Origin of the sequence: Psychrobacter sp. AOP7-C1-14 (assembly GCF_052376135.1) — a bacterium.
In the GTDB taxonomy this organism is placed as follows: Bacteria; Pseudomonadota; Gammaproteobacteria; order Pseudomonadales; family Moraxellaceae; genus Psychrobacter.
Genome location: NZ_JBQSVH010000018.1, coordinates 1 through 57,671, shown reverse-complemented (window position 1 = coordinate 57,671; position 57,671 = coordinate 1). Strand labels below are relative to the sequence as shown.

At 42.5% G+C, this 57,671-nt stretch carries 51 protein-coding genes and 1 tRNA gene (1 of these 52 running past the window's edge); 34 read left to right on the top strand and 18 right to left on the bottom strand.

Annotated elements, in window-relative coordinates:
- Positions 1 to 1,356, bottom strand: partial view of a glutamate--tRNA ligase gene (gltX, locus tag ACT3QN_RS11260; RefSeq protein WP_444522990.1) — the 5' portion only. Its footprint begins 174 nt before the window's first position; the window shows 1,356 of its 1,530 coding nt (coding positions 1-1,356); its start codon is at positions 1,354 to 1,356; its stop codon lies off the left edge, out of view.
- A gap of 326 nt (positions 1,357 to 1,682) precedes the next feature.
- Between gltX and rsmH the strand changes: the two genes are divergently transcribed.
- The 8 genes from rsmH to ACT3QN_RS11220 all read left to right on the top strand — a co-directional run bounded on the left by rsmH (position 1,683) and on the right by ACT3QN_RS11220 (position 11,930).
- Positions 1,683 to 2,789 carry a 16S rRNA (cytosine(1402)-N(4))-methyltransferase RsmH gene (gene rsmH / locus ACT3QN_RS11255; RefSeq protein WP_444522989.1) on the top strand — a complete coding sequence of 369 codons (1,107 nt, stop codon included), beginning with the start codon at positions 1,683 to 1,685 and terminating at the stop codon, positions 2,787 to 2,789.
- 324 nt (positions 2,790 to 3,113) lie between these two features.
- Complete coding sequence (gene ftsL, locus ACT3QN_RS11250) at positions 3,114 to 3,596, top strand: cell division protein FtsL (protein WP_444523020.1); 483 nt, start codon at positions 3,114 to 3,116, stop codon at positions 3,594 to 3,596.
- Positions 3,593 to 5,683, top strand: coding sequence for a peptidoglycan D,D-transpeptidase FtsI family protein (locus tag ACT3QN_RS11245; RefSeq protein ID WP_444522988.1), 2,091 nt, complete (start codon positions 3,593 to 3,595; stop codon positions 5,681 to 5,683). The genes ftsL and ACT3QN_RS11245 overlap by 4 nt, the downstream gene beginning before the upstream one ends.
- Before the next feature lie 66 nt (positions 5,684 to 5,749).
- Positions 5,750 to 7,474 carry a UDP-N-acetylmuramoyl-L-alanyl-D-glutamate--2,6-diaminopimelate ligase gene (locus ACT3QN_RS11240; RefSeq protein WP_444522987.1) on the top strand — a complete coding sequence of 575 codons (1,725 nt, stop codon included), beginning with the start codon at positions 5,750 to 5,752 and terminating at the stop codon, positions 7,472 to 7,474.
- Positions 7,475 to 7,557: 83 nt separating this feature from the next.
- Positions 7,558 to 9,006: a UDP-N-acetylmuramoyl-tripeptide--D-alanyl-D-alanine ligase gene (locus ACT3QN_RS11235; protein WP_444522986.1), complete on the top strand. Its 1,449-nt coding sequence runs from the start codon at positions 7,558 to 7,560 to the stop codon at positions 9,004 to 9,006.
- A gap of 3 nt (positions 9,007 to 9,009) precedes the next feature.
- On the top strand, positions 9,010 to 10,128 hold the full coding sequence (gene mraY / locus ACT3QN_RS11230) for a phospho-N-acetylmuramoyl-pentapeptide-transferase (protein WP_444522985.1): 1,119 nt from the start codon (positions 9,010 to 9,012) through the stop codon (positions 10,126 to 10,128).
- 139 nt (positions 10,129 to 10,267) lie between these two features.
- Positions 10,268 to 11,215, top strand: a complete 948-nt coding sequence (locus tag ACT3QN_RS11225; RefSeq protein WP_444522984.1) for a putative RNA methyltransferase — start codon at positions 10,268 to 10,270, stop codon at positions 11,213 to 11,215.
- A 433-nt stretch (positions 11,216 to 11,648) separates the two neighbouring features.
- Positions 11,649 to 11,930: a hypothetical protein gene (locus ACT3QN_RS11220; protein ID WP_444522983.1), complete on the top strand. Its 282-nt coding sequence runs from the start codon at positions 11,649 to 11,651 to the stop codon at positions 11,928 to 11,930.
- 95 nt (positions 11,931 to 12,025) lie between these two features.
- Here the strand turns inward: ACT3QN_RS11220 and ACT3QN_RS11215 are convergent, their stop codons facing one another.
- Complete coding sequence (locus ACT3QN_RS11215) at positions 12,026 to 12,745, bottom strand: hypothetical protein (protein ID WP_444522982.1); 720 nt, start codon at positions 12,743 to 12,745, stop codon at positions 12,026 to 12,028.
- Positions 12,746 to 13,317: 572 nt separating this feature from the next.
- On the opposite strand from ACT3QN_RS11215, the gene ACT3QN_RS11210 reads away from it, so the two are divergent.
- Positions 13,318 to 14,481 (top strand): M20 aminoacylase family protein, encoded by a 1,164-nt coding sequence (locus ACT3QN_RS11210; protein WP_444522981.1) that lies wholly within the window; start codon positions 13,318 to 13,320, stop codon positions 14,479 to 14,481.
- 81 nt (positions 14,482 to 14,562) lie between these two features.
- Positions 14,563 to 15,879 (top strand): DUF3100 domain-containing protein, encoded by a 1,317-nt coding sequence (locus ACT3QN_RS11205; RefSeq protein ID WP_444522980.1) that lies wholly within the window; start codon positions 14,563 to 14,565, stop codon positions 15,877 to 15,879.
- 315 nt (positions 15,880 to 16,194) lie between these two features.
- Here ACT3QN_RS11205 and ACT3QN_RS11200 read toward each other — a convergent pair.
- Positions 16,195 to 16,285: transfer RNA gene (locus ACT3QN_RS11200), tRNA-Ser, on the bottom strand.
- 129 nt (positions 16,286 to 16,414) lie between these two features.
- Between ACT3QN_RS11200 and ACT3QN_RS11195 the strand changes: the two genes are divergently transcribed.
- From ACT3QN_RS11195 to ACT3QN_RS11185, 3 genes are all read left to right on the top strand, one after another.
- Positions 16,415 to 17,308, top strand: a complete 894-nt coding sequence (locus ACT3QN_RS11195) for a DNA/RNA non-specific endonuclease (protein WP_444522979.1) — start codon at positions 16,415 to 16,417, stop codon at positions 17,306 to 17,308.
- A gap of 70 nt (positions 17,309 to 17,378) precedes the next feature.
- Positions 17,379 to 17,642, top strand: a complete 264-nt coding sequence (locus ACT3QN_RS11190) for a hypothetical protein (RefSeq protein ID WP_444522978.1) — start codon at positions 17,379 to 17,381, stop codon at positions 17,640 to 17,642.
- 261 nt (positions 17,643 to 17,903) lie between these two features.
- Positions 17,904 to 18,287, top strand: coding sequence for a DUF2147 domain-containing protein (locus ACT3QN_RS11185; RefSeq protein WP_444522977.1), 384 nt, complete (start codon positions 17,904 to 17,906; stop codon positions 18,285 to 18,287).
- Positions 18,288 to 18,480: 193 nt separating this feature from the next.
- On the opposite strand, the gene ACT3QN_RS11180 is transcribed toward ACT3QN_RS11185, so the two are convergent.
- The 4 genes from ACT3QN_RS11180 to ACT3QN_RS11165 form a co-directional block, all read right to left on the bottom strand.
- Positions 18,481 to 19,743: an ammonium transporter gene (locus ACT3QN_RS11180; protein ID WP_444522976.1), complete on the bottom strand. Its 1,263-nt coding sequence runs from the start codon at positions 19,741 to 19,743 to the stop codon at positions 18,481 to 18,483.
- A gap of 107 nt (positions 19,744 to 19,850) precedes the next feature.
- On the bottom strand, positions 19,851 to 20,189 hold the full coding sequence (locus ACT3QN_RS11175) for a P-II family nitrogen regulator (protein WP_010197981.1): 339 nt from the start codon (positions 20,187 to 20,189) through the stop codon (positions 19,851 to 19,853).
- Between the two features lie 479 nt (positions 20,190 to 20,668).
- Positions 20,669 to 21,523 (bottom strand): universal stress protein, encoded by an 855-nt coding sequence (locus ACT3QN_RS11170; RefSeq protein WP_444522975.1) that lies wholly within the window; start codon positions 21,521 to 21,523, stop codon positions 20,669 to 20,671.
- A gap of 161 nt (positions 21,524 to 21,684) precedes the next feature.
- Positions 21,685 to 23,184, bottom strand: coding sequence for a SulP family inorganic anion transporter (locus ACT3QN_RS11165; RefSeq protein WP_179799104.1), 1,500 nt, complete (start codon positions 23,182 to 23,184; stop codon positions 21,685 to 21,687).
- A gap of 688 nt (positions 23,185 to 23,872) precedes the next feature.
- On the opposite strand from ACT3QN_RS11165, the gene murD reads away from it, so the two are divergent.
- Together murD and ACT3QN_RS11155 are read left to right on the top strand one after the other, a co-directional pair.
- Positions 23,873 to 25,297, top strand: coding sequence for a UDP-N-acetylmuramoyl-L-alanine--D-glutamate ligase (gene murD / locus ACT3QN_RS11160; protein WP_444522974.1), 1,425 nt, complete (start codon positions 23,873 to 23,875; stop codon positions 25,295 to 25,297).
- A 276-nt stretch (positions 25,298 to 25,573) separates the two neighbouring features.
- Positions 25,574 to 26,770, top strand: coding sequence for an FtsW/RodA/SpoVE family cell cycle protein (locus ACT3QN_RS11155; RefSeq protein ID WP_444522973.1), 1,197 nt, complete (start codon positions 25,574 to 25,576; stop codon positions 26,768 to 26,770).
- 105 nt (positions 26,771 to 26,875) lie between these two features.
- Here the strand turns inward: ACT3QN_RS11155 and gluQRS are convergent, their stop codons facing one another.
- From gluQRS to ACT3QN_RS11125, 6 genes are all read right to left on the bottom strand, one after another.
- Positions 26,876 to 27,871 carry a tRNA glutamyl-Q(34) synthetase GluQRS gene (gene gluQRS / locus ACT3QN_RS11150; protein WP_444522972.1) on the bottom strand — a complete coding sequence of 332 codons (996 nt, stop codon included), beginning with the start codon at positions 27,869 to 27,871 and terminating at the stop codon, positions 26,876 to 26,878.
- A 242-nt stretch (positions 27,872 to 28,113) separates the two neighbouring features.
- Positions 28,114 to 28,557: an RNA polymerase-binding protein DksA gene (gene dksA / locus ACT3QN_RS11145; RefSeq protein ID WP_444520673.1), complete on the bottom strand. Its 444-nt coding sequence runs from the start codon at positions 28,555 to 28,557 to the stop codon at positions 28,114 to 28,116.
- Positions 28,558 to 29,058: 501 nt separating this feature from the next.
- Complete coding sequence (locus tag ACT3QN_RS11140; RefSeq protein ID WP_444522971.1) at positions 29,059 to 29,904, bottom strand: metallophosphoesterase; 846 nt, start codon at positions 29,902 to 29,904, stop codon at positions 29,059 to 29,061.
- Positions 29,905 to 30,188: 284 nt separating this feature from the next.
- Positions 30,189 to 31,007 carry a metal ABC transporter permease gene (locus ACT3QN_RS11135; protein WP_444520671.1) on the bottom strand — a complete coding sequence of 273 codons (819 nt, stop codon included), beginning with the start codon at positions 31,005 to 31,007 and terminating at the stop codon, positions 30,189 to 30,191.
- Between the two features lie 97 nt (positions 31,008 to 31,104).
- Positions 31,105 to 31,866, bottom strand: coding sequence for a metal ABC transporter ATP-binding protein (locus ACT3QN_RS11130; protein WP_444522970.1), 762 nt, complete (start codon positions 31,864 to 31,866; stop codon positions 31,105 to 31,107).
- Positions 31,867 to 32,010: 144 nt separating this feature from the next.
- Positions 32,011 to 32,559: a Fur family transcriptional regulator gene (locus ACT3QN_RS11125; RefSeq protein WP_444522969.1), complete on the bottom strand. Its 549-nt coding sequence runs from the start codon at positions 32,557 to 32,559 to the stop codon at positions 32,011 to 32,013.
- 185 nt (positions 32,560 to 32,744) lie between these two features.
- On the opposite strand from ACT3QN_RS11125, the gene ACT3QN_RS11120 reads away from it, so the two are divergent.
- The 13 genes from ACT3QN_RS11120 (at position 32,745) to ACT3QN_RS11060 (ending at position 45,751) form a co-directional block, all read left to right on the top strand.
- Entirely contained in the window at positions 32,745 to 33,626 is an 882-nt protein-coding gene (locus ACT3QN_RS11120) for a metal ABC transporter solute-binding protein, Zn/Mn family (protein ID WP_444522968.1), read from the top strand.
- A 279-nt stretch (positions 33,627 to 33,905) separates the two neighbouring features.
- Positions 33,906 to 34,304, top strand: coding sequence for an ATP synthase subunit I (locus tag ACT3QN_RS11115; RefSeq protein WP_444522967.1), 399 nt, complete (start codon positions 33,906 to 33,908; stop codon positions 34,302 to 34,304).
- Positions 34,305 to 34,971: 667 nt separating this feature from the next.
- Positions 34,972 to 35,838 (top strand): F0F1 ATP synthase subunit A, encoded by an 867-nt coding sequence (atpB, locus tag ACT3QN_RS11110; protein WP_444520666.1) that lies wholly within the window; start codon positions 34,972 to 34,974, stop codon positions 35,836 to 35,838.
- A gap of 33 nt (positions 35,839 to 35,871) precedes the next feature.
- Entirely contained in the window at positions 35,872 to 36,120 is a 249-nt protein-coding gene (gene atpE / locus ACT3QN_RS11105; protein ID WP_010197960.1) for a F0F1 ATP synthase subunit C, read from the top strand.
- Between the two features lie 117 nt (positions 36,121 to 36,237).
- Entirely contained in the window at positions 36,238 to 36,708 is a 471-nt protein-coding gene (locus ACT3QN_RS11100; protein WP_319052000.1) for a F0F1 ATP synthase subunit B, read from the top strand.
- 13 nt (positions 36,709 to 36,721) lie between these two features.
- A complete protein-coding gene (locus ACT3QN_RS11095; RefSeq protein ID WP_444520665.1) occupies positions 36,722 to 37,345 on the top strand; it encodes a F0F1 ATP synthase subunit delta in 624 nt (207 codons plus the stop codon).
- A 93-nt stretch (positions 37,346 to 37,438) separates the two neighbouring features.
- Complete coding sequence (gene atpA, locus ACT3QN_RS11090) at positions 37,439 to 38,983, top strand: F0F1 ATP synthase subunit alpha (RefSeq protein WP_192518627.1); 1,545 nt, start codon at positions 37,439 to 37,441, stop codon at positions 38,981 to 38,983.
- Between the two features lie 209 nt (positions 38,984 to 39,192).
- Positions 39,193 to 40,074 (top strand): F0F1 ATP synthase subunit gamma, encoded by an 882-nt coding sequence (atpG, locus tag ACT3QN_RS11085; protein ID WP_444520664.1) that lies wholly within the window; start codon positions 39,193 to 39,195, stop codon positions 40,072 to 40,074.
- 38 nt (positions 40,075 to 40,112) lie between these two features.
- Positions 40,113 to 41,546, top strand: a complete 1,434-nt coding sequence (atpD, locus tag ACT3QN_RS11080) for a F0F1 ATP synthase subunit beta (RefSeq protein ID WP_444522966.1) — start codon at positions 40,113 to 40,115, stop codon at positions 41,544 to 41,546.
- Between the two features lie 109 nt (positions 41,547 to 41,655).
- The gene (locus ACT3QN_RS11075) at positions 41,656 to 42,072 is read left to right on the top strand and encodes a F0F1 ATP synthase subunit epsilon (RefSeq protein ID WP_444520662.1); all 417 of its coding nucleotides are present in this window, start codon (positions 41,656 to 41,658) and stop codon (positions 42,070 to 42,072) included.
- Between the two features lie 613 nt (positions 42,073 to 42,685).
- Positions 42,686 to 43,402: a response regulator gene (locus ACT3QN_RS11070; protein WP_444520661.1), complete on the top strand. Its 717-nt coding sequence runs from the start codon at positions 42,686 to 42,688 to the stop codon at positions 43,400 to 43,402.
- A gap of 311 nt (positions 43,403 to 43,713) precedes the next feature.
- Positions 43,714 to 45,411: an ATP-binding protein gene (locus ACT3QN_RS11065; RefSeq protein ID WP_444529212.1), complete on the top strand. Its 1,698-nt coding sequence runs from the start codon at positions 43,714 to 43,716 to the stop codon at positions 45,409 to 45,411.
- Positions 45,412 to 45,571: 160 nt separating this feature from the next.
- Positions 45,572 to 45,751 carry a hypothetical protein gene (locus ACT3QN_RS11060; protein WP_444522964.1) on the top strand — a complete coding sequence of 60 codons (180 nt, stop codon included), beginning with the start codon at positions 45,572 to 45,574 and terminating at the stop codon, positions 45,749 to 45,751.
- A 38-nt stretch (positions 45,752 to 45,789) separates the two neighbouring features.
- Here ACT3QN_RS11060 and ACT3QN_RS11055 read toward each other — a convergent pair whose 3' ends face one another.
- Entirely contained in the window at positions 45,790 to 47,265 is a 1,476-nt protein-coding gene (locus ACT3QN_RS11055) for an ATP-binding protein (RefSeq protein ID WP_444522963.1), read from the bottom strand.
- A gap of 415 nt (positions 47,266 to 47,680) precedes the next feature.
- Between ACT3QN_RS11055 and rpsP the strand changes: the two genes are divergently transcribed.
- The 4 genes from rpsP to rplS all read left to right on the top strand — a co-directional run bounded on the left by rpsP (position 47,681) and on the right by rplS (position 50,079).
- On the top strand, positions 47,681 to 47,950 hold the full coding sequence (gene rpsP, locus ACT3QN_RS11050; RefSeq protein WP_068038349.1) for a 30S ribosomal protein S16: 270 nt from the start codon (positions 47,681 to 47,683) through the stop codon (positions 47,948 to 47,950).
- A 129-nt stretch (positions 47,951 to 48,079) separates the two neighbouring features.
- Positions 48,080 to 48,613, top strand: a complete 534-nt coding sequence (rimM, locus tag ACT3QN_RS11045) for a ribosome maturation factor RimM (protein ID WP_444520657.1) — start codon at positions 48,080 to 48,082, stop codon at positions 48,611 to 48,613.
- Between the two features lie 76 nt (positions 48,614 to 48,689).
- Positions 48,690 to 49,454, top strand: coding sequence for a tRNA (guanosine(37)-N1)-methyltransferase TrmD (gene trmD, locus ACT3QN_RS11040; protein WP_444522962.1), 765 nt, complete (start codon positions 48,690 to 48,692; stop codon positions 49,452 to 49,454).
- A 205-nt stretch (positions 49,455 to 49,659) separates the two neighbouring features.
- Positions 49,660 to 50,079, top strand: coding sequence for a 50S ribosomal protein L19 (rplS, locus tag ACT3QN_RS11035; protein WP_444520655.1), 420 nt, complete (start codon positions 49,660 to 49,662; stop codon positions 50,077 to 50,079).
- Positions 50,080 to 50,304: 225 nt separating this feature from the next.
- Here rplS and ACT3QN_RS11030 read toward each other — a convergent pair whose 3' ends face one another.
- A complete protein-coding gene (locus ACT3QN_RS11030) occupies positions 50,305 to 50,865 on the bottom strand; it encodes a DUF4442 domain-containing protein (RefSeq protein ID WP_444522961.1) in 561 nt (186 codons plus the stop codon).
- A gap of 511 nt (positions 50,866 to 51,376) precedes the next feature.
- On the opposite strand from ACT3QN_RS11030, the gene ACT3QN_RS11025 reads away from it, so the two are divergent.
- A complete protein-coding gene (locus ACT3QN_RS11025) occupies positions 51,377 to 52,900 on the top strand; it encodes a DUF3360 family protein (RefSeq protein WP_444522960.1) in 1,524 nt (507 codons plus the stop codon).
- A gap of 154 nt (positions 52,901 to 53,054) precedes the next feature.
- Positions 53,055 to 54,899, top strand: a complete 1,845-nt coding sequence (uvrC, locus tag ACT3QN_RS11020) for an excinuclease ABC subunit UvrC (RefSeq protein ID WP_444522959.1) — start codon at positions 53,055 to 53,057, stop codon at positions 54,897 to 54,899.
- 138 nt (positions 54,900 to 55,037) lie between these two features.
- On the opposite strand, the gene ACT3QN_RS11015 is transcribed toward uvrC, so the two are convergent.
- The 3 genes from ACT3QN_RS11015 to lgt form a co-directional block, all read right to left on the bottom strand.
- A complete protein-coding gene (locus tag ACT3QN_RS11015; protein ID WP_444522958.1) occupies positions 55,038 to 55,610 on the bottom strand; it encodes a dihydrofolate reductase in 573 nt (190 codons plus the stop codon).
- A gap of 64 nt (positions 55,611 to 55,674) precedes the next feature.
- Positions 55,675 to 56,535, bottom strand: a complete 861-nt coding sequence (locus ACT3QN_RS11010) for a thymidylate synthase (RefSeq protein ID WP_444522957.1) — start codon at positions 56,533 to 56,535, stop codon at positions 55,675 to 55,677.
- 45 nt (positions 56,536 to 56,580) lie between these two features.
- Positions 56,581 to 57,465, bottom strand: a complete 885-nt coding sequence (lgt, locus tag ACT3QN_RS11005) for a prolipoprotein diacylglyceryl transferase (RefSeq protein WP_444522956.1) — start codon at positions 57,463 to 57,465, stop codon at positions 56,581 to 56,583.
- Positions 57,466 to 57,671: the final 206 nt, after the last annotated feature.

Below are 57,671 nucleotides of genomic sequence, written 5' to 3'. Positions count from 1 at the left end.
AGCGATAGCGATAAAGAATGGCGCCATAAAGTCACGCATCTTAATATCAAGGTGAGCCGCAAGACCTTTTAGCGTGGCATAGATGTTTTCTTCTGACCACGTTGGCAAGACTTCTAACTGCCAAAGCGCCAATTGCAGCATCTCGATAATTTGCTCAGGGGCGAGCGATTTATGAGTAAAGCTTTCAGCAGTGATATCAGGTAGGTTTTGGAAGTAAAAACCACCCCAATTTACCGCATCAGACAATAGTTCGATACGTGGTTGAATCGCGGCTGCGATAGCCGTTAGCTTGTCGCTATTGCTAGCCCACTCAAGGATTTTGTTCTTTAGCTCTTCAGGGGTGAGCGCACGTAGCCATTCGCTATTTACCCAGTTGAGCTTTTCGATATCGAAGATAGGGCCACCAAGTGATACACGCTGAATATCGAAGCTGGCAATCATCTCATCTAAGGTGAATTTTTCTGCTTCATCAGGCATTGAGTAGCCCATACGCCCGAGATAGTTGAGCAGCGCTTCAGGCAACACACCTGCATCACGGTAATAGGTGATAGAGGTTGGGTTTTTACGCTTAGACAGCTTTGATTTATCAGGGTTACGTAATAATGGCATATGGCAAAGGGTCGGCATCTCCCAACCAAAGTATTCATACAGTAGTTGATGCTTAGGCGCAGAGTTCAGCCATTCTTCACCGCGCATGACGTGGGTGATTTCCATCAAGTGGTCATCGACGACGTTAGCCAGATGATAAGTAGGCATGCCGTCAGTTTTGAGCAATACTTGCATATCGACCTGTGCCCAAGGAATCTCAACCGTACCGCGCAGCATGTCATGTACTTGGCAAATGCCTTCGGTTGGTACGTGCATACGAATGACGTATGGTTTGCCATCAGCGACCATTTTGTCTGATTCTTCGCGTGATAGGTTGGCATAGCGACCGTCGTAGCGCGGGGTCTCACCATTGGCCATTTGTGCCGCACGCATTGCATCTAGCTCTTCACTGGTACAAAAACAGCGGAAGGCATGACCACTGTCTAGTAGTTGCTCAGCGTGTTTTTTGTAGATATCGCCACGCTCGCTTTGACGATATGGGGCATGTGGACCACCGATGTCTGGACCTTCGCTCCAATCGAGTCCCACCCAACGTAAGGCATCCAAAATCATTTGTTCTGATTGCTCAGTCGAGCGAGTCTGATCAGTGTCTTCGATACGTAAGATGAATTCGCCGCCATGCGCTTTGGCAAAAGCCAAGTTAAACAGGGCAATATAGGCAGTACCTACGTGTGGGAAGCCAGTCGGTGAAGGCGCGATACGAGTACGAATAGGGCGCGTTGATGCTTGGGTCGATGGTTGTGTCATAAGAATCTCAGAGTGTGTTTGTTGATAAATGTGTCGGTTAATGAGTCTAGCAATGAAAGAGGGTAGTGAAAAACTGCTATGACAAATACGAACGAAATATTCGAATAAAAAATACGGCTGAAACAATCGTCGTCAAAGTAGAAAAATAGCGTAAAATATAGCGCTAGTATAACAGAGAGATGGGATATTTTTAATGAAAAGCCCGTCTAGCGCTTGACTACAGATATATCCTTGCGATAATAATGCTAAGCAAAGCATAACTTGTTTATTTTCATCTAATTTTTTACTATTACTGGCCAATATGGTCGCCATCTACTGAGTCGTTTGTGTCACTATTAAATGATAAGCCAGAAAAAAAGCCACTATCTAACGTAAGTTATTCTGAAACTGCTGACGATACCTACTCTGACGAATTAAGTTTTGTTCATGATGCCGTACTCCTACCAGAGACAGTCGCGGCAGTGCTGGGTGTCAAATCTCTGCCTAAGCAAGCAAGCAGCGAGGGTAAAGGCAGTGACGATAAAAGCAATGACGACCAAAATAGCTTAAAAGTAAGCGGTATTTACGTCGATGCCACCTTTGGGCGCGGTGGTCATAGCAGGCTATTATTAAGTCAACTTGCCGATGACGCGCAGTTGATTGTTTTTGACAAAGACCCGACAGCCATTAGCGTGGCTCAAGCGCTGGCAAGTGCAGATAGCCGCGTAAAAGTGGTTCATGACAGCTTTGCGACGTTGACAGACAGCTTAGCAGCCATGGGTATTACTGAAGTGGACGGGTTGATGGCGGACTTGGGTATTTCCTCACCGCAAATCGATGATGGCAGTCGCGGCTTTAGCTTTATGCGCGATGGAGCGGTCGATATGCGTATGGATACCAGTCGTGGCCAGTCAGTTGCTGAATGGCTAGAAACAGTCGATGATGAAACATTGGCTAATGTACTTTATGAATTTGGCGAAGAACGCCACAGCCGCCGTATTGCCCGTGCTATCAAACAGATGGAAAGTTATGAGTCAACACTTGAGCTAGCAGAAGTCATCAAAGTTGCGCATCCAAACTGGCAGCGCGGTAAACATCCAGCGACCCAGAGCTTTCAGGCCATGCGAATTTTTATTAATAATGAGCTTGGTGATGTTGATGCCTTTTTAGAACAAAGTATTCCAATTTTGAAGTCGGGCGGACAGCTGGCAGTGATTAGTTTTCACTCGTTAGAAGATCGCCGTATCAAGCAGTTTTTGCAGCGCCATAGTAAAGGTCAGTATCCAGAAGACGAAAACCTGCCGATGCCGCCCAACCGTCCGCGTTACTTTAGTAAGCCAAAACGTGTCGGTCCAAGCAAAGCTGAGACAAGTCAAAACCCACGCGCGCGTAGTGCATGGCTGCGCATGGCAACGCGTACTGACACAGCTTATGAGCAGAAAGCTGCACTATAGAATATTATGACGCCACAAGTCATAGATAAATATGATTAGCGACTTGATTAAGGTTGCTAATGTTTGTCTAAATGATGCTCAAATGTCTTAATGGCTACGCCACTGTTAAAAAGCTGTAAATATTGTCTGTTAGGCTCAGCAGTTCGTTTTTATCTGCTTAATAGTTGAAGGGCTTGATATGCCGTACAATCACTCAACGTGTTTGGTTGAGGTATGAGCGCATAATGACACGTTCATCTTTCGCAGTCCGTTATCTACTCTATCGTTTACGTTCACCTTTTTGAGATCGTCATGGCAATATCTGACAAACCTGCGAATCGCCGCATGGCAATATCTGACAAACCTGCGAATCGCCGCACTGCTACACCTTATAACACCGATGTCGGCGAGCTGTTCGTGCGCCGGTTTAATGTGGTGAGTATTTATGTGGTCGTGCTACTGCTATTAGCAGCCACGACTGTATGGAGTGGTATCAAAACTGCCGAAGAAGTTCAGCAATATCATCAGGACTACAAAACCTTGCAAGATATGAAAAAACAAGAACGTAAGCTACAAGTAGAGCATCAACGTCTATTGATTGAGCAACAAACTTTTAGTGCCACACCGCAGATTGCCAGTCGAGCGGTTGCTGAATTAGGTATGTATTCGCCAACGTTAAAAGATAAGTTGATTATCCAACCTGGTGTCGCAACTGCACTGGTGCCAGTGGTTACAGAAGACTCAGATGAAGATATATCTGATGTTATTGGGCCACGTGCCTCTACCGATATCTCTCCTGAAGAGCCAGCGATGGAGGCAGGACAATGAGTGAGAAGAAACCTAAATCCACCGCAAAAAAAACCAGTAAGAAACCAGCCAGCGGTAAGGTAACCAAACCTCTACGCCGAGCCAGTGCTGCTAAATCTGGTCAAACGAGTAGTAAGCCTGATAAGGCCGCAAATAATCGCAAGGCAAAACTATTTGGTCGCATCAAAAAAAGCGACACTCAAGGCGCTTATACCAGTGTAAAAAACCGTAAAAGCAAAATGGTTTTTTCGAGTAAAGCTTCAGGCGCTTCTGCTCTCGGTGGTTTCGAACAAGACAAAAACCGTTTTCGTATGGTATGGGGTCTAGCGCTGGTCATATTAGCGCTATTGATTAGCCGCGCCTATTATATTCAGGTTGCCAACGCACAGTTTTATCAAGACAAAGGTAATCAGCTCATCACCAGTGAGCGTACCCAAAAATCTTATCGCGGTATGATTACTGATCGCAATAATCTACCGCTTGCAGTCAGCGCGCCGCTCGCCACTGTCTCATTTAGTCCGCATGATTATTCGCGTGAATATTATGAGCTAAAGCGCATTATCATCACCAATCCTAGTAGTCCACAATTACAGGCGCGTATGCAAAAGCGCCTAGATAATATGGACCTGACAAAGCTAGCCGCTGCTGCCAATATTTCGGTTGATGAGTTGAAAAAAGTCACGGCCATTGATGACAGTATTGATGTGACCGATGAGAAGGCGGTAAAAGCAGCTTTGCCATCTGGTGCAGGCTCGCACTATCTGCCACTACTTAATAAGGTTACACCTGAGATTGCTCAAAGCGTCAGCTCGCTTGACTTTCCTGGTGTCTATGAAAAGAACTTCTTTCAGCGCTATTACCCACAGCCACAGTCTAACGCTCAGTTGCTGGGCTTTATGGGTCAAAACGCCAACGATCCTGAAGGTGGCTACGAAGGCCGTGCTGGTATCGAACGCCAATATGAAAAAGATTTGGCGGGTGATGACGGTAAGGTGCTAGTTCTAAAAGATGCCAAACAGAACAGTCTGAAAGAGATCAAACAAATTGAGCCAGAAGTACCGGGTAAAGATGTGGCGTTGACGATTGATTCGCGCTTGCAGTACCTGCTCTATAAAGAGCTGGAAAAGGCTGGTCGCTTGCAAAAAGCACGCTGGTCAACGGGTATGATCGTGGATGTACAAACGGGCGAAGTACTTGCATTATCAACATGGCCGTCGTTTAACTCGAACAACCTTAATGAGATGACGGGTGAAAACCAGCGTAACCGCGCACTGTTAGATGTGTTTGAGCCAGGTTCAGTGATGAAACCGTTTACCGTTGCTACAGCGTTAGACTCAGGCAAGTATACGCCAACGACTTTAATTGATACCAACCCCGGTTCGATTCGCGTACGTGGCTATACCATTCGAGATCATAATAATTTGGGTATGATTAACATGGCAACGCTACTACAAAAATCTAGTAACGTTGCCTCGACCAAGATTGCCTTATCTTTGCCTGCAGATGCTATTACTAACATGCAAAAACAATTTGGCTTTGGTTCAAAGACACCTTTACAATTTCCAGGTGAAGGTAGTGGGCTGGTCGTGACACCAAAAGAAAAAGAAACAGCACGGCGTGCAACCGTCAGTTATGGCTATGGTCTACAAGTGACATTGGCGCAAGTCGCACAAGCTTACTCAGCGCTAGCAGCAGGTGGGGTCATGCACCCACTTACCTTAACCAAAACTGACAAGCCGCAGCCAAGCAAACGCATCATGGCGCATGAGCAAGCAATGTCTATCGTACAGATGCTCGAGAGCGTGACTGAGCCTGGTGGTACGGCGAAAGCCGCCGCTATTGACGGGTATCGTGTGGCAGGTAAGACAGGTACATCACGTCGCATCAATCCAGACGGTGGCTATTATACTGACCAGTATCGTAACGTCTTTGCTGGGATGGCACCTGCATCCAATCCAAGATTGGTGGGCGTGATGCTTATCGAAGACCCGCGCGGTCAGATTTATGCTGGTCTAACAGTCGCACCTGTCTTCCATAATGTGATGAAAGAAGCGTTACGATTGTATAATGTGCCTTTGGATAAGCCACTAAAAACGGAAGCCCAGTAAGCGTTCAATTATTTTAAATGTCCAGTTCTATTGAGCTGACACGTTTTAACTGTTTAGGATTTATCTATGACCACGTCATCGCTAGATAGCGCTACTGTTACTTTACAACAGCTTGTAGATACTAATAAAAGCCAGCAGCATAAACTGGCCGAGCAGCTGACAACGATGATAGCAAAATCGATGCAGAAAGCATCCAATCAAGCAGATTCAGGTCAAGCTCAATCTATTGCTCATATTCCATTCCAACAGTTTCGATTAGACAGTCGTCAACTAGAAGTGAATGATGTATTTGTTCTTCTAAAAAGCCAAACGGCAAACCCTCAAAAAAGTCGCGACTATTTACGGCAAGCTGCTGAGCAAGCCGCGTTTATTCTCTCAGAGATTGACCCTAGTGCTTTGCTTAGCGAAGCAAACAATCCTTCAAGTACTAGTAGCGAACCAAAGATAGATAATATTGCTGATACGCAGCTGCAATTAGCAGCGGCATCATGCCCTGTCTTATACGTTCCCAATATTCGCGATTTTTTAGGTAGTTTGATTCAAGCGCGCCTACAATATCAGCAGTCAGTGACTCTACCGACTGTGGTTGCGGTGACTGGTACCAATGGCAAAACGACCATCAGTCAATTAGTAGCACAGCTTACTCAATTGATGGGTCAGAGTAGCGCGGTGATGGGTACTGCAGGTAATGGTAGGCTCGGTGCTCTGGTGCAAGCTAGCCATACCACGGGTGATGCTCTAGCTGTTCAACAGTTCCTATATCAAATGGGAACAGAAAATGCTGAAATATTAGCATTAGAGGCCAGTTCTCATGGTTTAGATCAGCAACGTCTACAAGGTATGCCAGTCACTGTAGCGATTTATACCAATTTGAGCCGTGACCATTTAGACTATCATGCCAATATGGCAGAATATGCCGCTGCCAAAGCCAAGCTGTTTGATAAAGCCCATTTCCCAGATTTGACTCATGCCATTATCAATATTGATGATGAGCACGCTCAGGTGATGTTAGATACGGCAAACGCTAGCGACTTGACGGTATGGACATATAGTTTAGATTCATCAAAAGCAGCTACTTTTGTTGCCGCTGATATTACGCCAAGTCTGCAAGGCGTAAAAATGAATCTGCGTACTGATTTTGGTGATGAGAAAGCTGACAACATAGAGATCGTCAGTCCATTATTAGGTCGCTTCAATGTTGCCAATTTGCTCGCAGCGATAGCAGCTGTCGTAGCACTTGATGCCGAGCCTGGTATTAATGCCAAGCGCGCTGAGCGTATTGCTCCTGCTATTACACAGCTGCAAGGTGCTGTTGGACGTATGCAGCGCGTAGCGTCAAATGATGGTTGTTTTATCGTTGATTATGCGCATACCCCAGATGCTCTAAGCCAAGTGCTGGCCAGTCTCAAGACTCACTGTAAAGGTCAGCTATGGGCGGTATTTGGTTGCGGTGGAGATCGTGATGCAGGCAAGCGACCACTGATGGCACAAGCAGGTCTGGCAGGTGCTGATCGAGTTGTTTTGACTGCGGATAATCCCCGTACCGAAGATCCCAATGTGATTTTGCAAGATATGCAGGTTGGTATGACAGCTGAACAATATCAACGAACCCATATCGAGCCTGCCCGCCAAACCGCCATTGAGTATGCAGTGAGTCACTGTGGTCCCGACGATATCGCGGTCATCGCAGGCAAAGGTCATGAGACCTATCAAGAAATTAACAACGTTCGCTATGATTTCGATGACAGTGTTGTTTTGCAGCAGACATTGAACCAAGCTGGTCGTGTGTAATTGATTGGCTATCTACACACGCATTAGTAAAAAACTGATCATTAAATATAAAAATTAAGTAGTCATCACACAAGGTAATCATTATGACAGCCGATACCGATAATACTGCCCAGTCGCAAGGGCTCTATGTCTGGCACATGGACAATCTACTCGCAGCAACTGCGTCGCTTGATGGACATTGGCAGCTACCACAAGGCCATTCAGCAGAACAGACAGCATTAGCCAGTAAGCGTATAGCCACTGATACCCGCACGATAAAGCCCGGTGATATATTTTTGGCGCTAAGCGGCGATAATTTCGATGGTCACGATTACATCGAGACAGCAATGTCAAAAGGCGCTATTGCCGCTGTTGTCTCACGTCCCATCTCGTTGTCCGGTTCAAATGCTATTCCGCAATTGGTGGTCAGTGATACCCGTTTGGCGCTAGGCCAGCTGGCAGCGTATCGTCGTCAGCAACATACAGATTTAACCGTGATTGCTATTACAGGCTCTAGCGGTAAGACTACTTGTAAAGAAATGCTAGGCAGTATTTTTGGTAGATTGGCACCGACATTGATCACTCGCGGCAACCTCAACAACGATTTGGGTGTCCCAATGATGTTGCTTGAGCTATCCGATCATCATCGTTATGCTATTTTGGAGTTGGGCGCAAACCATATTGGTGAGATTGCTTATACAACTGAGATTGTCCAGCCTGATGTAGCCTGTATCTTAAACATTGGAACGGCACATTTGGGTGAGTTTGGTAGCCGTGAAGGTATCTGCCAAACCAAGGCAGAGATTTATCATACGTTGACAGATGCACAGTTTGCGATTGTTCCTGATAGAGACGATTTTACCAATCAGCTACGGCGTATCGCTGAAAAACACACGTCTCATGTGATTGGTTTCGGTAATACGGATGTGAGTTCAAGCCATCTAGACGTAGAGCCTGAACGCAGCGAATTTAAGCTACATATTGGCAACCAAATTCATGATATCAATTTACCATTGGCAGGTGAGCACAATGTTAATAATGCCTTGGCTGCTGCTGCCTGTGCGCATGCGCTGAACATTGAGGTGAGTGATATTGTTGTTGGGCTAGAAAACGCGCGTCCTGCTAAAGGTCGTTTAAATAGCCAAATACTTGGTATGCATCGTCTCATTGATGATACTTACAATGCCAACCCTCATTCGGTACGTGCTGCTGCCAAAGTGCTGGCGGCGCAAACAGGCACGCAAGTCATGGTGCTGGGCGATATCGGTGAGCTAGGAGATGCGGCTATCAGTGAGCACCAAAGCTTAGGCCGTACTATTGCGACCACGGGTATCAATGTGCTGCTTTGTGTTGGTGAGTTTGCACCTTATACCGTCGCGGGAGCGCAAGAGGTATCTGATATCAGTGCTCATGCTTTTGCTGACAAAGAAAGTTTATTACAGTATTTACAGCCGTATTTGCAAGCGCAACAAGCTAAGCCTTGTACTGTGTTGTTCAAAGGCTCTCGTTCCATGGGAATGGAAACTCTTATAAATGCGCTAGTCGAGGAGTAGGCGGTGTTAGTTTGGTTGTTCGGCTGGCTTGGCCAGTATTATACGCCGTTTTCTGCGGTTTCTTCGTTGACGCTACGAGCATTGCTCGCTGTTGTTACCGCCCTTGTATTTAGTATGATGTTTGGTGGCCGTGTTATTAGGCACCTACGCTCGCTCAAATATGGTCAGGCCATTCGTAACGATGGGCCTCAATCGCATTTGGCTAAGACTGGTACGCCAACTATGGGCGGGGTGTTGATCCTAAGTGCGATTGGAATATCTACGCTACTGTGGGCACGATTAAACAATCCTTATATTTGGATTTTGCTCGTGGTTATGGTTATCTTCGGTGCCGTAGGTTGGGCCGATGATTGGCTAAAAATTAAGTACAAAGATCCAAAAGGCTTAATCGCTCGCAAAAAGTATTTTTGGCTGTCGATGGGCGCGTTATTTGTCGGTGTGTCGTTGTATTATATCGCCACGCTACAACCAGATATCAACACCACGCGTGAGATGCAGGATCTGCTATTGCCCGTATTCAAAGACTGGATGATTCCATTTTCAGCGGTGCCATTTGGTATTGGCTTTATCATTTTTACTTATTTTGTGATTAATGGCGCTTCTAACGCAGTCAATTTAACCGATGGTTTAGATGGTTTGGCGATTCTACCAGTCGTTCTTGTTGCTGCAGGTTTGGGCGCGATGGCTTATGTATCAGGTGATGTACGCTTTGCTGATTACTTACATGTTCCTTATATTCCTTACAACTCCGAAGTCATCATCGTTTGTGGTTCAATGGTCGGAGCAGGTCTTGGTTTCTTATGGTTTAATGCGCATCCAGCACAAGTATTTATGGGTGATGTTGGTGCGCTAGCATTGGGCGCGATGCTAGGTACTATCGCCGTGATGACTCGCCAAGAGATTGCTTTTGCTATTATGGGTGGTTTGTTTGTGGCCGAAGCGCTATCAGTTATGTTGCAAGTTGGCTCGTATAAACTGCGCAAAAAACGCGTATTCCGAATGGCGCCACTGCATCATCATTTTGAGGAAATTGGTTGGAAAGAAACACAAGTGGTGGCGAGATTTTGGATTATTGCTATTATCCTTGTCATCCTTGGGTTAATGACGCTAAAACTGCGTTAAGCTATAACAGCCGAATATCTATATAGATATCAGTTTGCGAGACTCTAAAAAGCCGTTTCAATCATTATTGAGGCGGCTTTTTGTCGCTCAAGACTCATGAATTTTGTTAAAATGCGAGATATATCAACATCACTTTGAGATGCCCGTGTCGTTATTTATTTGTCCAATTTGTCAGTCACCGCTACAGCCCGCCACAGATACTTGGCGTTGTGATGGTAGCCTGCATCCTAAACATACTTCACACCCCTTTGATGTGGCGCGACAAGGCTATGTTAACTTATTGCCAGTGCAACAAAAAAAATCCAAAGCACCTGGGGACAGTCAAGAGTCTATCGATGCACGTAAGCGGTTTTTAAACCATGGGCACTATACTCCGCTCCAAAAGCTAATTAGCCAAAAAATGACAGAGTTGCTATCTAAAGATGAGTTAATAGATAAGCAAGATAACAAGTCAGTCAATTGGCTTGATATTGGCTGCGGAGAAGGCTACTACACGCAAGCAATGGCGCAAATGGGATTAGATGTTATAGACACGCTGATAGCCGCTGATATTAGTAAGCCTGCAGTAGTTGAGCTGGCTAAAGTCAGCAAAGGAGCAGGTCATCTATGGTATCAGCCGCGTAAAGAAAATACTGTCAAGACGACAGCAGTCTATCCATTGGTGACCAGTGCTGCACATCTACCATTACGCCCGCACAGTATGACGGGTATTAGTAGTATCTTTAGTCCTATTTTACCCGAGGCATTTGATAATGTATTGATGGATAGCGGCTATCTGATCATTGCCAAACCTGATGTCGGGCATTTGGCAACGATGCGTGATGCGTTATTTGATGATGTACGTGAGCATGATTCTGATAAGTTTTTGCAAGAATTGGCACCATGCTTTACGTTGATTGAGACCGACCGTGTCAGTACAGAGCTGACGTTATCCGCAGGTGATTTGGCTGATTTGATGACGATGACGCCTTATGCGTACCGTGCCCGCAGCGAAAAAAGGCAAGCACTACTGGCAGCCGTAGAAACAGCAGCATTTAGCACAGAGGCGAAGTTTGTGGTTTATATTTTGCAGAAAACGTCTGTGTAGCACATGCATAGCATAGCAGTATAGAGTATTGCTATGCTTGTTTAAAATATTAGCCAATAACTTCTAATGAGTCAGATTTTTCGATCAATAAAAAGAATGATATAAGAGATTTAGGTTATCCATATCTGTATTTACATTCGTCATCAACCAGCTAATAATTCGCCTTTCTATAAATATTCTGTCTACGATGCTTACCGATAAAGCGTAAATAGGCTGTCATTTAACCAAAAATTACGCCAACACCTAACATGTCTTCAACCACGCATGCCCTCGCAACAATCGCAACCTTTCTTCAAGTTTTATAAAGCTACTTAATACTAGAGTCATTTATCATTCTCTTTGTCGATAGAGTAAAGCTTTATCACGATAGTTTATTCAACACTAAGTGAACTATCTATAACTACTCTAAATATGAATTCAAAGGAATAGAACGATGAAAAAAATACTAGTTAGCTCAATTTTAGCCGCTACTGCTTGTTTGTCGATGGTGGGTCAGGCCAATGCTGCACCTAATTTTGATAAGCATCATTCAGCTCAAGTACAGCATCAAAAACACAGCAGCAATAAAGCGAGTAATAAACATAGGAAAGCCAAAATTAAGGCAGCGAAATCACATCACAAGGCACGGGTAGTAGCTGCTAAACACAAAGCAGCAGCCAAAAATGTCCATGCTAAAAACAGCCACGACAAAAACAACCATGACCGTCGCTCGTAAAAACCCGATTTTATTATCTAAAAATAGCGCCTTAATTAGGCGCTATTTTTTTTGTTTTTATATGACACTATTGGTTGTTCCTAATCGAGCAAACGCTACTGACTATTAAACATTATTGGTTTGGACACGCCACTTTCATTAGGCTGAGTGAGTGTCACTTTGCTACTCAAAATATCACCTTTGGCATTTATCTTATAGCATTCTGAAGAAGTGCCTGCTGGGTCAAAACTTAGTAGTAAGTTGCTTGAGTTTTCTATACAGAGCCACGCCGTATCATTAGTGTTTTGGGTGAGGGACCATGCCTGATTATAAATAGCAGTTTTTTGGCGCATACTACTGTCAGAATATACGTGTTCAGTGATGAGTTGACTTGAGTCGCCTACAGTAGCTACCTTGGGGATACTCGTCGTTTGGTCAGCGACTGAATACTCCCCCGTACTATCCGTAAAACCATGGAATACCAATGGATCTAGCGTAAAGTAATTGATAGCGACTGACTGATCTGTGATCTGCTGATTCACTGTGTTGATTGTACTGACTTCTGCGCCTTGTACCATCTTATTATTAAAGCGTAAGCTGCCTTTAGGAGTAGTTTGAATGTCGACAGCTACGTTATATCCATTGACAGTAGCGACCAGTTTTTCACTACGTTGTTTGGTATAGATATTGAGTATGGCAGTCTCAACTGGGTATTGAGTGACCACTTTATCAGTGCTGTTATTTTGATTAGCCGTACCTGTTGTCACGCCACCCATGCCAGTAGCACAAGCACTCAATCCGAATCCTGCTACGATACATATACCCAGTGTTTTCATCGTTATATCCTTTAGTTTATTTAAATAAATACTGTCGATATCTACTATAATCGAATTTTTAAACGATGGCATCTACCGAGTAACATAGACTCTGTTGTTATTCCATTTTTATGTCAAATAATAATGAGGGCAAGTATAGATATAAAGATAAGTTGAACGTTAAATAAAAACTAAAAGTCTTACTGTATAAGGGATATAAAGTAAAATGAGTTGTTAACAACATGAATGGAAGTAGAGTATTTAATTGTCTAAAGGTAGTTTGTTACTGCTAAGCACGACTGAAAAAACATCTATAATGTGCATTATGATAAAAAAATCTATTCAAAAAAAGATGAAACCAGCGCCTGATAATACGGCTTGGCTTTATTCGAATGTGTGAAAATAGGTTACAATAGTTGTTCAAGTAAATCTATCTCTAGTACATCATAAATAAGCCACTTTAAGTGGCTTATTTATTTGATAAAAATAAAAGAATGTAAAAAGGTTAGATGATTTTCCGCTTTCCAAAAGTCGATAGCACGTATCAATGCCAACTACGGTATATCAATACATACTCTCAAAGGAAGAAATAAATGTCAGTTAATGAAGCATTATTAGATGAAGTCAAACAGTGGCGTAAACAAATTCATAGCCAGCCTGAGCTTGGATTCAAAGAATTTAAAACCTCTTCATTTATCGTAGATAAGTTACAATCTTTTGGTATTGAGGTTCATCAAGGCTTGGGCGGCACTGGTGTGGTTGGTACTTTGAAGAACGGTGTGGGCCCTACTATCGGTATAAGAGCTGATATTGACGCATTGCCAATCACAGAACAAAACGACGTTGAGCATAAGTCTACCCACGCAAACTGTATGCACGCCTGTGGTCACGATGGTCATACCTCTGTTCTGTTAGGAACTGCAAAACACTTAAGTCAACATAAAGAGTTTAGCGGCACTATTCATTTTATTTTTCAACCTGCAGAAGAGGTATTGGGCGGTGCCAAAGCCATGATTGATGATGGTTTGTTTGATAAGTTTCCGATGGATGCTGTCTACGGTTTACACAACTGGCCTGGGCTGCCAGTAGGGGAAATCGCTGTAAACAATGGCCCTATGATGGCTTCTTTTGATACTTTTGAGATTACATTAACGGGCAAAGGCACGCATGCTGCTATGCCGCATTTGGGTGCCGATCCTATAGCTGCTGGCGCTGCGCTAATCACCAATATCCAATCTATTATCTCTCGACGCGTCTCGCCATTGCAGTCGGGCGTTATCAGCGTGACGCAAATGAACAGCGGCGATACCACCAACGTGATTCCAGATGTCGCCATATTAAAAGGTACGGTTCGTAGCTTTGATATGGATGTACGCCAATCGATGCAAGAAATGCTCACAGAAATGGTTGCCACTTTACCACCTTTATATGGTGTCAAAAGCGAGATGGATTACCATATCCGTTATCCAGTAACCACCAATGATAGTCAGGCTTATCTTGAGATTAAAGAAGCGGCTACTAAAGCGCTTGGCGTCGATAAAGTTAATACTGATGTAGAACCTTCGATGGCTTCTGAAGATTTCTCATTTATGAGTCAGGTAGTTAAAGGCGCCTATTTTTGGTTGGGCGTTGACGGTAGCACACCTTCTAAGCCACTACACAATGCCTCTTATGACTTCAATGATGATGCTATCGAGACAGGTATCAAAGTATGGGTTTCTTTGGTTAAGTCAGAGTTACCAAAGAACGCTGAATAAATAAAATTTATTATCAGGAGATAAAGCTTAACAGACCAAGTTCAATCAATAGAGTCATTATCAAACTCAAAGGGAATTTATATGAACAACAATAGCGTGCTGTCACCTACCATGACGAAGCACCTGCTTGATTGGAAGCTGCATTTATTAGTGATCGCTGCGTCGTTATTAGCAGAATGGATAGGCATTATAAAAATTCCTATCGGTATCGGTATTTTAGTGTTACTACCATTACTTTATGCCTTTATCTTTGCGATTTTATTAAACCCCAATGTCGTGCCCTCGATGAAGGCTGTTATAACTAAAAAACGAGCCAAGTTTGCCAGTTATGCCATTCTATTAAGTATTATGCCTTTCATCGCCAAATTTGGTGTCGGTGTTGGTCCCAATATCGAAGAAATCATTGCTGCTGGTCCAGCACTACTATTGCAAGAGTTAGGTAATGTAGCGACCGTTCTAATTGCGCTACCCGTTGCAGTGCTCGTTTTTGGTATGGGCCGAGAAGCCATCGGTGCCACGCACTCCGTTGCTCGTGAACCCAATGTTGCTTTGATTGCTGATAAATATGGGCTACAAAGTCCAGAAGGCATCGGTGTGATGGGCGTCTATGTCATGGGTACTTTATTTGGTGCGATTTACTTCTCATTAATGGCCGGTATCATCGCCTCAATGGATGTCATGGATGTACGCGCACTTGCTATGGCATGCGGTATTGGTAGTGGTAGTATGATGGGTGCTTGTTCAGCAGCATTGGCAGAGACAGTGCCTGCTCAAGCAGAGACGATTACGGCATTTGCAGCGACTTCCAACTTGCTAACGTACGCCACTGGTCTATTTGTTAGTTTGTTTGTGGCGCTGCCTTTTACAGAGTTTCTGTATAAAGTAGTCAGTAAGTTTAAGAAGAACCAACAGACTATTGCTACGACAGAAACCAATCTTGATGCAGTCATGGAAGAGCCCGCCAGTCTGTCTGTCATGCAGTCTTTTATCCTATTAGCTGTGATTTGCGTGGTCTTGCTACTGAGCAACTGGGTAGGACAAGGTGTAAACCCATTATCAGCACTACCTGCCATGCTCATTTTATTTGCATGTTGTGTGATTGGTATGCTGTTAAAACGCTTTATTCCAGTCAATGTACCTGCGATTGCTTGGATATCTATTGTCGCTATTTTAATCTCTCTACCACAGTTTCCATTTAATGCTTATGTTTTAGAAGAAACTGCAAAACTGGGCGTATTGCAATTATTAACGCCAGTACTTGCTTACGCTGGTTTCGCCATTTCGCAAGTGGAAGTTGATCTGTTTAAGAAGTCTGGCTTCAAAATTGCTATTGTTGCGGTACTGACCTTTACAGGTACGTTTATCGGATCAGCAATGATTGCGCAAGCCATGCTCTAAAACTTAGATTGGTATTCGAAGATAATAAAAACCCCAGTTTCTAAACTGGGGTTTTTATTGTTTAACTCTGCTGAAAAGTAGATAGTTATTTTGTGTTATGACCTTTGTATGAGTCACTCTCAGCTCATAACACGAATTTTTTAGTTCGGTCAATTAATATGTTATTTGATTAGGAATTGAGGTTACACAGGAATATTTCAGGCAGCAGTAGAGAATGAGTCTAGACTTAAAGTCCTACTATTAAATGGTTCAGGGAAATTTTAATAAGGGTAGTATAAGATAGGAAAACTAGGTTTTGCTTAAGCAAAATAAGATTGGCGGTGAAGGAGGGATTCGAACCCTCGATACGCTATGAACGTATACACACTTTCCAGGCGTGCGGTTTCAGCCACTCACCCACTTCACCGTTTTTTGAACGCCTAAGTATAGCGGATACCATTTAAAATGTCACGATCTGCGCGCTATCTTTCTTTATTGGCAAGCGCCTGCTAGGATAGCAAGTATGTAACGGCAAGTATGAATGGTTGAAAGTTGAATGATAATTTTTAGTAGGCTCAAGTACGGATTTAAAAATAATGCGCTGATGGCGGTATTGCTTGTCGCGACGGGTATTGCACAAGCACACGCTGATGATTTGACCCAGTGTAGCCAGTCTTTTTATGGTGGTGTTTATCCCGAATTTACCAATACCAAGCTAAAGAAAGACACACAAGCGCTATGCATGGATGGCTTTGCAGTTATGTACTCGGGGGTCTCGCGTACACCGCTCTGGTCAGCAGAATATCTCGATCGCACGCGTCTACAACAAGCCAAACAGATTGACCGTGAAGACAGTTTTCATGAAGAGAGTAAGCTACCAGAGTCAGCACGTGCCTCGCTATCTGACTATTCAGGTTCTGGCTATGATCGAGGGCATTTGGCACCTAATGCCGATATGGCCAATCGTAGCCAGCAATATGATAGCTTCAGCCTAGCCAATATTGCTCCACAGTCACCACGTAACAATCGTTATATTTGGCGTAATATTGAATCTGCTACGCGGTATCTAACGCAGCAATACGGTGAAGTATATACCATTACAGGTGTGGCATTTACCGATAAAAAAACCAAGCAGCTCGCTAATCGTGTCCTTGTGCCTAGTCACTTTTTCAAAGCTGTATACATCCCAGCAACCAATCAAGCAGGCGTGTATTATGCACCAAATGATGAATCAGAACGCATCGACGTGATCAGCATCGATGAGCTAACCACTGAGGTTGGTATCGATGTATTACCTATGCTAGATAATCAGTCCAAATCTCAAGCGTTTGACTTACCATTGAAGGCAGGTGAGAGTTCAGATACACCGGAGGCCCCAGTGGAAGAGCCTGGGTGGATGCTGTTTGTGTGGGCTGTTTTAGAGTGGTTGATTGCACAATTACAGGCCTAAACTGGCAGTAAAACCAAAGAATAGCCTAATGTTTAAAAAATAAAATGTTACTGATAATAAGGATAACCAAATGATTGAGCCATTTGCCAACGACCATCAAAGTATGCAGATTGGTGATCTTGTCATTGAAAACCAACAAGACAAGATTATTATATACGGTGATATTGATCTCACTTTTGACGAGTTAGGATATAAGCAAGCCCAACAGCTACATGAGCTGTCAGGGAAAATCGTACAAGCGTTTGAAGATGAAAATCTGTATAGCAAGAATAGTGCTAAGTCAAAGGAAAATGATGACCAATTAGATAAAAATATCGACAACCCTTTCCTGTAACTCTTTGATATGGTTTTATTTTTGTAGAAATAAGAAACTGCAAAAAAACTACTAGGCAAAGCCTAAAAATTGCTTATAATGAGTTAAGACATCGCTTGTGTCGCTCGAACCTTTAACCAAAATCTTATAAGTTATAATGGTAACTATCATTTAAAAAGGTCGAAACCGTAAAGCTCGTAATGAAAGGTTCTAGCAAAGGATAAGCATAGGACATCAGAAACATCACGTTTCTAGTAATCATTGTATGAAGGGAGTCAATCTATGAAATTATTTACAAAGACCACTTTAGCTGTTGCTGGTATTGGTATTGCCAGTATGGCGTTCGCCGCTGACCCATTAGCCAACACTACATGGCAGACATATGATGAAGGCAAGCCAAAAGGTACGGTAAAAATTACTGAGTCAAATGGTGTGTTAACAGGTACTCTTGTTGCTACTAACTCAGCTAAAGGCAAAAAACACGTTGGTAAAACTGTTATTAGAGGTCTAAAGTCTGATGGTGGCGGTAAATATAGTGGCGGTACGATTACTGACCCTGAGAAAGGCAAAGACTATCGAATGACTGCAAGCTTAAGTGGTAATACATTAAAATTAAAAGGCTATATCGGACCATTCTCTCGTAGCCAAGAATGGAAAAAGAAATAAACTAAAAATTAGTCTCAGATTAATACACAAAAATCCCGCGTTACCGAAAGGTCTTGCGGGATTTTTTACGTTTTAGATCTAAGTTTATAGCTTCAATAGGGGCGTTCTTTAAGCACTAGAACTATAAGCGCCGATACTACAGTAGGTAGTATCGGCGCATTTAACAGCAATCTTCAGCTTACTTAAAAGGAGCTTATCTTATAAATTCTGGGTAAGCTTCCATACCACACTCTGCAATATCAGCTCCTTCGTACTCGTCTTCTTCAGAGATACGTAGACCGATAACCAGCTTGATGATAGACCAAACCACTAGGCTGGCAATGAATACCCAAGCAAAGATGGTAGCAGCACCCACAATCTGACCGATAAAGGTAGATGCTGGGTTGGTGATAGGTACGATTAGTAGACCGAATAGACCAACCACACCATGAACTGAGATGGCACCGACTGGATCATCAATTTTGATTTTGTCTAAGGCTAAGATTGATAGTACCACGATGATACCAGCGATAAGGCCAAAGATAGTGGCTTGTAATGCTGAAGGTGTTGAAGGCTCAGCAGTAATGGCTACTAGACCAGCTAGCGCACCGTTTAGGAGCATGGTCAAATCAGCTTTGCCGAAAATGAGGCGTGCTAATAATAAAGCGCCTACTGCGCCGCCGGCAGCTGCCGCATTAGTATTTAAGAAAACTACTGCAACAGAGTTAGCGCTGGCGATGTCGCCTAGTTTAAGTACTGAACCGCCGTTGAAACCGAACCAACCCATCCACAAAATTAATGTACCAAGCGCAGCAAGTGGTAGGTTGGCACCTGGAATGGCGCGTATTTCGCCGTTAGGACCGTATTTGCCTTTACGTGATCCTAAAAGTAATACACCTGCCAACGCTGCTGCTGCACCTGCCATGTGTACAATACCAGAGCCTGCAAAGTCAGAGAAGCCCATATCGCCTAGGTTGAACATACCAAATACATCGTTGCCGCCCCATGTCCAGCTACCTTCTAATGGATAGATAAAGCCAGTCATAACCACAGCGAACAATAAGAATGACCACAGTTTCATACGCTCAGCAACGGCACCCGATACGATTGACATACAGGTCGCTACAAAGACAACTTGGAAGAAAAAATCTGATGCGGCAGAGTAGACAGAGTCGCCACCGAAGCCATTTTCAGTAGAGGCCGCTAAGGCGTCTTCTACTAATGTATCACCACCTGCGATTCCGCTTAGAAATAGATCGCCACCGTACATAATCGCGTAGCCGCATACCATATACATGATACTAGCTGTTGAAAATAGTGCGACGTTTTTGGTTAAGATTTCGACTGTATTTTTTGATCGGACTAGTCCGGCCTCTAACATAGTGAAGCCTGCTGCCATCCACATGACCAACGCACCACATATCAAAAAGTAAAACGTATCGAGCGCATATTGGAGCTCAAAGATTTGACTTTCCATTTAAATTCCCCCTTGAATTTATAATATAGATATCGGCATGACCGATAGATAAAAATGCTGTAAGAGTCTGTACCTATAAGTTTATGCCTGTAGGTAGGTCTTCAAATTTAGATAGCGTCAGGTCCCGTTTCACCCGTACGGATGCGGATAACTTGCTCAAGTGCAGTGACGAAAATTTTGCCATCACCAATCTTACCAGTGCTAGCGATACGAGTGATTGCCTCAATAGCAGGCTCTACCATCTCATCGATCACAGCCACTTCTACTTTTACTTTAGGTAAAAAGTCCACCACGTATTCTGCGCCGCGATAAAGCTCTGTATGACCCTTTTGACGACCGAAACCTTTGACTTCAGTGACAGTGACACCTTTAACACCGATGTCGGAAAGCGCTTCACGCACGTCGTCGAGCTTAAATGGTTTTAAGATCGCAGTGATTAGCTTCATAAAAAATTCCTTATTTGTGTGATGCCGCAGATTGATAGAAGTACTATGGTGCATCATCATATCTCTGCCTTGCTTACTGTATGTTATTCAAGAACTGTGCCAACCTACTCAAGGGGGGAGGTAGAATTGGCGTTATTCATTAAAAAGTAATGACAGTAGTAACATAGGATATGAGTTACGGTGCAACGATTAGAGCCATCGCTACAAGCATAATAAAGGTGAATCAATCTTTAGCGTTTGGTTAACGAAAACTTTATTATAACCAACTTTTTGAGTGCTTGGGGAGGCTATCCCTTTATTTCATGTGACGATTTGCTAACTTGAGTTTGGTCGTTAGCTTGGTCTTTTTATACAAGCGTATCAAAGATGAGTGGCGAGAAGATAGATAGAAAGTAGAGGTAAGCGGCAGAGCCTGACATAGTAGTCAGACCCTTGCGCTTAGGTAGGTAAAGGGTTTGGACGTATTTATATATACGTCGTTATGCTTTAGGAAAGAGTAGGTAAGGGGTTTTTGTACTGACCAATAGCTTTTTTGTGTCGCTACCTTGTAGTAATTCGCGTAAACGAGATTGGCCGAAAGCCCCTGTCATGAGCAAACCAATATCATGTTGGTTTTGATAATAGTTCAAAGCTGCTGCGACATCACGGCAGTCCAGCAATGTCTTCTTAGATTTGATACCTGCCTGTTTGAGTTTGGCATAGGCTTCACGCAGTGCATCACAGTTATCAGAAGTCTCTTTCCCAACCATCACAATATGAACCGTCAATGCACGCACAAGTGGCGTTTTACATAACCATTTTAGTAGTTTATGGCACGTTGGACTATTATCAAACGCAAATAAAGCAGTAGTAGGGGTCAAAAATGGTGCATGTGTCACCAAAATGGGGCAGTGACTGACTCGTATAAGTTGGCTCAGTGTTGATTTGCAGGTGACATGATGACCTATAACGATCAGTTGGGCCTTATCATCGACATAATCAATACTTTGGTTGAGGTTCTCATGACGGTGCAATGTATACGTTTTTAGCTTATGGCGTTGCTGTTCACAATATGAGGTTGCTTGAGATAGTAACAGGCGACCTTGCGCTTTTAGCTCACAGTTATTTAGATGCTCTTTAGATGTGAACTGTTCGAGCAAAGCATTTTCGTCATCAATATTGAGGCAGCCAGAATAATTAATAGCAGCCTTTTGCTGCAAGCTTGGCATCGAATGCAATAAGCCAACGGGTGCACACAGGCGACTAGAGGCCCACATACTAGCTTCTAGTACGGCTTGAACATGATCAGGACAATCCAAGCAAGCAATCACACTATCTGGTTTTAAATTACTCATAAAACGACCACATCATTCTAATAATAAAAATCTGCTATCTCGGTTTAGGGTTAGCGAATGAACAATCTACCTAACCCTTTTACCCATATAGCTGTCTATTAATATCCGATACATCAGCCATGGACTAACAATATAGTCACATGGCAACCGCATAGATGAGCTTAGTCCAATAAGCCAATATCACGGCGGTCGTGAACAGAGAAGCGGTCAATCAGTGTTCGGCTCGCATTGTTGAGTCCTACCACTTTGACATCAATACCTTCACGTTGCAAGCGCATCACTAGCTTGTCTAAGGTGTCAACAGCGCTGACATCCCAAAAGTGCGCTTGGCTGACATCAATCTGAATACTATCTACAGCTTCTTTGGTATCGAAACTATGTAGGAACTGGGTAGTAGAGGCAAAGAATACCTGTCCTTGAACATAATAGTAACGAGTATTGCTGCTGTCATCATATTCACTAAAGATAGTTAGGAATTGACCAATTTTATTGGCAAATGCTAAAGCAGATAGTAGGACACCTACGCCGACACCGTAAGCCAAGTTGTGAGTAAAGACAGTAGTCAATACAGTCGCCAGCATGACAATATTAAACGACATTGGATGCGTCTTAAACTCACGAATCGATTGCCAGTTAAACGTACCAATTGATACCATAATCATAACTGCAACTAAGGCTGCCATTGGAATTTGACTAACCCATTCGCTTAAGAACACGACCATAATAAGAAGGACAACACCAGCTATCAAGGTAGATAGACGAGTGCGGCCACCCGATTTGACGTTGATCATTGACTGGCCAATCATTGCACAGCCTGCCATACCACCGAAGAAACCTGATACGACATTGGCCATACCTTGTCCACGACACTCTTTGTTTTTATCACTTGGTGTATCGGTCAATTCATCGACGATAGTCGCTGTCATCATCGACTCTAAAAGACCGACAATGGCAAGCGCGATAGAATATGGTGCAATAATTAGCAAGGTATTTAGGTTTAATGGAATATCAGGTAACAAAAATACTGGCAATGAATCCGGCAAATCACCCATGCTACCAACGTTGCGAATATCAAGGTTCATATACATGGCAACAGCGGTCAAACCCACAATACAAATAAGCGGTGAAGGAATGATGCGACCGATTTTAGGGATAAGTGGAAACAGATAAATAATCGCCAAACCAGCTGCCGTCATGATGTAAACAGTCATGCCCACGCGCTCAGTCATCGGGTTCAGTTCTGGTAATTGTGCGGCAAAAATTAAGATTGCTAGCGCGTTGACGAAACCAATAACTACGGAGCGGGAGACAAAGCGCATCAGGTTACCAAGCTTTAGGATACCCATAACGACCTGAATGGCACCGCAAAGTAAGGTCGCGGCAAGCAAATATTGCAACCCATGGTCAGCAACCAAATCGACCATTACAAGTGCCATAGCGCCAGTCGCTGCCGAAATCATCCCTGGACGACCACCGACAAAACTGATCACGACTGCGATACAAAATGAGGCGTATAAGCCAACCTTTGGATCAACACCAGCGATAATAGAAAAAGCAATGGCTTCAGGAATAAGGGCTAGTGCTACAACCAAACCCGATAAAACGTCACCGCGAACATTGGAAAACCACTCGTCACGCAAGTTATCAATAAAAGATGTCATAAGTAAACTACATAGGGTTAGAGGCAAAAAAAGTAATCATTACTCATTTATAAAATGATCGCGTCGCTAATAATAGCTATTCATTTTTCTTTTACTTCAACATGTACTAGGTCATGTTGCTGTGTTGGATTGTGAGAAACTAATAACCAAAATATCTAACTACTAACTAAGGTATCTATTGATTTTTTTGGTATCAAAAATACGCTCATCAATAATCAATACGATGATAAGGGTAGTAAATTACCTAAAAATATTTTTTAAAAGATTGCTTAAAATAGGCGACTAGATAGATGTACCTACAATAATATATAGAGTCAGCAATCACTTGCTGTAGTAGAAGGTGATATATCACTCGTCAAATTATCAAAATTGTCTGATATACCTCTATCACAACAACAATCGTTAATGAAGAAGCGTGACAATAGCGCGATAAACGTGACAACATGCTAAACTAAAATGCTTGAGCTATGTGCTCAGCAAAATACTGATAAATATTAACCAAGCTTACTATTATAGCATTAGCCACTTAATATAAAAACAGGCGAATAATAGCATAAAGTCATAAAAAATCAGTACCGAAATCTGAACGATGGCGTTAAGATGCTGCACATCTTAGCGGCGTCGATTAGAGTCGCTATACAGTAAATATCTTTAATGCAACTTTTCTCGTTTAATAGAAGGAATAGATATGACCACTAATACAGCAACAGAAGCCTTACTTCATAAGGGTAGTGGTCTACAAGTCGTGGTTGGTTTGGGACAGTCTGGATTATCCGTTGCGCATTATCTGGCCAAACAAGGCTATCAAGTCGCAGTCACTGATGCTCAAGTTGCGCCTAAACTGGCCGATCAATTACCAGCCGAGATAGAGATTCGTCAGTTTGGCGCGATAGATGCAGACTTATTGCAGCAAGCAGCTCGTATCATTATTAGCCCAGGTATTTCTCTTAAAACTACCGCTGTGGCTGCTGCTCGCCAAGCCAATATTTCTGTAGTCAGCGATATTCAACTGTTTTGTGAAGCCTGTACTGCACCTATTGTCGCGATTACAGGCTCTAATGCAAAAAGTACGGTTACCACGTTAGTAGGCCAAATGGCGGCAGATGCTGGCGTTAATGTGGGTGTCGGTGGCAATATTGGTGTACCAGCCTTAACGTTACTAGATAATTCTGATATGGAGCTTGCGGTACTTGAGCTGTCTAGCTTCCAATTAGAAACCGTCACCAATTTGGGCGCAAAGGTAGCGACTGTTCTTAATATGTCGCCTGATCATTTAGATCGTCATGGAGACATGCTCGGTTACCATCAAGCCAAACACCGTATCTTTCAAGGTGCCAAGTCAGTGATGATAAACCGTGAAGATGCACTTACTCGTCCATTGGTCGCAGACAACCTGCCGAGAATTAGTACCGGTATTCATGCCCCTGATAAAGGTCAGTACGGGCTTATTACCGACATAGAAGGCCAAATTTATCTTGCTCGTGGTACAGAACGATTACTGTCGGCAGATAAACTGTTGATTAAAGGCCGTCATAATCTACTGAATGCACAAGCGGCTCTTGCCCTTGGTGAGCTTGCAGGATTACCGCTAGAGAGTATGCTGAACACTTTGCAACAGTTCGCAGGTCTTGAACACCGCTGCCAATATGTGGCTAATGCTGCTGGCATTGATTATTTTAACGACTCTAAAGGCACCAATATTGGTTCGACCATGGCCGCTATCAAAGGCTTGGGCGCAGTCTATGCACCGAAGGACGGTAAACTATTATTGATCTTAGGCGGGCAAGGCAAAGGACAACAGTTTGGTGAATTAACGCCTTTTATCAATCAATACGTGAGCCAAGTCTTATTCATTGGTGAAGATGGTCAACAGATTGAACAACATCTAAGAGATGCGAAATTGAGTGACGATGTCGCACTGCATCAGTGTCAGACATTAGAGAATGCGTTTGCGACTATCCAACAAGTCACTACCAGTAGTTTATCGCAAGTGCAGGCTATATTGCTGTCACCTGCCTGTGCTAGCTTTGACCAATATAGTGGTTATGCCGCGCGCGGTGACCACTTTAGCCAACTGGTCAATCAATTAGACACAGCGCAATCAGAAGCTTGATAGGTCGTTGGGTGTTTTAATCAGCTACATAGATCGGCATAGCAGATGTTTTGTCTCTAGCTATAGTCAGTATTTTATGATAAACGATTGTTTTGCTTATAGATTGCTGCTACTGTCAAGCATATAACCCTGACTGCTTAAATAGGTGCTAGCTAAGACGTTTGCCGACGGCTGAGGCTTTTCTATCACCTATCTAGTAAGATTTACTTTATGATTTTTTAAACGGTGGCGTTTCATAGACGCCGTGTTTTTTCGTTTGTTAGTGTATATAAAATTATGGCGCTCTCTTCTTTTTTTCGTTCCTCGCCCCAAACCAATCAAACCTCTGGCTCAGATGGTGTTCTGTCTATGCCGTCAGCGCGCGCAATTTTGTTAGCAAGCGTCGGCTGTATGATGGTGCTGAGTCTACTGATGGTTGCTTCTGCTTCTATTCCTTTTGCGCTTAGCCGCGGTATGACAGAGCTGTATTTCTTCAAAAACCAGCTGTTGTATATGACGATTGGTTTAATCGTTGCGGTTATTCCTTATTATGGCGTGTCTTTACGCACACTGTATAAGACCGAGACCCAGTTTGCCTTGCTAGGCATCACAGGGTTATTACTTGTGGCTACGTTGTTTAGTACGCCAATTAATGGTTCCAAACGCTGGCTTACAATAGGCGGCTTTAATTTTCAGGTAGCAGAGCTGGCCAAACTGGTCATGATCGTGTTTGTATCTGATTTTGTGGTACGCCGATCTTTTGAAGTTCGTAATGGCTTAGATGGTTTCTTACGAATTATGCTGGTAGTAGCGCTGATAACGATATTGTTATTGTCGCAGCCAGACTTTGGTTCTTTTGTCGTCATCATTGGTACACTGTTTGCGATTTTTTATATCGCTGGGGCACCTTATAAGCACTTCTTAGCATTGGGCGCTGCTGCTGTTGGCGGGGCTGTGTTGATGGTTACCACAGCAGAGTACCGATTGGTGCGTGTAATGTCATTTATGGATCCATTTGATGACGTACAGGATACTGATTATCAGCTTGCGCGTAGTTTGATCGCCTTTGGTCGTGGACAATTCACGGGTGTTGGCTATGGCGAAAGTGTACAAAAACTATCGCATTTGCCTGAAGCACATACGGATTTCTTATTGGCTATTACAGGTGAAGAGTTAGGTTTTGTCGGTGTCAGCATGGTACTGATACTTGAGGCGTTAATTATTGGTAGTGCGATGCGTATCAGTTATAACGCGCTCAAACGCCGTCAAATGCGTATGAGCTATACCGCTTTTGGTATTGGCGTAGTATTTATTGCCCAGACGATTATTAACGCTGCGATGAATATGGGCGCCATTCCAACCAAAGGTTTGACTATGCCGTTCTTTAGTTATGGCGGTTCGTCTATGTTGATTAGCTTGGTTATGGTCGCGCTATTGTTGAAGATATATAAAGAAAGCCCTGAAATAGAAAAAAGCCAATGCCGTTATTATTAAGAAATTCAAAGTGTCGGTAAATAATGCTGAGCATTATTGGAAAATAAGAAAGCGTCACTGGTAGTGGCGCTTTTTTTTGTCTGTTTTATGATTTTTTAACGCTTATTAATAGGGCAGGTTTAACTGCTGTTTGCCTTGTAGCGGGGTATTGTCCCACTGAGCAATAGCTTGTTTAAGCATATTTTCTGGTGTATCGCTATCGATTTTTGGTTGCTGTAATAGTGACAGGGCTTCAGCGATGAGCTGGCTTGGATCTGATGTATCGATTGGTTGAGCAAGGTTTTGCTTAGAGAGCTTTTGACCATCAGCATTGTTAATCAATGGCAGATGGTACCACCGATCAATAGTGGGTAGGCGTGCGGCTTGCATAATACCGATCTGTGCAGTCGTCATAGGTAGGATATCAAGGCCGCGCATGATATGAGTAACCTGCTGCAGACCATCATCAAGACTGGCCGCCAGTATGTAATTGATCATACCGTCTTGGCGACGAGCAACCATATCACCCAACGTCTGCTGTGGATTGTCCCACTGTAACCCCTGAATACCGTCATTGAAACCAATCCGATAGTCTGGTAGCTGAATACGTAGCTTATGCTGCTGTCTATCAAGGTTAGCTGCCACACAGCGACGCGGATACTGCTGTCTATTGGGCTGTATTTGCTCAATTGATGAGACTTGCTTGTCTGATAACGTTTGATCAGTTGATACTGCTAGGTGAGTATGACTATGGTTTCTGCTTATTTCTTCTTGCGCCCAGTATTGTTCTAAATCTTTACGGGAACATCGGCAGCCATACGTTAACGGCTGTAGACACGACGATAAGTAATCATTATAGATATCAATGCGCTCAGACTGATAAACAACATCATCATCCCAATGTAGTCCCAATGTCTCAAGGTCTATTAGGATCTGCTCCGTAAACTGCCTATCACAGCGTTCAGTATCGGTATCTTCCATACGCAAAAGCCATTTGCCACCGATTGATTTAATATGGCAAAAGCTGGCAAGCGCAGTGGTCAGAGAACCAAGATGTAATTCACCTGTTGGTGAGGGTGCAAAGCGGCCAATAGGCTGTGAGGATTCGGTTTGAGTTGGCATGTGAATAGGTGTTGTTTTCAAAATAAATGGCTATCGATAAAGGTAATAGAGATAGAATAATAAATATGAGTATCAAAAGATATTCATTAAATACGATTATTTTGTTAGTTATGTCATTATTTTGGCAATTATATGTGTCAGAGTAGAGTGAAGTAATTTAACAAAGTAGTGAAAGTCTAAAATGCAAAAAGCGACCTATTATAAGGTCGCTTATGCTTACATACTTACTTGCAATATCTGATCTAAGCGCCTTGGTTTTGGCGTTCTTTGATTTCGGATAAGGTTTTGCAGTCGATACACTGTGTCGCGGTTGGACGTGCTTCGAGGCGACGCAACCCAATTTCTACACCACAAGTTTCACAAAATCCGTAGTCATCGTTTTCGATCTCTAACATCGATTTGTCGATTTTGCGGATAAGTTTGCGCTCACGGTCACGAGTACGTAATGCCAGTGCGAACTCTTCTTCTTGAGTTGCGCGGTCATTGATATCTGGCATAGCACTGGATTCATCTTGGATGTAGTTTTTAGTACGATCCGCTTCGCCAATCAGTTGGTTTTTCCAATCCAATAAAATGGTCTTAAAATGCTCCAACTGCGCATCAGACATATACTCTTCGTCTTTGGCTGGCACATAAGGAGTAAATTTAACTTCACTCGGATTTGTAGTCGTAGTCAGGGTGCTCATATGGGTATCCTACTTTTTCAAATTAATTCAATAAAACGACGTATCAAAAGACAAGACGTTGTTAACGCTACAATTTGTCCTTTTATCAAACGTTTCACCACTTGGTAATACAAGTAACACAGCTGATCAAATAATATCGTAGACTTTATATACTGACAGTAATATACCGATTGTTAGTTATGTAGTTATATAAACTTCGGTTTTAATAATACTGTACTGTCTAAAGCATGCCGCAGGTCATTGATTGTGAAAACTGAGCTTGTGGTTAATGGGCCATCCTAGCTATCGTGTAGTGTTTTGATATGAGATATCAGTTCACCTTTGCTTTATTTCATAAGTTGTATCATTGTTTGTAATAATAATGAAGTGATTTTTTATATTGAATGCATATTTTTATTTGTTCATTACTACATTTTTTATCAAAAATTATTGGTGAAAGCTATAAGCACAAAGGGCTAAGACTTTCGTTAGCACCAACAATAGTGCCAGTAATTCTGGGCATCAAGTATCCAGTCTTTCAACCCAGCTTGCAACTGTTCCATTGTTGGCCAATTGCAACCAGCGATACCCTGGTAATGCATTCTCATCATATGAAAAGTCATCTTTGTGTGGTTTGAACTGATAGCAGGTAGATGGTGTGCTATAGACAGTGACGCCGTGACGATATTTGACTTGCTCTTGGTGAATATGACCACTGATGACCACTTGCAAATGCTCAAATGATTGCATGTGTTGCCAGAAACGCTCAGTATTTTTGGCCATATGAGTGTCAATCCAGTCGGATTCCACAGGTATGATATGGTGATGCAGAGCGATTAGTGCAGGTTTGTCACAGGTGCTAAGCCTTTTGCAAAGCCAATCAATATCGGTAAATGTGATCTCTCCTGCTACTTTTCCTGCAATGGATGAATCCAAGAGCAATAATTGCCAATAGTCCGTTTCAATGATATGTCGACTGAGTAAGCGTGTGTCAGCAGGACGAGCAACGAGCTTTCGCTGAAAAAAAGGCAGGTCTTTATCATTTTCATCTGTCACATCATGGTTACCAGCAATACAAGCAAAAGGAATCTGGGTCGCTTGTAACGTCTCGAAAATATGATCATAAATAGTGGCTTTTACTTTATTGACCAAGTCCCCGGTCACAACAATCAAGTCGCAACGAGTCTTCTCTTGAAGTGCTTGTTTGAGCACGTTTTCAAAACTTTGCTGACAGGCCATGTCGTCAAGCAAAACATCGTTCTCATTTGCATCCATTACAACGGGCGTAGATAAATGCAAATCAGTAATTTGCAAAACATTGAGCTTATCATCTGGTGTTTCTATTCTACTGGCAGGGTAGCTTGGCATTGGGTCAGTCCCTTATCGAATCAAAACAACAAGTATTGTTAGAACGAGTATGGATAATAGAGCGACTGTTATCTACTAGATACTTACAGATATTAGCACTGACAACGCTTACTAGATAATAGCGTTTACTGATGAATAGTTATTTATCAGACATTACCATCTCAGTCGTATTTGATTTATACAGCTTTATAATACATATAGCGAAAAAAATTAGCGTTATTAGCAAAATAAAGCTGAATAAGAAGGGCGTCAGGAACAGTCATTGTATAGATATTATAGCGTAGTTAACGATTGACTGACCAAGATTTTATCTTTATTAGCTTTGAAAAAATCATTGCTACAAAAAATAAAGCGGCTAATATCAAGACGATAGACAGACCAGTTTGTATATCAAACCAAATACTGCCCCACACACCAAGGGTTACACCACATTGCGCAGTAATCATAGCTACAATCACCATTTGTTTTGGTGAAGCGACCCATAAACGTGCGGTTAAAGCGGGCAACACTAATAACCCACTGATTAGCAAGCTACCAACAGCCTGTAGAGCAACGGCACAAAAACCTGCCAAAATACCCATAAAGAATAGCCGTTGACGTGTTGGGTTAATGCCCTGAATACGTGCCAGTGCCTCATGGGTTGCCAGCTTTATCTGCGCTGGCCATATATAGCGTAGTAAACCCAAACCAACTAAAACGCTGCCCGCCAGTAAAGGCAAGTCAGCCCAACCAAGCTCCAATAAATTACCGAATAAAAACCCCAATACATTGGCCTGCTGGTCTGTTAGTTGAGTTAGGGTCAATAAACCCAAACACAGTAATGACACTGCAACGACGGCCAATACTGCGTCAGCAGGTAAACGCTCATCATCAATCAATACCAACCCTAACACCACCACGACACTGACTAATGCAACACCGATTCCCATCGGCAGCTGCCACCACGCTGCTAGAGCCACACCTAGCAAAGTACCATGTGCTAAAGCATCAGCAAAAAAGGCCATACGGCGCCACAGTACCAAACAACCTAAAGGTGCTGATAGTAGCGCTAAAATACTGCCAGCGATCCAAGCAGGAGCGATAATAGCTAACCAAGAGGTCATAATAAATATCCATGAAATTTTGTAGAAGCGTAATACTGTATTACTAGATGGCACAACATCGAAATCAATACAGCTAAGGCGTGTGTGGTGTTGAGATTTATAGTTCGAGCTCGTTTGGCGCATGATGCTGGCAAGCATGTGGTTGATGCACATACGGTTGTTCATAGTAATGACCAAACAACTTTTTAAACTCGGTACTAATGGCAAGCTCGCTGGGTTGTCCTTCGCAGCAAATATGCTTATTGAGACAGATAACGCGTCGACTACCTCTCATAACCCAGTGCAAATCATGGGATATTACTAACATGGCACAACGTAAAAAATCTGGTAACTTATCGATAAATTGATATAGCCAAACCTCTGTATCAGGGTCAAGCCCTTGCATAGGCTCATCCAAGATTAACAAGTTGGGTTTATCCAACAATGCTCGGGCAAGCAACACTCGCTGGGCTTCTCCACCTGATAAATGCAACATTTGCCGCGATAACAAATGCGTCAATGCTAAATTATCAAATATGAACTGGCGCTGCTCAGCGGTTAGCCGCTTTTTATCTGCTTGATCTAGTAGGTCGCTGACTCGCAATGGCAATATTGGCGGAACTGTAAACCGCTGTGGCACGTAGCCAAGCTGAAGCGGTTGATGCGCTGTGACACTGCCCTTGGTTGGGTCAATTAAACCCAATATGAGTTTGACCAATGTTGATTTCCCAGCTCCGTTAGGCCCAACGAGACTGACTGTCTCATTGACTGCAATGTCGATATCGATATTCGAGAGAAGACGTTGCGGTCCAATATAGTAGCTGATATTGCGTAGGCTCAGCAGTTGGCTAATATCATTCGAAGTATTGTTATGCGCCATAGGAGCGCCCGATTGATTAGAAGATAAAGTAGACAGGTTCATAATGTGACAACGAATAGATAAATAAAAAATGTAGACAACCAGAATATAGGTATCGAAAATTACTAAAAAAGCATTGGAAAGTGTTAGGCGGATATCTATAGGTTACTGGCAGACTTGGCACCGACCACTGAGCTCGATTACGCTGCGTTCAACAACAAAGTCCATATCTTGTTCAGCGAAATTCATCATTTCTTGTACTGGCAAGCTGCTACATTCTTTTACTCGATGGCACTGATCGCAAATTAAAAATGCGGCTGTATGCTGTGCTCTTGGATGACAGCAAGGAACGTAGGCATTGATAGACGTTAATTGGTGAATTAACCCCTCGCTTAATAAAAATTCTAAACTGCGATAAACCGTTGGTGGAGCAACGTTCTTTGAAGTTTGTTTGTCGCCCGATTGCTCTTTTGTCTCGTTACGGCTGTCAGTATCTGATAGGCGCATGCTCTGTAATTGAGCGATTAAATCATAGGCCCCAATAGGCTTATTGGCTTCTAATATCAATTGGTATATTTGTTGACGCAAGGCCGTAAAACGTGAGCCATTTAAGCGACATTGTTCTCTTGCTGCGTTTAGGCGTTCTACCACATCTTGCGGCGTCAAGTCTTGCGCATCATGTAAATGTTCACAAGTCGATGAATGAATAGACATAGTAGGAACTCCTAAAAATAAAATAACTTTTTTATTAGTTTTTTTGTTGTTATAGTATAACATAATAAAATAAGAAACAGATAAGCCGTCTTCATACGTCTGTTTTGTGGTTGCTTTTTATCACTATCTCTCTCTAATAAATATAATGTCTGAACACCATCACTCATATATCAAAGATACCTACTATGAACTCAGTTTTTAACCATCTATTACGTCCGATCACCATGCTAAAGCGTTTGCTAATCTCTGGAGTGGCGCTAGGTTTTTTGACACTAAGCGCTCAGGCAGCTACTGTAAGTGTGAGCAACTATCCGATGTTTCTACTCAGTGAAGCAGTCACTGAGGGAACACCATCTGCAAACAGAATCCTACAGGCAGGCGATGTGGGTCATCATGGTAGCGTCAGTCCGAGTGATATGAAGGCCATCAAAGATAGTAAGTTTGTGGTGTGGTTTGGACCGGCACTAGAAAACAGTCTAACAGGTAGTTTGCAAAATGCACCTAACGCTATTGCGATGTTTGATTTTGATGCATTTAATCGTTATCCGCTGCGTGATGTAAAAGGCGCGGCAATTGAAGGTACGATGGATCCACATATTTGGCTTGACCCTGAAAATGCGAAAGCTATTACTCGAGCGTTGGCAGTGATACATAGTCACGCTAATCCGGAGTATACAAGTACTTATCAAGCCAATGTCAAAAATTTTGCTAAACGTATGGACAAAGCAGTCGCAGATGTACAGCAAAGCTCGCAAACCGTACGTCCTTACTGGGTCTATCATGACGCTTATCAATATATCGAAAAAGCTACGCATATAAAGTTAGCAGGTAGCTTGAGCCCTGATCATCATATTTCTCCGAAGGCCAGTCAGCTACGTTGGTTAAATGAAAACCGTCCTACTAATCAAATGTGTATGGTTAACCAAGGTACAGTCTCAAAAGGTCTGCTTGCCAAGTTGCAGCCAGTAAAAACAACCATACAAGTTGAAGATATGAGCAGTAGCAAAGACTTTGTCAGTGGATGGCAGACAATGGCTCAGCAAATCAATCAATGTATAACATCGTAAATATAATATCAGCGGCTATATTCTAAGCTGTATAGGGGCGCTCAGGTAATGGTGTGATTTGGGTGTGACGTATGGGCACACGCCATTACCATAAGCATTTGAGTTAGGTGACTGATAAAAGTCAGATTTTACTTGCTTAATAGTTACAGCCTACCTATAATAAGTAGCGTTTTATTTCAGTCGAAAGGTAATACCTATAGATAAAGTAAGTCATTCACGGATAAAATTATCATAAGTATGATATATTGTCCCAATGCTGTAAGAGCTATAGGAATACCGATGACCAAGCCTGCTAAACGCACGCAAAAAGACAAAATTGGCATCTATATTAAACGACAAGCATGGATACTATTTATCTTTATTATCATTGCTTGGACAGTAGATACTATTTGGTTACATAGTAAACTTACAATAGCAAAAAGTGCCGCCATTGGTGCACTACTAAGCTTCATCACTCAAGCAGTATTTGCATTTTTTATTTTTTGGTATACCGGATATCGCGCGCGCCAACATATTGTTAGCCAGCTATATCGAGGTCAAATGTCAAAATGGCTATTGACCGTCTTTGGTTTTGCACTAATTTTTATTACCGTACAACCCCTATCTGCCTTAGCGCTGTTTATCGGTTTTATGGTAATGCAAATTAGTCACAGTTGGATGTTGTGGCATATACGCTAGCGCTAATAAATGATCGCTAAACAGATGGTTTATTAATAGTACTGGCAAGTCACCCTGCCGTCCAGCTTCTCTATGACTAGTTCGAAAAGTCGAAGTACAATGCTGTCTTGGGATAGCACCAGTGATTGTAAAGACCGCACTATGAGTCTCAATGTTAGATGTAACGCGAGGGTAGGGGTTACTAAACTACCTGTGTTTCTGATGCTTAGAATATTATTGTCTGATCATAGCTAGGGACTACGTGAATAAGTACAGCCAGTTGCTAACTTATTCATACAGCGGATAAAAAAATCACAATTGACTTTACACGAATACAACGCTGCATTAATATAGGCGGCTAAATATTATGCTTATAAGCGCTACATTATGCGCCGATCGTGAACAGCGGTCAGTAGGCAAGTACATATATAAGAATTTTGCGTATAAAAATGCAAGGGCTATTACTGAGTTATCGTAAGCCCTTTTTTGATAGCTAAAATTTATCTGATGCTATCAAATACTGCATATTAGTAATAGAACTATGGGTTGGATGTTGTTGGTTACATGAGTAACTTAGTACCGTTTATTTTGGCTCAATAGCAAAATAGATGCAGATACTATGCCTCATCAGATGACAACCATATTTTTGGTAGTTGATTAAATCGTTGATTAATAAGAAGCTTACATTATGGCATCCGAGCAAACATCATCAGAATATATCTCTCACCACTTAACGAATTGGACGTATGGCTATCTGCCGGGCGAAGGTTGGAAAGTTGCTCATACTGCTGAGGAAGCAGGGGCAATGGGCTTTAATGCTATCCATCTTGATTCTATGCTATGGTCAATTGGTCTGGGCATTTTGTTTTGCACCGTCTTTTGGATGGTTGCTAAAAAAGTCACCTCAGACGTGCCAGGAAAAACTCAAGCAGCAGTTGAGATGATCGTTGAGTTTGTTGATAACAACGTTCGTGATTCATACAGTGGTACATCAAAATTGATTGCGCCATTAGCGTTGACCATTTTTGTCTGGATCTTTTTGATGAACTTGATGGATTTAATCCCTGTCGATTTCATTCCAGGTATTGCTGGGCAAATCGGTGCTGCTATGGGTCATGATCCACACCATGTTTTCTTTAAGATTGTTCCAACGACTGATCCTAACATTACGCTTGGCATGTCGTTCTCTGTCTTTGCACTGATTATCTTTTATAGCATTAAAGAAAAAGGTTTAGGCGGCTTTATCGGAGAGTTAACACTGCATCCGTTTGGTGCCAAAAACCCAATCGTACAAGCGATTTTGATTCCCATCAACTTCATCCTAGAAGCAGTTACTCTAATAGCCAAACCTGTATCACTTGGTTTACGTCTATTCGGCAACATGTATGCTGGGGAATTGATTTTCATACTGATTGCTCTAATGCCGTTTTGGATTCAATGGGCGTTATCGGTACCGTGGGCTATCTTCCACATCTTAGTTATTACACTTCAAGCGTTCGTATTCATGATGCTGACGATAGTTTATATGTCGCTTGCATCATCAACTGAACATTAATTAGACATTCAATAGGTAAATGAGGATACATCAATGGATCCAGTATTAGGTGGTTACACAGTTATCGCAGTAGCACTACTTATCGGTCTTGGCGCACTTGGCACAGGTATTGGTTTTGCTATTCTAGGTGGAAAATTCTTAGAAGGCGTTGCGCGTCAACCAGAGCTTGGCTCACAATTGCAAACTCGTATGTTCATCGTAGCAGGTCTTCTTGATGCTATTCCGATGATCGGTGTTGGTATTGCTATGCTATTGTTGTTCGCTAACCCTCTAGCAGGTTAATCCGAAAGCTCAGTTGTAAATGTTTGGTATTCGGAAGCTTTCTATCAAATATAGTCAAATTTTGACTACCAAACATGATCAATGAAACTGATTTTTCATTAACAAAGAGGTGATCACGTGAATATCAATTTTACCCTCGTCGGTCAAGCCATTGCTTTTGCAATATTTGTGGTTTTCTGCATGAAATTCGTGTGGCCACCACTTATCGGTGCCATCAATGAGCGTCAGCGTAAAATTGCTGATGGTCTGAATGCCGCAGAGAAAGCAAAAGCAGATCTGGCGACCGCGGAGCAAAATGTCCAGCAGGAACTTGATCTTGCAAAGACCAAGGCCGCTGCTCTAATTGAGCAAGCGAACAAGAGTGCCAATCAGCTAGTCGAAGATGCAAAATCACAAGCCCAAGCGGAAGGTGAGCGCATTCGTCAACAAGCGCAAGCATCTATCGACCAAGAAATCAATCAAGCGCGTGAATCATTACGTGCCCAAGTTGCTGAACTGGCTGTACTTGGTGCAGAGAAGATTTTGCAAGATAAAGTCGATGCACAAAAACATGCCAGTATGCTAGACCAACTGGCGGCGAAGCTGTAATTGTGAGGATATAATGGCTGACTTATCAACCCTAGCACGACCGTACGCTAAAGCTGCGTTTGACTATGCCAATGAAAACGGCGCTGTACCTGAGTGGGAAGATTTCTTGCTTGTTGCTAGTACTGTTGTCAATGACAAGTCGTTCAGTACTTGGCTAGACAATCCAGCTGTTTCTGCTGAGCATAAGTCAGCTGCTTTGGTCGATCTTTATGACTCACAAGTGGCCGGTGATAACGACTCTGCTTTTAAACAGCTACTAGGCGAGAGCAAAGGTTCTCGCTACGGTAACAGTATTAGCTACCCTAAAATATCACCTGAGCTCAGTAATTTTGTTAAGCAGTTAGCGCTACAAGAGCGCCTAGCGCTGCTTCCTGAAATTTATGAGCATTATCGCCGTCACAAGGCAATAAGCTTAAAGCAGCTTGACGCATACGTGACTTCTGCCTACCCATTGACTGATGAACAGCGTCAGACGATACAAACACGTCTGACTACCTCGTTGAATGCGAGCATCGTGATTCACGAATCAGTTGATCCAAGTCTATTGGCAGGCGCTACAATCAAAGTCGGTGACAAAGTTATTGACGATTCGATGCGCGGCAAGTTACAACAGTTAAAAACACAGCTAACTGCCTAATGCCATTCATCAATACAGTCAAATATTGACGGTATGATTATAAGAGCATTTAAGTCAGTGGGCGGGTTATCATAAATTAAAGGAAACAAGGCAATGCAACAATTGAATCCAGCGGAAATCAGTAACCTGATTAAGCAGCGTATTCAAGACCTTGATGCGGGTGCAACTGCAAAGAATGAAGGCACGATTGTCAAAGTATCTGACGGTATCGTGCAGATTCATGGTCTTGAAGATGCCATGTACGGCGAAATGATTGAGTTTGAAGGCGAAATCTACGGAATGGCTCTAAACTTAGAGCGTGATTCTGTTGGCGCGGTAGTACTTGGTGATTACCTAAAGCTGCAAGAAGGTCAAAAAGCCTATTGTACTGGTCGTATTCTTGAAGTACCAGTAGGTCCTGAGCTGTTAGGCCGTGTTGTTGATGCTTTGGGTAATCCTATTGATGGCAAAGGTCCTATCGATGCTAAGATGACTGACAAAGTCGAAAAGATCGCTCCAGGCGTTATCGACCGTCAATCAGTAGATCAACCAGTAATGACTGGTTATAAAGCCGTTGATACCATGATTCCAATCGGTCGTGGTCAGCGTGAGCTTATCATTGGTGACCGTCAGACTGGTAAAACAGCGATGGCTATCGATGCGATTATCGCACAGAAAGCTTCTGGCATTAAATGTGTATACGTAGCTATCGGACAGAAACGTTCGACTATCGCTAACGTAGTACGTAAGCTTGAACAAACTGGCGCACTAGAATATACCACTGTTGTGGTTGCTTCAGCATCAGAGCCTGCAGCACTTCAGTATATCGCACCGTACTCAGGTTGTACGATGGGCGAATACTTCCGTGACCGCGGCGAAGATGCACTGATTGTATTTGATGACTTATCAAAGCAAGCAGTTGCTTACCGTCAGATTTCACTATTACTACGTCGTCCGCCAGGTCGTGAAGCATATCCTGGTGACGTATTCTATTTACACTCACGCCTACTTGAGCGTGCATCACGTGTAAATGCTGACTATGTAGAAAAATTCACTAACGGTGAAGTGAAAGGTAAAACTGGTTCTTTAACCGCACTACCAATCATTGAGACACAAGCTGGTGACGTATCTGCATTCGTACCAACTAACGTTATTTCAATCACTGATGGTCAGATCTTCTTAGAATCTAGCCTATTCAACTCAGGTATTCGTCCGGCAGTAAATGCTGGTATCTCGGTATCTCGTGTTGGTGGTTCAGCACAGACTAAGATTATTAAGAAATTATCTGGTGGTATTCGTACTGCTCTAGCTCAATATCGTGAACTAGCAGCATTTGCTCAGTTTGCATCAGATCTTGATGACGCAACTCGCGAACAGCTTGATCATGGTGAGCGTGTTACAGAGTTGATGAAGCAGAAACAGTATCAACCAATGTCAATTTCTGAGCAAGCAGCCGTTATCTATGCTTCAAACGAAGGCTTCTTATCTGATGTGCCTGTCGAAAAGATTGGTTCTTTTGAAGAAGCATACTTGCGTTATATGCATGATGAGCAAAGTGAATTGATGCGTGAGATTGATGACACTGCGAACTACAACGATGATATCGCAGGTCGTTTAAAGTCAGCTTTAGAGACCTTTAAACAAAATCACAGTTATTAATTTAACGGGTTAAGCCGAATTGGTTATAATTGTCGTTTGAAAAGTGGCGCGTTGTCTGACTAGATATTTGCGCCACTGTTTTAACCATTACCGGTATTAGATCGCGTAATGCCACAAGATATAAAATGTTATTCTATGGAATTGATGTTGTATATCAAACGATTGTCGCATGCGCCAATGCTTTTTAACCCTCTTATATTGGAATCATTATGGCAAGCTTAAAAGAGATACGTGCCAAAGTCACCAGTATTAAAAGCACCCAGAAAATTACTCGTGCTATGCAAATGGTAGCGGCAAGTAAAATGCGCCGTGCACAAGAGCGCATGGAAGTGGGTCGCCCGTATGCTGATAGTATGCGCCGGGTTATTTCACATTTGGTGCATGCCTCATCAGATTATAAACATCCGTATATGGTATCGCGTCCAGTCAATAAGGTTGGCTATATAGTCATTACCTCTGACCGTGGCCTAGCGGGTGGTTTGAATATTAACCTATTCAAAGCCTTATCTAAAAGTATTCAAGATTATCAAGATCAGTCTGTACAAGCTGAGTTTGCAGTCATCGGTGCCAAAGGTGTGAGTTTCTTCAAAAACTTTGGTGGTAAAGTTACCTCGGCTGTGACTGATTATGGCGATAAACCAACATTTGAGCAATTGAATGCACCGGTTCAAGCCATGCTTGAAGACTATAGAAACGGTAATATTGACCGTATCTATGTGGTCTACAACCGATTCGTCAATGCGATGACCCAGAAACCAACGGTTAATCAGTTGGTTCCTCTACCAGAGCAATCATTTGATGACGAAGACAGTGGTCTACAGACAGAACTTAGCTGGGATTATATCTACGAGCCTGACATCAAGACATTGATTGATGAATTGCTTGGTCGCTATATCGAGTCGATTGTCTATCAAGCGGTAATGGAAAACATCGCCTCTGAGCAGTCTTCACGTATGGTTGCGATGAAAGCGGCAACAGATAATGCTGGTGACCTTATTAACGATTTACAGTTGGTTTATAACAAGCTGCGTCAAGCGGCGATTACCCGAGAGATTTCGGAAATCGTTGGCGGTGCTGCTGCTGTTTCATAATTGACTACACCTATATATAGAAGTTCAAGGAGAACGCAATGAGTAGCGGTCGTATTGTACAGATTATTGGCGCGGTTCTTGACGTTGAGTTCAACCGTAATGAAGTTCCTCAAATTTTTGATGCCTTGGAAGTAGATGGTACCGAAACTACCCTAGAAGTACAGCAACAGCTAGGTGATGGTATCGTACGTACTATTGCTATGGGATCAACTGAAGGTCTAAAGCGTAACCTACCTGTTACCAATACAGGTGCAGCTATTTCTGTACCAGTAGGTACAGGCACACTTGGTCGCATTATGGATGTTCTTGGTCGTCCTATCGATGAAGAAGGTCCTGTTGCAGCAGAAGAAAAATGGTCTATCCACCGTGATGCGCCAAGCTATGCTGACCAGTCAAACAGCACCGAGCTGTTAGAAACTGGTATTAAAGTAATCGATTTGCTTTGCCCGTTCGCTAAAGGTGGTAAAGTTGGTCTGTTTGGTGGTGCTGGTGTTGGTAAAACCGTTAACATGATGGAGCTTATCAACAACATCGCTCTAAAACATGAAGGTTTATCAGTATTTGCTGGTGTTGGTGAGCGTACTCGTGAAGGTAATGATTTCTATCACGAAATGCAAGAAGCTGGCGTTGTAAACACTGAAGACTTTAGCAAATCTAAAGTAGCAATGGTATATGGCCAGATGAATGAGCCACCGGGTAACCGTTTGCGTGTTGCACTGTCTGGTTTGACCATGGCTGAGTACTTCCGTGATACTAAAGATCCTGCCACTGGTAAAGGTCGTGACGTATTGTTGTTTGTTGATAACATCTACCGTTATACACTAGCCGGTACTGAAGTATCAGCATTGCTTGGTCGTATGCCATCAGCGGTTGGTTATCAGCCAACACTAGCTGAAGAGATGGGCTTGCTACAAGAGCGTATTACTTCAACTCAGTCAGGTTCTATTACTTCAGTTCAGGCTGTATACGTACCTGCGGATGATTTGACCGATCCATCACCTGCTACAACGTTTGCTCACTTGGATGCAACAGTTGTACTAAGTCGTGATATCGCATCACAAGGTATCTATCCTGCGGTTGATCCACTCGATTCAACGTCGCGTCAGCTAGATCCACAAGTAATTGGTGAAGAGCATTATAATGTTGCTCGTGGTGTTCAGGAAGTTCTACAGCGTTATAAAGAGCTTAAAGACATCATCGCTATCTTGGGTATGGATGAGTTATCAGAAGAAGATAAATTGGTTGTTTATCGTGCTCGTAAGATTCAGCGCTTCTTGTCTCAACCATTCCACGTAGCTGAAGTCTTTACTGGTGCGCCTGGTAAATATGTAGCACTACGCGATACCATTGCTAGCTTTAAAGCAATCATTGCTGGTGAATACGATGACCTACCAGAGCAGGCATTCTACATGGCTGGTAGCATTGATGAAGTAGTCGCTAAAGCTGAAAAAATGAAGTCTTCTGCAGCTTAAGTTGTATGAGCTAATGAGTAGATATAATATGAATCTTATATCTACTCTTCAGTAACGCATCGCAGTTTTTACTGTTTTTTGATCGCGCTTTGATGGTAAGGAATTAAGTATGGCAACGTTACAATGTCGCGTCGTAAGTGCTCGTGAAGAGTTGTATTCAGGCGAAATTAGCATGTTAATAGCTACTGGTACCGAAGGCGAGATTGGTGTATTGCCAGGTCACACACCGCTTATTACTTTGCTAAAGCCAGGTGCAATGCGAGTGCAAACGCCAAACGGTGAAGAAGAAGTGATTTATGTCTCAGGTGGTGTACTAGAAGTACAACCTAAAATGGTTACGGTATTGGCTGATACAGCTATGCGTGCACACAATCTTGACGAAAGCAAAATTGTTGAAGCACGTAGAAAAGCTGAGCAAATGCTAGTTAACCAATCTGATACACTACAAACTAATGCGGCTTTGGCCTCACTTGCAGAGTCAGTAGGACAATTACAGACCCTTCGTAAGTACAAAAACCGCGCGTAATTTATTACTGATAGCTTTAAACAGTTGCTTACAGCTATTGTTTTAGCAATCATAAATGAACAGTCCATCATGGGCTGTTTTTTTATGTCTATTGATTATGAAATTAACTGTTTTGTGGTAAATGAACATGATCATTTTTGGCTGTGACGTATGGTCGTTTAAACCATCCGTGGGGAAATACCTTGTCACTATCAATGAGCCACTATCAATGAATCATTGTCTATTAGGGTTTTCTCAAAAAGACACTAGCGACAACGATAATATATGGTTATATTAGAGATAACGTATTATAAGTAACGAGCAGTAATTGTACGCGATAACGTTAGCTTGACAGTTCATTTAACTAGCAAACTATAAATAATAGAAACTATTAAGTACCAGTAAAGTAAGTAGCAGAATTTTTGGACGTAAACTAAAGTTTTGGTAGAGGTAGTTTATAGGTTTTGTTACCGACTATCAGCTATAGTATAGGAAGCTGACCATTTAATAGTATACTGTGCTACTAAGTTTGTAACAGCTATACGAACATAAATTGTGCCACTATAGGGTGCTATTAATTTTTACCGCTTTTACTTTTACTGCTTTTAAATTAGATGTATTAGAGGATATAACAATGACAACGACTGAAGAAGACAATACCCCCCGAATCTTGATTGTTGAAGATGATGAACGTCTGGCCATGTTGACTCAAGATTACTTGGTCAAAAATGGTTTAGAAGTAGCAATTGAAACTGATGGTAATCGTGCTATTCGCCGTATCGTCAATGAGCAACCAGATATGGTTGTACTTGATGTCATGCTACCTGGTAGCGATGGTCTGACAGTTTGCCGCGAAGTGCGCCCGCATTATCAAAACCCAATTTTGATGTTGACCGCACGCACTGAAGATATGGATCAAGTATTAGGTCTTGAGATGGGTGCTGACGATTACGTTGCTAAGCCTGCTCAGCCACGTGTATTGCTTGCCCGTATTCGCGCGCTATTGCGTCGCTCAGAAAATGCACCATCAGAAGATGTACCACAACGTCTAGAGTTCGGCGAGTTAGTAATCGACAATGGTGGTCGTTCAGTGCATCTAGGTGAGGAGTTGGTTGATTTTACTAGCGCTGAATATGATCTACTGTGGTTACTTGCTTCTAATGCAGGCCGTATTCTATCTCGTGAAGATATTTTTGAGCGTCTACGCGGCATTGAATATGATGGTCAGGATCGTTCAATCGATGTACGCATCTCACGTATTCGTCCAAAAATTGGTGATGATCCAGAAAATCCAAAACGTATTAAGACAGTACGTAGCAAAGGCTATCTATTCGTAAAAGAAGGCAACTAATAGCTTTGCTTTTGTATGTTGATTAATTATTAAACACTATTTGAAAAAACCAGCAACGATGCTGGTTTTTTTGTGGCTAAATTTTAATTTTTGAACTTAAATGCAGTGTTATGTGGTTTAATTAACCCATTATATAGACGCTGACTAAATATATGTAATACATATAAGTCTTTGGACGATTGCTGCATATGAATTAAAATGTGGCAGTTAAAGTTTATCTCTAGTCAATAATACTTGATATTGTTATATATCACTGTTTATGTATTAGATGATATTAGTAATCTCTACTTATTAAGTTGGTCACGGCACGTATGTCATTAGTCTCTTCTTTAAAACACAGTATTTTTGTTCGTATTTATGCTGGACTACTTATAGTCTGCTTATGTGTGGCGTTGTTTGCACAGTTATTGATGGACACCATCAATAAGGAGCGTGTGCAGTCCTATCGTGAAAGTATGGCAACGGGTGCTTTTCATTTGGTAAGTGAGGGAATCTCTCACCAAAATAGTGAAGAAGAACGTGAGTACTGGTTGTCAGATGCGAGTAGTTTGTTTGGTGCTACCTTTAAGGTGTTGCCGATCAATGAAGTAGACTTTAGTGCTAGTGAATTGCGCAGCTTCGAAAATGATAATACCGTTGTACGTTATGTTAGCCAACCTGTACATGCAGGTGTTTATTACCGTTTGCCTGATAACGAGAGTGTTTTAACAGCGAGAATCTCACAAGTTACAGAGCAGCAAGTACGAGCAATCGCAGTATTCCTGCTAGATGATTTGTCTTATCATATGACGCTATCGGACAAGCGAGCACGTTTGGCTGAACTGGAGAAAAAGTTCTCTTTTCCTTTAGCTTTCAAAGCGGCGAATACACTTGAGTTAGATTCAGATCAAATGGCACGCTTACGCCGTGACGAAGTCGTCATATCGTTGCAAGATACTAATAGTAGTACGAGTAACTCTGCTATTAGGGTAGTGGTACCATCTGAAATCAATGATATGGCAATTCTGATTGGGCCTATACCTTTATTTAATTGGTTCCCGCTTAACTTAATTATCAGTATGATCCTTATCAGTATGTTCTTGATCAGCTTGGGTGTGTATGCACTCATCTTCCCACTCGAGCGTAAGCTACAATTGATTCAGGTGGGTGTGAACGAGGTTAGTCAAGGCAACCTTGATATTCAAGTGCAGGTAATAGGTCAAGATGAAATAGCGCGCTTATCAGCGACGTTTAACGCCATGACTTCACACATCAAGCGTTTGATCGAGTCACAACGAGAGCTTACCCGAGCAGTATCGCACGAGCTTCGTACGCCAGTGGCTCGTATTCGATTTGCGGTAGATATGCTTGCTGATACGGATGATGAAGACTCACGCTTTATGCAGCGTGACTATATTGATGAAGATATTGAGTCGCTGAATGGTTTGATCGATGAGATTTTGACCTATGCCAAATTAGAAGAAGGGTCGCCAAAGTTAGATTTAGAACCGGTAAATCTAAGAGAGCTATTAGAGCAAATCGAACGCGAAACCAATGCACTCGGCAAACCTATCAAAATAGTGGCCAGTTTACCAAATGCAAAAGTGACGGCAGTGGCAGATAGACGCTACTTACACCGTGTGATTCAGAACCTTGCAGGTAATGCGTTACGCTACGCAGAAACAACCATCATCATTAGTGCAGGCGTCAAGAAAGGCAATGCCTTCGTCAGTGTCGAAGACGATGGACATGGTATTCCTGAAGCAGATCGTGAAAAAGTATTTATTCCATTCTCGCGCTTAGATGATAGCCGTACACGCGCATCAGGTGGCTATGGTCTAGGCTTGTCTATTGTATCGCGTATTGCCTTTTGGTTTAATGGTAGTATGAAGGTGGATGAGAGTCGTGAGTTAGGCGGAGCAAGATTCGTGATGACATGGCCTATTAAGCCGTTGACACAAATTCTTGCTGCTGATGAATTAACGCAAGAAAAAAGCGAGCGCGACTTTGATACTAAGTTGTCAGATTAAATCATAAGAGTAAGCTATCGGTTCAAGTCGCAATGATGAACTATGTTATTAAAGAGGATAAGTGTCATTTTAATGCCTTAACACTATATACCTTCATAACTCGATAGCGCATTCGTCACTATTTTTAGGACAGTTGAACAATGTCATAGGAGAGCATAGGATGCCATATTTATTTGGTGGCTTGGTTGTATTGAATGCGATTACGCTAGGCTATTACTTATTCTTAAAGCAGCCATCAACAACCCAAACGTTAAAAACAGCTCAAGACGAGATTACTCAGCCACTAGCTTTCACGAACAGTGCTGAGTATATTCCGCCAGTTATTGGTAGCAAAGATTAGCTTTGATATCTTTGCTTATTTAGATTGAAGTCTTATCACTATTTTAAATTTGGCGCTGTGCAGTCTACTTCAGACACTTCCTCTACGTCAGCAGCTAATGTGGTATCTCCAGCCACTTTAGAGAGTAGGGGTATACGTATGCATACCTGTAGCCCACCTTCAGGGTGGTTAATCGCTTCAACTGTACCGTGATGTAATCGTGCAATACGATCCACAATAGCAAGGCCCAATCCACTACCTTGAGTAGTTCGTGCAGTCTCGCCACGTTCAAACGGTTGCATGATCCGTTCTAATTGATCATCAGCGACGCCATTACCGCAATCTCGCACACAAATCACTAATTGTTCTTGTGCTTCTTTATTCACCACATTTTCACTTACCACATCCGTATCTTCGTCCTCAACAGTTTCTATAAATGTCGGTACAACTGTTGCCGAGAGATAAATAGGTGGCTTGCCATAACGATTGGCATTATTGACCAAGTTAATGATCATACGTTTGATGGATAACGGACGTACAGGAACGACCTTGTCGCATTCTGATTCATATACAAACTTCATTGGGGCAAACTGCACCATGATTTCGTTAAATATGGTGTCTAAATTGGTCAGACTGACTGGCTCATCAGAACCGTCTTTCATAAATGAGATGAATTGCTCCAAAATAGCATCCATGTCTTCAATATCGTAAATCAGCCCTTCACGAAAAAAGTCATCTGGTAGCATTTCTGCCGTCAAGCGCATACGCGTTAACGGCGTCCGCAAATCGTGTGAGATACCGGCGAGCATGATTGTTCGCTCTTTCTGCGCTTGATTCAATGTCGTAAACAGACGGTTAAATGCCATATTAACCTGACGTATTTCTGTGGGTCCTTTCTGAGTGGGAAGTGTGGTTGCATGGCCGAGACGAATATAATTAGTAGCTGCTCGCTGTAGATAGCGTAAAGGACGATTTAGTTGACGTGCCAATAAAATAATCGTTAGTAGCGATAGGATAGGCAGTCCAATCAAGAATAGAACCAGTAATGTCGGGCTATACTGTGAATAGTAAACCACAGGTTCACGCATCCAAAAGCTGTTATCACGGCTATCTTGCACCCATAGCTGAGGCGTTGGCTTAAATTTAAAATAGACCTCTACAGGTCGACCAAGCTGTGCACCGATTTCACGTTGTAATACGTCAGTAAAAAAGCTTACGAATGGCTTATCAGCAACTTCTGGAAAGTCGCTAGGGTTATTTACCACGACGACATGAGAATGCTGGTAAACCCATTGGCGTACTTCGGGGCGATCTTGCCAATCTTTATTGACGCTATTAATCAGTTGCAACTCACTCGTCAAATAACGCGCATGGTTTTTTAGTTCTGGCAAATAAAGACTGCGCCAAAAAAACAAAATCGATAGGCTCACACTGATAAGTACAATGAAGGCAACCATCAAGGTCGTTAGCCAAGTGTTGGAATAAGAGCGTGGCAGCCAACCTTTTCGACGTGGCTTTGGGCTTGGAGAGATCATATGCGTCCAACAGAGTAGAATAAAAGTTATTGTGATATAGCTTGTGTTTCTCTAAACATAGTCGTCTTAAGGCTAGTACGAGCATTAACTTAAGCGGTATATCATAGAATATCATAATCAATAAATAGTACTGATACAGTATGCAATCAATGGTTGAGCTACATAACTATCAGAGTAGCTATAAAGTTAAGCTTAGGGTTCAGTATATATAGCCACTTTAGTTTCTTCAGAGAGTTTCATAGAAACTAAAGAAAAACTCTAAAAATGAGCAACTATCATCAGTCATGTTTTACTCAGCTCGACATTTAAGCTATTGTTAATAAATAATTAAATATGCACAGTTTATGTTTTCAACAAATAAAGACTGTGATATAATTATGCCCTTTTTGGTATACCTGCGAAAGAGAGAATTCACATGGTTGTTATTCGTTTAGCACGGGGCGGTGCCAAGAAACGCCCATTTTATCAAGTAGTTGTTGCTGATCAACGCCGCGCGCGTGACGGTCGCTATATTGAAAACATCGGCTTTTTTAACCCACTCGCTAAAGAGTCTGAGGAAGCAGTACGCCTAAACATGGAAGCGTACAATGCGTGGATCGCAAAAGGTGCACAACCTTCAGATCGCGTTGCTTCATTAGTAAAAGCTTACAACAAGTCTGCAGCTCAAACTGAAGCAACTGCTTAAGTTTTTGTTGTTATAGACTTTAGAATACATAGCGTAACTGGTCTGACCAGGGTGCGCCATTAACTGTTTATCGCTTTTGACGCAATTGTTTTTGCAATTGCTGTTTTAACCATTGTTAGGTTAGCTGCTATGTCATCCACTCCAAACGCTAGTGCCCTTATGAAAATTGGTCAGCTTAAGAAGCCTTACGGCATCAAGGGATGGCTTTGGGTATTTAGTGATACGGATGACCGTACAGCAATATTCGACATGAAGCCGTGGTGGATGAAAACTGCCACTGGCATGAAACCTTTGACTGTGAAAGCTTGGCGTGAGCAAGGAACAGGAATTGTAGCTCAGTTTGAGCAAATTCCTGATCGCAATGTTGCTGAGACCATGAACGGTGTTACCGTTTGGGTCGAACAAAACGTCCTACCTGAAACAGCTGAAGATGAATATTATTGGTCGGATTTGGTCAGTCTGCGCGTGATGAACGAGCAGGATGAGTATCTAGGTAATATCACTGAAATGTTTGAAACCGGTGCCCATGACATCATGCGTGTAACGGCAAATTCAGACAGTTTAGACAATGAAGAACGCCTGATTCCGTGGCATAAGCAAACTGTAGTAGAGGTCGATATGACTGAAAAAACAGTACTTGTGGCATGGCCGAGTGACTATTGATATCGATTTTGGCTTTTAGTCAGAGTCCCTTGATATTCACACCGATTGTTTTAGCCTTAACGCAAGTAGACATCAGATGTATTTTGCCGTAATTAGTATTTTTCCTGAGATGTTTGCCACGATTCGTGAGTTTGGAATCACGGGCCGAGCAGTGACTCAAGAGCAAGTTACGATTGAATGCATTAATCCACGTGATTATACCACCGACAACTATCGCCGTATTGATGAGCGCCCTTATGGGGGCGGTCCTGGAATGGTGATGATGGCTGAGCCATTATCGAAAGCCATTGAGGATGCACGGTTGCGTGCCAGTCAATATGGTTGCCGTATTGATAGTGAGCACTGTCCAGTGATTTATATGTCACCACAAGGACAGACGCTTAGTGAAAGTAGCGTCGTTAATATGACTGATTACGATGGCATGATTTTATTATGTGGTCGTTATGAAGGTATCGATGAGCGTTTACTGTCACAATATGTTGATATGGAAATATCGTTAGGTGATTATGTGTTGACTGGTGGCGAGTTGCCAGCAATGGTGCTGATGGATAGTGTGATACGTCGTTTGCCTGATATCATGGGTGATGATAAGTCAGCAGAGCAAGACTCTTTTGTCGATGGTTTGCTTGACTGTCCACATTATACTAAGCCGCATGAGTTTGAAGGCATGGCAGTTCCTGAAGTATTGCTATCAGGGCATCATGCCAATATTGCTAAGTGGCGTTTTAGTCAGCAAGTCAGTCGTACGCAAACGCGTCGTCCAGATTTATGGCAAGCGTTTACCCCAACGGCAGAACAAACGAAGTGGCTAAAAGCACTGGCAAAAGCAGATAAAAGGTAGGTTTTTGAAATCTGGTTTTATCGTTAGTAAGCTGGGTAAACAGTTAAGAAATAGAATTTTGAGCAATAATAAAACGAGTCATAGCATAATGGCCGTTGGTTATAACCCATTTACGTTGTGTCTCACTATAAAGAGATGCGATTAATTATTACAAACAGGTGATATGCGTCAAGCCTCTATTATCTAATGTGAGGAGATAACTCTCATGAGCAACAAGCATCCATTGGTTCAGGTCATCGAAAACGCTCAATTGCTTGAGCGCCCAAACTTTGCACCCGGCGATACCGTTGTGGTACAGGTAAAAGTACGTGAAGGTGAGCGTGAGCGTTTACAGGCTTTTGAAGGCGTTGTAATTGCTAAGCGTAACCGCGGTCTAAACTCAGCGTTTACCGTACGTAAAATCTCAAGCGGCGTTGGCGTTGAGCGTGCATTCCAATTGCATTCTCCAATCATCGATAGCATCGAAGTGAAACGTCGTGGTGCTGTTCGCCGTGCGAAACTGTACTACTTACGTGAGCGTTCTGGTAAATCAGCACGTATTCGCGAAAAACTTGCGCCACGTCCAGCTAAGAAAAAGACTGACGCTGGCGTACCTGATGCAGTTGATACTGCACCTGGTATCTAAGCACAAGTTTGCCACTTTGGGTTAATTCTATAATTTTAGGATTAATCTAAAACAAGGTAATAGTAGATACAAGCCCTTATTCATAGGTTTATTTATAAATAAGCGGGCCATACCAAAAAAGACGAAACCCCAATCTATGCGAAAGCTAGATTGGGGTTTTTGTATGTAGAACTTCAATAAACGTAATTTTTAATGACTTCCCTATCATCAGTTAAAAGACAAGTTTTATTCAGCGGTAGGTGTATCGATACGGCTTACTTGCTCTTTGGATTTACTATACTTGCGTAGTCTGATGTATAACGTTTTGGTAATAGTCGCAATTAGCTTTTGCTGTTCATCAACGATGTCGACTTTATACTCACGAAAAACAGCTTCACCTTCTTTTGCGAGTTCTTGAATAGTAATAATTTCAGAACTAGGTATTTTCATGCGAGCAGTAACTTTGCTATTGCCAGGCGCAACAAAGTCGATGTGTGAGCTTTTGTCCCAAACTACATAGTTGCTACCTAACTGATGCATCAGTATGAGCATATAAAAAGGGTCAACCATTGAATATAAGCTACCACCGAATTGAGTGCCGACGATATTTTTATTCAGCGTGTTTAGTCCCATGCTTACCACACACAAACCTTGATCGAGACTGAGATGCTCGATTTTAATACCTGCGCCAATATATGGTGCATAGGTATTAAGGCGTAGCCTCAATAAATGCGGTGTCAGCAATGGCATAATGCTTTGCTTTGCCCGACGTTTTAAAGTCTCAAGATTGGTAGGTAATACACTCATAAACTTGTCCTGTTGCCTTTTCTCAATTTTTTAATGTTATCAATAATGCAGTTTTGATTGGTGTTACTTAGAAATAAACCAATAAAAAGTATTTATCATAATTAAAAAGTATTCAGCCTGCTAGCGCTAAAGCGTAACTGAATTGACATATTTATAGTTACTCATAGATAGCAGTCGCTATTTATTATAATTATCTTTGCTATTCAATTATTTGATAAAAAATTGTCTAGATGTAAATTATTATCAATAAAATAGTCATTTATTTTAATATAAAGCCTATATTGAAAGTTTTTTTCCTAATGGTTTTCTATTAAAGTAAATTTCATCTTAAATGAAAACTTTAATTTATATATTGGGATGAGGTACATAGTATCTTTAAGTGGTTTTAGGTTCGCATTTCATCAAGTCATGACATACAATAGTTCGCAGTTTGTAATAGGCGCTTTGGTCTATGACATTAGATCAGAACGTGTATAGTCAATCAAAGATGTAATCGACACAAGGAAATGTGATGAGTAATCCTCAGACCCCCTCTTCAGGGTCTAATCCGCCGACCTCGAATAAAAACCACGACAGTCAACTACAAGGTAGTTATGTAGATTTACATAAGCCGAGTTCTAGTTTCGACAGCCGTGATACTTATTTAAACCATGAATTACAAATCATGCAGCCGAAACGCTGGCGTCCTAATTTACCATTTCGTGATTACCGTTTTGAGTTCGAAGATACTATCCCAGCGATGGCTGCAACCATTGGTAAAGTTGTTATGGTGGGCGCCATTGCAGCAACCTTTGCAGGTCCACTTGGTTTGGGCGACGCGTTTGTTTTAGAAAACGTACGCTACGAGTTATTGATCGTCTCCTTTTTTATTATTTTATTTTCAGGTTTTTTACTACCGACTGCCAACCTTGCCGGTACGCATGGTCCGCTCATTCCTTTGATTCCTATTGTAGTGGCAGCTGGTGGGCACCCGATGGCCTTTGGTTTGCTTATCGGTGCTTTTGGTTTGCTCCTCGCGATCAGTAAAGGGGGGAGCTTGCTGGCCAACTTGACCAGTAAAGGTGTGTGCGGTGGTCTCTTGATTTACTTGGGCTTTATTGGCACCACTGCACAGGTTAAAAATCTCTTTGCTTGGGCAGAAGGGATTGGTATGTCGCATATCGCTTTCTTTATTATTTTGGCGACTATCCTGTTATATGCACTGCTTGAACATTGGCAAAAACGCTGGCTAGCTGTACCGTTGAGCTGTGTGTTAGGTGGTGGTCTTGCCTTCGCATTGGGCGCTCCTTTCGAGTTTAAAACGGCACCAGGTCTACCAAACATGAACCCAATGTATTGGTGGGGTGAAAACACAGGTTGGATGCTAGGTCTGCCTACGATAGAAAGTTTCATTGTGGTCCTGCCGTTTGCTATTCTGGCTGTGGCAATGTGGTCGCCAGATTTCTTAGGTCATCAGGTATTCCAAAAAATCAGCTACCCTAAACGTACTGAAAAAGTATTAATGGATATCGATGATACGATGACCAGCGCTTCAATTCGTCAGGTGGCGGGTTCTGTATTGGGCGGTGCTAACTTTGCGTCATCGTGGGGTACTTACATTGTCCCAGCAGCAATTGCTAAACGTCCGATCCCTGCCGGTGCTTTATTAACGGCATTGTTTTGTATTATTGCTGGTGTTTGGGGTTATCCGATGGATTTGGCCATTTGGCAACCAGTGATGTGTGTGGCCTTGATCGTTGGGGTATTTATTCCATTACTGGAAGCTGGTATGGAGATGACGCGTGAAGGTAAAACCACGCAGTCTGCTGCTATCGTGGTATTTGCTTCAGCATTGGTTAACCCAGCCTTTGGTTGGTCACTCACGTTGTTGCTCGATAACTTAGGCTTGATCGGTTCTAAAGAGCGTAGTGCCAATTTGACTAAGATGAGCCGCTGGATCATACCAGGCATTATGTTTGTGGTACTAACAGGCGTTATGGCTATTGTTGGTATGCTACCAGGTATCCCAGCATTGATGGCGAACTTCCGTCATTGATAGCATGTTGCTGAACAAACGATAATAGAACAAACTAAGCCAGCGAAAGCTGGCTTTTTTGTGGGTAGCGCTGCGATAATAATTGGCTTGTAAAACAATGACTACCGCCCCATAACTAGCAGTATTACTAAGGTTTTTAAGAGCAATAAATTCTATGGTTAATGTCTCAGAATCGAGTCCTGTCGATGATAAAAAAGCCCGTCTTAAGCATTTGATTAAGCGTCTGCCTAACTTGCCAGGGGTATATAAAATGCTGGGCAAAAATGGCGATATATTATACGTTGGCAAAGCTAAGTCGCTTAAAAGCCGAGTGAATAGCTATTTCGCCAAAACAATCGATCATCCAAAGACGCGAGCATTGGTTGCGCGGATTCATGATATAGAGACTATCATCACGCGTAGTGAGACCGAGGCGCTGTTGCTTGAACAGAACCTAATCAAAGAGCATCGTCCACCTTACAACGTGCTTCTGCGAGATGATAAATCGTATCTTTATGTGTTTATCTCAGCCGATAAGCCTTATCCTCGCCTGGCTTACGGTCGCGGCAAAGGCAATCACCAAAAAGGTCGGTTCTTTGGCCCGTTTCCCTCTGCTCATGCGGCAAAAGAAACGCTAGTATTGATGCAAAAAATGTTTCAAATGCGGCAGTGTACCAACACTTTTTTTAAGCAGCGTCAGCGTCCTTGTCTTGAGTATCAGATCAAACGTTGCCGTGCACCCTGTGTGGGTTTGGTTTCGCCCGAGGAATATGCAGAAGATGTGAATAATACCATTCGTTTTTTAAAGGGCGATTCTAGCGATATTCATAGTACGCTGATTGAAAAGATGGAAGGTGCTGCTGAAGCATTAGATTTTGAAAAGGCAGTATTTTATCGCGACCAGCTATCAATGCTACGCGAAGTACAAGCAAGGCAAGCGGTCTATACCGTACAAGGTGAGGCAGATGTGATTGCCATTGCTAGTCAGGCTGGCATGACTTGTGTCAACGTACTGACTGTACGTGGCGGTCGAGTATTGGGTGGTAAAAATTATTTCCCTGATGTTGATAGTAGTGAGTTGTTAGCAGACAATCTATCAGCTTTTATTACGTCCTTTTACTTCCAAGTGACTGACGATTTACCTGCCGAAATAATATTGAGCCATCAGATACCAGATCAGATAGCAGTAAGCGAAGCATTGGCAACGCATTTTGGTAATAAAGTAGCCATTAAGACCAATGTGCGCGAGCATCGTTCAGAATGGTTGGACTTAGCAACACTCAATACCAGTAATGCACTAAAAACCAAGCTTGGCGATTATTTAGAGCTACATGCACGCTTTGGCGCACTAAAAGATGTACTGGCAACGGTCACAGATCGGACGATTGATCGTATCGAATGTTTTGATATTTCACATACGATGGGTGAAGCGACCATTGGTAGTTGCGTGGTATTTGATCAAGGTGGCTCGCGCCGACGCGATTACCGTCAATATGCTATTCATGATATTCAGGGCGGTGACGACTATGCGGCGATGAAGCAAGTGCTGACCCGACGTTATAAGAAACAGCCGTTGCCAGATTTGTTGCTGATTGATGGTGGTAAAGGTCAGCTTGGTATTGCCAAAGAAGTATTAACGGAGTTGGGGGTTTTGGGTGATACCTTGCTCATTAGTGTGGCAAAAGGAGAAGGGCGTAAAGCTGGACTGGAGGTATTACACTTTATCGATCATGAACCGTTAGATTTGCCGATGGATAGTAAGGCGCTACATTTACTGATGCATATTCGTGATGAGGCGCATCGTTTTGCGATTACGGCGCACCGTAAGAAACGTGATAAACGCCGTTCATCGTCGGTACTAGAGGTGATACCTGGGCTGGGTGAGAAACGTCGTCGTGATTTGCTCAATCACTTTGGCGGTATGCAGCAATTGCTTGGGGCATCCCAACAAGAGCTATCAGGCGTACAAGGTATTGGTCCTGTGCTCGCAAAAACAGTTTATAAGGTATTGCACGAGTAATCGATTAGCTGTAATTGACTATCGATTCTTATCTTGTTGGTAGTATATAGATAAGACTGCGTGAGAATTAAATTAAAAAAGGGGCAACCTTGGATAATTTTACTTATCCAAGGCTGCCCCTTTTTTAATATGTTTTTGCTACTTATCAGTCTCTACTTTGTAAGTGGTAAACTTAAAGCTTAAATCACTTTTTTCGTCGTGCATTTGATCAGATTCGTCTGCTACTTTAAATCGTTCTGGTAGCTCAGGGTAAAATGCATCACCGTCAACGATGTCAGTATCTACATGAGTCAGCTCAATACGGTCTGTATACATCAAAGCATCGCTAAATACTCGCTCACCACCAATCACCCATATCGTATCGAGATGTGCGCCATGAGCAAGGCTAGCCGCTTGTGTCAGTGCATCGTCTAGGTTGTGTACTACGTAAGCATTACTGCTATCTGCGAGACCTTTTGTCTCAGCATAATCCATTTGTGTCGTGACAATGAAGCTCACACGCTTTGGTAACGGCTTGCTACCCATCGACTCAAATGTCTTGCGACCCATAATCACGATGCCTTGTACACCGTCATCATTTTCTTTGGTCGTCATCTTTTTGAAGTGCTGCAAATCTGCTGAGATATGCCACGGTAGCTCATTGTTTTTACCGATACAGCGGTTGCTACTGATGGCTGCGATTTGGGCAACTTCGGTGTGGGCATAACTCATAATCTGTCCTTTTTATTCGCTTTTAACGTTTTAATCTTGTGTAAAGTAGTCAATCAGAAAAATACTATACCGCAACTTTTCCTTTAATAGCAGGGTGTGATTCGTAACCTTCAACGCTAACGTCTTCATAGGTGAAGGCAAAAATATCATCAATATCAGGGTTGAGCGTCAAGGTTGGTAATGTATATAGTGAGCGAGTCAACTGTAGCTCAACTTGCTCACGGTGGTTTTGATAAATATGACAATCACCACCAGTCCAAATAAATTCTCCAACGTCTAGACCACAAATTTGCGCGACCATGTGGGTCAGCAGCGCATAGCTAGCAATATTAAATGGTACACCCAAAAATAAATCTGCTGAGCGCTGATAGAGCTGGCACGACAGTTTATTGTCTGCAACAAAGAATTGAAACATGGTATGACAAGGTGGTAAAGCAACTTGATCCGCTTCGCCAGGATTCCAACCAGACACGATCAGACGGCGTGAATTAGGGTTGGTCTTTATTTGTTCGATGACTTGAGTGATTTGATCAACACCATCAGCATTATAAATACCAGCATTGTCTTTAGTTGCGCCATAATTACGCCATTGATGACCATAGACAGGTCCCAAGTCACCAGCAGGACGGTTGAAGCGTGCCGTTTGTTCTGCAGTAGCCCATTCATTCCAAATGCGTACGCCATTAGCTTGCAGATAATCGACGTGAGTACTACCACTTAAAAACCAAAATAGTTCATAAGCAATGGATTTAAAGTGGACTTTTTTGGTGGTTAATAACGGAAACCCTGATGCTAAGTCAAAGCGTAGCTGTGCGCCAAAGTGGCTGAGCGTACCAGTGCCAGTACGATCGCCTTTTTCAGTGCCTGTGGTCAAAACGTGTTTGAGCAAGTCTAAATAGCCTTGCTCATTAGTGCTGTTAATCATAAAAATGCTCGTCGGTATTGTTTAATATACTGTTTGATATATGGCTTAATAAGCAGCCTGTTTACCCCAGTCATAGATGCCGCGTTTGTAAGCATATATTAGTAGGATAAAGCCAATAATTATCATCGGCGCACTTAGCATTTGCCCTTTGGTCACCCAGCCTAGCAAAATGAATCCTTGGTCAACATCTGGCTGACGGAAGAACTCGATGATGAAACGGCTAACGCCATAACCCAACATAAACACACCTGTTGCTGCCATACGAGGGCGTGGTTTTGAGGAATACCACCATAAAAATAAGAACAGCAATAAACCTTCAGCAAGTGCTTCATACAATTGTGAAGGATGACGAGGCAGCAGATACTGTCCATTAACTTCAGTCATTAGCTCTTGCAGCTCAGGATTGGCTTGCAATTGCTGCATGTCAGCCGCCGCCGCTTGCGGGAAGTAGGTCAGCCAATTATAGCCACCGTCAGAGACACGGCCCCACAGCTCAGCATTTATGTAGTTGCCGATACGTCCGAACAATAGGCCAGTTGGTACGCATGGCACGACAAAATCCAATACTTGAAAGGGTGTCTTTTTATACTTACGAGCAAAATATAGCATGCCGAGCATGACACCAATCAAGCCACCATGGAATGACATGCCGCCTTCCCAGACTTTGAAAAGATAGGCAGGATTTTGTAGCAATTCACCGAATTGATAAAACAAGACATAGCCAACACGGCCACCTAAAATGACGCCAAGCGCACCAAAGAAGACCAAATCGGATACCATGTCGGTATTCCAGTTATCGCGTTTGGTGCTGCGATACCAAGCTAAGCCATAAGCGGCAGCAAATGCCAGTAAATACATCAGCCCATACCAATGGACTTCGACAGGTCCAATGGCTAATGCTACGGGATCGTACTGAGGATGAATCATCATAAGGGCATCATAATATTGATATTAAAGTGCTGACTATAATAGCAAATTTCATGCGCCCAGCATACATAATTGCTATGATGCTACTCAGTGAAATGGACAAATTGAGTTTCTGATACAGTGAGGAATATATAGGGTAGGAAGCAAGTAAGGTAGCGAATGAAATAGGACAAATAAGTATGATTGTAAAAAGGTTTTATAACGAGATA

Bases quoted from the DNA above. Each gene is read 5' to 3' on its own strand.
- ftsL (WP_444523020.1), top strand. From the start codon at position 3,114: ATGGCAATATCTGACAAACCTGCGAATCGCCGCACTGCTACACCTTAT.
- ACT3QN_RS11245 (WP_444522988.1), top strand. From the start codon at position 3,593: ATGAGTGAGAAGAAACCTAAATCCACCGCAAAAAAAACCAGTAAGAAA.
- ACT3QN_RS11240 (WP_444522987.1), top strand. From the start codon at position 5,750: ATGACCACGTCATCGCTAGATAGCGCTACTGTTACTTTACAACAGCTT.
- ACT3QN_RS11235 (WP_444522986.1), top strand. From the start codon at position 7,558: ATGACAGCCGATACCGATAATACTGCCCAGTCGCAAGGGCTCTATGTC.
- ACT3QN_RS11225 (WP_444522984.1), top strand. From the start codon at position 10,268: ATGCCCGTGTCGTTATTTATTTGTCCAATTTGTCAGTCACCGCTACAG.
- ACT3QN_RS11220 (WP_444522983.1), top strand. From the start codon at position 11,649: ATGAAAAAAATACTAGTTAGCTCAATTTTAGCCGCTACTGCTTGTTTG.
- ACT3QN_RS11215 (WP_444522982.1), bottom strand. From the start codon at position 12,745: ATGAAAACACTGGGTATATGTATCGTAGCAGGATTCGGATTGAGTGCT.
- ACT3QN_RS11210 (WP_444522981.1), top strand. From the start codon at position 13,318: ATGTCAGTTAATGAAGCATTATTAGATGAAGTCAAACAGTGGCGTAAA.
- ACT3QN_RS11205 (WP_444522980.1), top strand. From the start codon at position 14,563: ATGAACAACAATAGCGTGCTGTCACCTACCATGACGAAGCACCTGCTT.
- ACT3QN_RS11195 (WP_444522979.1), top strand. From the start codon at position 16,415: ATGATAATTTTTAGTAGGCTCAAGTACGGATTTAAAAATAATGCGCTG.
- ACT3QN_RS11190 (WP_444522978.1), top strand. From the start codon at position 17,379: ATGATTGAGCCATTTGCCAACGACCATCAAAGTATGCAGATTGGTGAT.
- ACT3QN_RS11185 (WP_444522977.1), top strand. From the start codon at position 17,904: ATGAAATTATTTACAAAGACCACTTTAGCTGTTGCTGGTATTGGTATT.
- ACT3QN_RS11180 (WP_444522976.1), bottom strand. From the start codon at position 19,743: ATGGAAAGTCAAATCTTTGAGCTCCAATATGCGCTCGATACGTTTTAC.
- ACT3QN_RS11175 (WP_010197981.1), bottom strand. From the start codon at position 20,189: ATGAAGCTAATCACTGCGATCTTAAAACCATTTAAGCTCGACGACGTG.
- ACT3QN_RS11170 (WP_444522975.1), bottom strand. From the start codon at position 21,523: ATGAGTAATTTAAAACCAGATAGTGTGATTGCTTGCTTGGATTGTCCT.
- ACT3QN_RS11165 (WP_179799104.1), bottom strand. From the start codon at position 23,184: ATGACATCTTTTATTGATAACTTGCGTGACGAGTGGTTTTCCAATGTT.
- murD (WP_444522974.1), top strand. From the start codon at position 23,873: ATGACCACTAATACAGCAACAGAAGCCTTACTTCATAAGGGTAGTGGT.
- ACT3QN_RS11155 (WP_444522973.1), top strand. From the start codon at position 25,574: ATGGCGCTCTCTTCTTTTTTTCGTTCCTCGCCCCAAACCAATCAAACC.
- gluQRS (WP_444522972.1), bottom strand. From the start codon at position 27,871: ATGCCAACTCAAACCGAATCCTCACAGCCTATTGGCCGCTTTGCACCC.
- dksA (WP_444520673.1), bottom strand. From the start codon at position 28,557: ATGAGCACCCTGACTACGACTACAAATCCGAGTGAAGTTAAATTTACT.
- ACT3QN_RS11140 (WP_444522971.1), bottom strand. From the start codon at position 29,904: ATGCCAAGCTACCCTGCCAGTAGAATAGAAACACCAGATGATAAGCTC.
- ACT3QN_RS11135 (WP_444520671.1), bottom strand. From the start codon at position 31,007: ATGACCTCTTGGTTAGCTATTATCGCTCCTGCTTGGATCGCTGGCAGT.
- ACT3QN_RS11130 (WP_444522970.1), bottom strand. From the start codon at position 31,866: ATGGCGCATAACAATACTTCGAATGATATTAGCCAACTGCTGAGCCTA.
- ACT3QN_RS11125 (WP_444522969.1), bottom strand. From the start codon at position 32,559: ATGTCTATTCATTCATCGACTTGTGAACATTTACATGATGCGCAAGAC.
- ACT3QN_RS11120 (WP_444522968.1), top strand. From the start codon at position 32,745: ATGAACTCAGTTTTTAACCATCTATTACGTCCGATCACCATGCTAAAG.
- ACT3QN_RS11115 (WP_444522967.1), top strand. From the start codon at position 33,906: ATGACCAAGCCTGCTAAACGCACGCAAAAAGACAAAATTGGCATCTAT.
- atpB (WP_444520666.1), top strand. From the start codon at position 34,972: ATGGCATCCGAGCAAACATCATCAGAATATATCTCTCACCACTTAACG.
- atpE (WP_010197960.1), top strand. From the start codon at position 35,872: ATGGATCCAGTATTAGGTGGTTACACAGTTATCGCAGTAGCACTACTT.
- ACT3QN_RS11095 (WP_444520665.1), top strand. From the start codon at position 36,722: ATGGCTGACTTATCAACCCTAGCACGACCGTACGCTAAAGCTGCGTTT.
- atpA (WP_192518627.1), top strand. From the start codon at position 37,439: ATGCAACAATTGAATCCAGCGGAAATCAGTAACCTGATTAAGCAGCGT.
- atpG (WP_444520664.1), top strand. From the start codon at position 39,193: ATGGCAAGCTTAAAAGAGATACGTGCCAAAGTCACCAGTATTAAAAGC.
- atpD (WP_444522966.1), top strand. From the start codon at position 40,113: ATGAGTAGCGGTCGTATTGTACAGATTATTGGCGCGGTTCTTGACGTT.
- ACT3QN_RS11075 (WP_444520662.1), top strand. From the start codon at position 41,656: ATGGCAACGTTACAATGTCGCGTCGTAAGTGCTCGTGAAGAGTTGTAT.
- ACT3QN_RS11070 (WP_444520661.1), top strand. From the start codon at position 42,686: ATGACAACGACTGAAGAAGACAATACCCCCCGAATCTTGATTGTTGAA.
- ACT3QN_RS11065 (WP_444529212.1), top strand. From the start codon at position 43,714: ATGTCATTAGTCTCTTCTTTAAAACACAGTATTTTTGTTCGTATTTAT.
- ACT3QN_RS11060 (WP_444522964.1), top strand. From the start codon at position 45,572: ATGCCATATTTATTTGGTGGCTTGGTTGTATTGAATGCGATTACGCTA.
- ACT3QN_RS11055 (WP_444522963.1), bottom strand. From the start codon at position 47,265: ATGATCTCTCCAAGCCCAAAGCCACGTCGAAAAGGTTGGCTGCCACGC.
- rpsP (WP_068038349.1), top strand. From the start codon at position 47,681: ATGGTTGTTATTCGTTTAGCACGGGGCGGTGCCAAGAAACGCCCATTT.
- rimM (WP_444520657.1), top strand. From the start codon at position 48,080: ATGTCATCCACTCCAAACGCTAGTGCCCTTATGAAAATTGGTCAGCTT.
- trmD (WP_444522962.1), top strand. From the start codon at position 48,690: ATGTATTTTGCCGTAATTAGTATTTTTCCTGAGATGTTTGCCACGATT.
- rplS (WP_444520655.1), top strand. From the start codon at position 49,660: ATGAGCAACAAGCATCCATTGGTTCAGGTCATCGAAAACGCTCAATTG.
- ACT3QN_RS11030 (WP_444522961.1), bottom strand. From the start codon at position 50,865: ATGAGTGTATTACCTACCAATCTTGAGACTTTAAAACGTCGGGCAAAG.
- ACT3QN_RS11025 (WP_444522960.1), top strand. From the start codon at position 51,377: ATGAGTAATCCTCAGACCCCCTCTTCAGGGTCTAATCCGCCGACCTCG.
- uvrC (WP_444522959.1), top strand. From the start codon at position 53,055: ATGGTTAATGTCTCAGAATCGAGTCCTGTCGATGATAAAAAAGCCCGT.
- ACT3QN_RS11015 (WP_444522958.1), bottom strand. From the start codon at position 55,610: ATGAGTTATGCCCACACCGAAGTTGCCCAAATCGCAGCCATCAGTAGC.
- ACT3QN_RS11010 (WP_444522957.1), bottom strand. From the start codon at position 56,535: ATGATTAACAGCACTAATGAGCAAGGCTATTTAGACTTGCTCAAACAC.
- lgt (WP_444522956.1), bottom strand. From the start codon at position 57,465: ATGATGATTCATCCTCAGTACGATCCCGTAGCATTAGCCATTGGACCT.